Origin of the sequence: Mycobacterium sp. 1465703.0 (genome assembly GCF_001672975.1) — a bacterium.
GTDB lineage: Bacteria > Actinomycetota > Actinomycetes > Mycobacteriales > Mycobacteriaceae > Mycobacterium.
Genome location: NZ_LZKU01000051.1, coordinates 1 through 52,633 on the forward strand (window position 1 = coordinate 1; position 52,633 = coordinate 52,633).

The following is a 52,633-nucleotide window of genomic DNA, read 5'->3' on the forward strand; positions in this document are numbered from 1 at the left end:
GCGCCCGCAGCTGCGCCACCAACTCGGTGCCCGAATACGACGCGCCGATCACCACCACGGTGCGCCGGGCCGCGGCCACCCGGGGATCGTCCTCGATGTTTGCCAGCTCCAGCTGTTCGACGAAATGGTCTCGTAGATATAGGGCCTCGGCGGTGGTCTTCAGGCCGCGCGCGTGTCTGGCCAGCCCCGGTACATCGAACAACCGCGTCACCGATCCCGGCGTCAGCACCAGCCGGTCCCAGGACAGCGAATGGCTGCGCTCTTCTGGATCGCAATAGGTCAGTGTGCGCCCGGTGAAATCCACGCTGTCCACCCGGCCGCGGACCGCGCGCACCCCTTTGAGGGAGTTGGCCAGTGGGACAGCGACAAAGCGGGCATCGACCACCCCGCCCGCGACGTCGGGCAGCAGCGGTGTGTACAGCATGTAGTCGACGGGCGAGATCATCGTGATGTCGACGGGTGCACGCCGCCGGCGCAGAATTCGGGCCAGTCGGCGTGCGCAGGTGAATCCGGTGAAGCCGCTTCCCACGATCACAATGGAGGTCACCGCCCCGAGTGTAGGCGGGCTTGCCGACCAGGTCGCGGTCCGCGCGCCTCATTTGTCGGGTCGGGCTTGGTGTGATTAGATGAAAACTGTTGTCCAAGAGGGCTTTAGAAGCCAACGTCTGGCAACGGCGGGCGGACGCTGGCAACGGCGGGCGGACGCTATGGCTCCCTCTACTTGTTCGGTATTTGGCCTTGCGCTTCGTTGCATGGCTCATAGACTTCTGGGTGACGGTGGTATTCGCGGACCGGGCATCGTGGCGCCATCGAGGAATGGATTTCTTCGGCCGGGATGGGCTAGTGAGGTGATGTCCATGCGAAACGGCAATGCCACAATCGTCACTGAGCTTGTGGAACTGGTGACGAATCTGGAGCACGGAAATGGCGGCACTGCTGCCGGGCTACATGAGCTCATCGAAAACGGTGTCGACCACGTCAACGGTGCTCAGTATGCGGGGATCACCCTGGCCGAGAAAAGCAAGTCGGTCAGCAGTGTGGCAGCCACGCATCGCTACCCGATGGACTTGGACGCAATACAAAACAAGTACGGCGAGGGGCCGTGCCTGGCCGCCGCCTGGGAACACCACATGATGCACATCGCCGATCTGAACGCGGAACAGCGCTGGCTGCGCTACCGGCGGCATGCGCTCGAGGAGACCCCGATCCGCTCCATCCTGTCCTACGAGTTGTTCTTGGATGGCAACAACATGGCGGCGCTCAACTTCTACGCCGAAACTCCGCAGGCTTTCAGCGAGGAGTCAGTGGAGGTCGGGACCGTGTACGCCACCCATATCGCCTTGGCGTGGTCGATCATGCGCCGCCAAGACCAGTTTCGCAGCGCCTTGGCTTCGCGCGACATCATCGGGCAAGCCAAGGGTGTGATTATGGAGCGCTTCAATCTCGACGCCGTCGAAGCCTTCGAGTTGCTCACCCGGCTTTCGCAGCAGTCGAACACCAGGCTGGTCGACATCGCGGCCGCCCTCATCGACAGCGAACATCCGCTCAAACGGCTGGACACTAAACACGGCCGTTAGCAACGGTTTCCGTAGATATCAGTCAATTCGCGACCCGGCGCTGGCCGCCCGTTGGCGACGAGCCGCTCGCCGAGGTCGTAGTCGTCATCGGTGTTCGCGGAACGACTCGGCCGCGGCTACCGCCGCCGGCCCGCTGCCTACGAGGACGACGCCTGGCTGGTCCATCCCGGGGTGATACCCGCACCGGACGGGCTGAGGCCCGCCGTTTCGAAGAGTGCGAGGCGGGTATGTGCCCCTCACATGAAGGCTGTCACATGGCAAGGCAAACGCGACGTACGGGTGGAATCGGTGCCCGATCCCAAGATCGAGCAGCCCACCGATGCGATCATCGAAGTCACGTCGACCAACATCTGCGGGTCCGACCTGCACCTCTACGAGATCCTCGGGGCATTCATGAACCCGGGAGACATTCTCGGTCACGAAGCCATGGGCATGGTGCGCGAGGTTGGCACGGAGACGGGCGACCTGCGGGTCGGGGACCGGGTGGTGATCCCGTTCCAAATCTCCTGCGGCAGTTGCCATATGTGCGGCAAAAAGCTCTACACCCAGTGCGAAACCACCCAGGTGCGCGACCAGGGCATGGGGGCGGCGCTGTTCGGCTATTCGGAGCTCTACGGCGAGGTCCCCGGCGGGCAAGCGCAGCTGTTGCGCGTCCCGCAGGCTCAGTTCACTCACATCAAAGTCCCTGTGGGACCGCCGGATTCGCGGTTCGTCTACCTGTCCGATGTACTGCCCACCGCATGGCAGGGGGTCGCTTACGCCGACGTCCCGGACGGTGGCTCGGTCACCGTGCTCGGGTTGGGGCCGATCGGTGACATGGCCGCGCGCATCGCCGACCACCTCGGCTACCGGGTGATCGCCGTCGACCTGGTGCCCGAGCGGTTGGGCCGCGCCGCGAAACGCGGTATCCACACCATCGATTTGGGGAGGCTCGACTCGTCTCTCGGTGACGCGATCCGTGATCTCACCGACGGACGGGGAACCGATTCGGTCATCGACGCGGTGGGTATGGAGGCGCACGGCTCACCGGCCGCCAAACTGGCACAGCAGGTGGCCGGGCTGCTGCCCGATGCGCTGGGCAAGCGGGTCATGCAGACCGCCGGCGTGGACCGGCTGTCCGCGCTGTACTCGGCCATCGACATCGTGCGGCGCGGCGGAACGATCTCACTGAGCGGCGTGTACGGCGGTATGGCCGACCCGCTACCGATGCTCACCCTGTTCGACAAGCAGGTGACCCTGCGGATGGGGCAGGCCAACGTCAAGCGCTGGGTCGACGACATCATGCCGCTGCTGACCGATGAGGACCCGCTCGGCGTCGACGACTTCGCCACCCATGTGCTGCCGCTCGACCAGGCCCCGCACGCCTATGAGATCTTCCAGAAGAAGCAGGACGGTGCGGTGAAGGTCATACTCAAGCCGTGATCTGCTATGCCACAAGGCCTTCCGTTTAACCGCGGCAACGCCAGGCGTGGTCTGCCGTTTGGCGGGCGGGACGGCAGGGTATTGACAGCGCCATGACCACCGCAGACGCGCCCGCCCCCACGCCTACCGGAGAGGTGTGGCCGGGTAAGGCCTATCCGCTGGGCGCGACCTACGACGGCGCCGGTACCAATTTCGCCGTGTTCAGCGAGGTGGCCGAACGGGTCGAGTTGTGCCTGTTCGACGCCGACGGCACGGAGAGCCGCGTCCCGCTGCCCGAGATTGACGGCTTCATCTGGCATGCGTACATCCCCAACATCGAGCCGGGCCAGCGTTACGGGTACCGCGTGCACGGTCCGTACGACCCGCAGTCGGGATTGCGGTGCAATCCGAACAAGCTGTTGGTGGACCCCTATTCGAAGGCCATCGACGGCTCGTTCGAGTGGAACCAGTCGCTGTTCAGTTACAACTTCGGCGACCCCGACAGCCGCAACGACGACGACTCGGCCGCCAGCATGCCCAAGTCGGTGGTTATCAACCCCTACTTCGACTGGGGCAACGACCGGCCGCCGGACCACCACTACGCCGATACGGTCATCTACGAGGCCCACGTCAAGGGACTGACGCAAACGCACCCCGACATTCCCGAGCAGATGCGCGGCACCTACGGCGCGGTGGCACACCCGGTGATCATCGAGCATCTGCAGAGCCTGGGTGTCACGGCCATCGAATTGATGCCGGTGCACCACTTCGCCAACGATTCCACCCTGGTCGACAGGGGGCTCTCCAACTACTGGGGCTACAACACGATCGGGTTCTTCGCACCGGATTTCAAATATTCCAGCTCCACCACGCCGGGCGGGCAGGTGCAGGAGTTCAAGGCCATGGTGCGCTCGCTGCACGAAGCCGGCATCGAGGTCATCCTCGACGTGGTCTACAACCACACGGCGGAGGGCAACCACCTAGGCCCCACCTTGTCGATGCGGGGCATCGACAACGCCGCCTACTACCGGTTGGTCGAGGACGACAAGCAGTACTACATGGACTACACCGGCACCGGCAACAGCCTTAACGTCGGGCACCCGCATGCGCTGCAGCTGATCATGGACTCGCTGCGGTATTGGGTGACCGAGATGCATGTCGACGGTTTCCGCTTCGACCTGGCCGCCACACTGGCCCGTGAATTTTACGATGTTGACCGTCTGGCAACGTTTTTCGAACTCGTGCAACAAGATCCCACCGTCAGCCAGGTCAAGCTCATCGCCGAGCCGTGGGACGTCGGTCCGGGTGGCTACCAGGTCGGCAACTTCCCGCCGCAGTGGACCGAGTGGAATGGCAAGTACCGCGACACCGTCCGCGACTTCTGGCGCGGCGAACCCGCCACCCTCGACGAGTTCGCCTACCGGCTGTCCGGATCGGCGGATCTCTACGAGCACACCGCGCGCCGGCCGGTGGCATCGATCAACTTCGTCATCGCCCACGACGGATTCACCCTGCGCGACCTGGTGTCCTACAACGAGAAGCACAACGAAGCCAACGGCGAGGACAACAACGACGGCGAGAGCCACAACCGATCCTGGAACTGCGGAGTTGAAGGACCCACCGACGACGAGCAGGTCAATGACCTGCGCGCCCGCCAACAGCGCAATTTCCTGACCACCCTGCTGTTGTCCCAGGGCGTTCCGATGATCTGCCACGGCGACGAGCTAGGTCGCACCCAGAACGGCAACAACAACGGCTACTGCCAGGACAACGAGCTCACCTGGATCGACTGGTCCAGTGCCGACGCCGGACTGCTGGATTTCACCCGGAAGATATCGGCGCTGCGTGCCGAGCACCCGGTGTTTCGCAGGCGCCGGTTCTTCTCCGGCAAGCCGCTGGGCCGCCGCGGTCAGGACGGATTGCCGGATATCGCGTGGTTCACCCCCGAGGGCACGGAGATGACCGACGAGGACTGGGGCGCCGGATTCGCCAAATCGGTGACGGTGTTTCTCAACGGTCACGGAATTCCCGACCGCGATGCGCGGGGACAGCGGGTGCTCGATGACTCCTTCTTGCTGTGCTTCAACGCCCACTATGAGCCGATCGAATTCACCTTGCCGCCAAAGGAATTCGGCGCTTCCTGGCAGGTCGTAGTGTTCACCGGGCCAGACGAGGCGACGCCCGCCGACGAGGTGCCCGGCGGAGGCACGTTCACCGTGGACGCGCATAGCGCCGTGGTGCTGCAGGCCCCCGACGGCGGCTGAACACCTTGACACAAATCCGCCCGAACGTTACGTAGCGCGCTGCCTGCCGATACGCTGTGGCTGCAGCGAGGTCGTTACAGGAGAGGGCAAATATGTCAAGGACAGTGGTGGTCGGCGCCTCCAGTGGGCTGGGGCGCTGCATTGGCGTCGGTCTTGCGCAGCGCGGCGATCAGGTCGCACTGCTGGCCCGGCGCCGGGAGCGCATCGAAGCCGCGGCCAAGGACGCCGGCCCGAACGCGATCGCCATCGAATGCGATGTCACCGACCAGGCGTCCAGCCGCTCGGCCATCGACCGTGCCGCTGACGCGCTCGGCGGCATCGACAACATCGTCTACACACCCGCCGTCGGGCCGCTGGTCCGCATGGTGGACACCGACGCGGACACGTGGCGGCGGATCTTCGACACCAACGTCATCGGCGCGTCGCTGGTGACGGCCGCGGCGGTGCCGTACTTGACCGCGTCGGGCGGCAAGGCGGTGTACCTTTCTTCCGACGCCGGCACCTTCGGGCCGCCCTGGCCGGGTCTAGGCGCATACGGCGTCAGCAAGGCCGCGCTGGAACGGCTGGTGGAAGCGTGGCGGGCCGAACACTCCGACATCGGCTTCACCAACCTGATCGTCGGGGAGTGCGCGGGCGGCGAGGGCGACGGCCAAACCGGGATGAACGAAGGCTGGGACATGGACCTTGCGATGAAGGCGGTCCCGCTGTGGTCGTCGCGGGGCTGCATGCCCGGCAAGCTGATGCCGGTCGAGGACCTCATCGACGTGGTGCACACCATCCTGCGGACCAACGCCTCGACGTCGATGCCGCTCGTGGTGGCCCGTGGCGCGCCCGCCAGCCCCGCCGCGTTCGCCGAGGCCAATCAGTCCTGACCGGCCGGGTCAGCGACGGCCCAGTTTCTCCTTCGCGAGGTCGGTGAGGAAGCGCGCCGCTGACGTCGGCCTAAAGGCCAGCGCCGCCTCGGTGAGCGCGTCACGAGATGCGGTGGGCAACTCGATATCGGCGGCGGCGACATTGAACTCGAGTTGCTCGACGCTGGAGGCGCCGGGGATGGCGACCACGCCCGGATAGCTGATCAGCCAGGCCAGCGCCACCTGTGCCGGCTTGGCGTTGACGTCCTTGGCGACGTCGCGCAACAACTGCAGCAGCGGTTCCACGCGGCGCAGGTTTTCCGTGCCGAACCGTGAGTTCACTGCGCGGACGCCACCCGGCCGATTGTCGACGCTGTACTTGCCGCCCAGCAATCCCTGCTCCAGCGGGCTGTAGGCGATCACGATGCGATTCTCCCGCTCAGCGAACGGCACCAGATTCTTCAGCGCCTTGGGATAGGCGAGCGAGAAATGCACCTGATTGCTGATCACCGGCCGGCCGAGCGCGGCGTCGGCCTTCTGCCAGCGCTGTAGCGAATAGTTCGAGACGCCGGCAGCGCCGATCTTGCCGCTGTCGAGCAGGTCACGCATGCCGGGCATGATCACCGAGTCCGGCACCACCGGGTTTGGCTGATGAATTTGGTAGAGCGGGATGCGGTCCAGTCCCAGCCGCTGCGCGCTGGCGCGTGCGCGTTGCTTGACCACCGCGGGGAACGGAGCGACCGGCATGATCTTGCTGGCCACTGCGACTTCGGCACGTTTGTCGTCCAGTGCCTCGCCCAGGATGCGTTCGCTCTTGCCCAGGCCGTACACCTCGGCGGTATCGAAGAGCGTCACCCCCAGGGCAAGGGCGCGCCGCACGATGTCGCCGGCGGCGCCGGCGGCGTAGCTCTCTCCGTAACCCCACTCGCGGGAACCGAACTGCCAGGTGCCCAGGCCGATTCGGCTGACTCGGCCGACCCCCTCGACGTCGACGTATTTCATTTGCTCAGCCTAGTGGCGATCGCAAGCGCGGCGGAGCCGGGCGCGGCGGGTCGTCACGCATGAGCTAGTGGCGATCGCAAGCGCGGCGGAGCCGGGCGCGGCGGGTCGTCACGCATGAGCTAGCGAGACAGCCGCCGATCCGCGTGGCCGATCAGCCGGGGATCTTGCCGAGGATGTAGTTGGCGATGCTCACCGCGGCCGCGCGAGGCGGCTCGCTGTCCGTCGTGCCGCTGGCGGACACATTCAGGTCGATGACGACGTTCGCCTTGGCCGCGATGGCCCGTGCCGATCGCACCTGGATGCCCTTGGGCGTCAGATCCAAGGTGGTGATGCCGTTTCCGGCGTCGGCCGGGGCGCTCACCGACATCGGGATCGGCTGCCCACCGGAAGCGCTCACGGTCACGGTCGAGCCGCCGCACTGGTGCCATCCCGACAGCATCGTGCCCAGCTGCGACTGGGCCGCGGCCGGATCGCGGAACGCCGCGACGCCCTGGATGACTTGGGTCGACTTGAGCATGCTGCGGGAATCGGTGAATTCGCCTGCGTGATACCCGGCCAACGCCCCGGGGGTGTAGGCGTCCGGACTGCCGGCGGCGATGCTTTCCCAGCATTCTGGCCGGTCGATGCTGCCGTCTTCCGCGGAGCGACCCGGCGCATTCCAGGTCGGCCCGACGTCGAGGTTCGCATCGCCGGTGATGTTCCGCAGGGCGTCGAGCCCGGGCAGCAGGGTTGCGATCGTCTCCGGGGGGACGGTGGGCGGTGGGGGCCCGGCAGGGGTGCTGGAGCCCGGTGCCGCCCGGTGCGCAGAGGTGGAGCCGGACAGCGTCGCCCATCCCGCCAGTGCGACCACCGCCAGGGCGATGAAGATGTACGACAGCGTCACGCCCACCAGCGCGCGGTCCCGGCCGAGCTCGCCGCTGCGGCGGATCTGCGCCAGTCCGAGATGTCCCAGAATCGCTCCCAGCGGCGCGAACAGGAAGGCGAACACCAGCGACAGCGTCGCCAGCGTGTTGACCGGCGGGCGGTAGGGCGGCGCGGGCGCGGGCGGCGGTGTGAACGGCGGCGGCTGCACGACGGGTGGCTCCGCTTCGGGCGGGACGCGGCCAAGCGGGTCATAACTCAGCGGGTTTTGCCAGTACGGGTCGTGCGGATTGGTCACGCCGTCCTCCTTAGCGGCCGTACCTGCCCGAAATGTAGCCGACGAGGGCCATTGCATAAACCGGGACCCGTCACAGGCGCGGCTTGGCGATGCCGACCAGATAGGCCGCCCCGGCGAAGGTCAGGTAGACCCGATGCGGCCCGACCGCCATGCCCGAGAGATGGGCGGCTTGTGCGGCGGGCGGCAGCCCTGACCGGTAGTCGATGGTGCGGAGCACGGGAATGCGCCGGTCCGGAAAGCCGGTGAAACTCGCCGTTTCGAGCGTCACCAGTTCGCGGTCGGTGGCGGCGTAGATCCTGGTGTCGTCGGTACCGAGTTCGCGGATCGGCGACGGTAAGCGCGCGCTGGCCAGCTCCTCCAATCCGTGTCCGCCCCGGCGCGAGTCGATGGCGTGCAGCGTGCTGTCGTGGTGGCCGGCGACGTAGCTGCGGGTCACCGCGGTGCCGTCACCTGCCGAGACCGCCACGTCGATGTTCAACGAGCCGCGTTGCGGCGGGGGCGACGACGTTCCCTGAAAGTGGTGGATACCGGACGGTCCGTACAGGTGGTAGTCGAGCTCGCGGCCGCGGTTCGCGCCGTCGATGCTGTCCGCGCTCGCACCGCTGATCGCGGTGGGCAGCTTGCGGTAGCCGTACTGATCCACCGGTGTCACCGCCGTTCCGTCCGCCGACAGCGCAAGCAGCATCCGCAATCCCGAATCTTCGGACAGGCAGGCCGGGGCCGGCCCGGCGTCGAAATCGTCGACCTGACGCAGACTTTGCAGGTCGACCACGGCCACCCTGTCGCGGGTGGGCTGTGGGACGAACACCATTCGCTCGTCTTTTCGGCTGATCTGCAGATTGCGCCCAGACGCCATGGGTGCGGAGAACCGCGTCTGGGCATCTTTGGCGTGATCGGCGGCGGTGACTTCGGCCAACCGGTGATCGTCGGTCAGCGCGACCAGGGTGTGCGTGCGATACGACCACACCGGCTGGTGCAACGGGGCGCCGGCCTGCCAAATCTCGACACCGGGTGCGCTTTCCAACGACGCCGCGGGCCGCGCACAAGCTGCGGTCATCGCGGCGAGCGCAATCGCACCGACCACGCCGCAGCGCAACACCCGGATGCGCTGGCCCGCGCCCAGACCTTTTCCGGCGCTCATCGACCGCCGCTCCCTTCACCGTTTGTCCAGGACATACCCGGCTCGGATAGCGCCACACCCGGTTTGACGGTCGGATTCGTCGGGTAGCCGAATCGGGAGCGCGCACAGCCCTGCGCCTCGAACCAAAGTAGATGGGAGGGACACTGTGGCACCGACCGCCATCAAGTCACCCACCGACGTGGTCGACTTTCTCGTCAGTCAACATGAGCAGATCAAGACAATGTTCGACGAAACCCTGGCGGCGTCCGGAAAGGCCCGCGAGAAGGCCTTTGTCGAGCTTCGGCGACTGCTCGCGGTGCACGAAACCGCCGAGGAAGAAATCGTTCACCCGCGCGCCAAACGCAAGATTTCCAACGGCGCCACCGTGGTTGACGAGCGTCTTCACGAAGAACACGAGGCCAAGACCGCTCTGCAGAAGCTGGAGAAGCTAGACGTCGACAGCGAGGCGTTCACTCGCGAATTGACGAAGTTGCGCGACGCGGTCGTTGACCACGCCGAGCACGAGGAGCGCGACGAATTCGCCAAGCTTGGCGAGGAATTGAGCGGCGAAGAGCTGGAACGGATGGGCCGCGCCGCCAAACTCGCCGAAGCGATCGCTCCCACCCGTCCGCATGCCGGAGTGGAGTCCCAGGTGGCCAACCTGGCAGCGGGACCGTTTGCGGCAATGCTCGACCGGGCCCGCGACGCCATTACCGGCAAGGGCTGACCAAGCCACCCCCGGCGTGGTACCCCCGCTCGGTGGGGGAGCGGGGGTACTCACGCCCCTCTTCACGAAAGTCATGGTCGCTGCAGCGAAAGCCCCTGGTGCCGACCGCTACCTCCCCGAGGAGCGGGGCCTGGACGCGCTGCGCGATGCGGCCGAAACCTGCCATGGCTGTTCGCTTTTCGAGGACGCCACCCAAACCGTCTTCGGAAATGGGCATGCCAATGCGCCGATCATGCTGGTGGGTGAGCAGCCGGGCGACCAGGAGGATCGCGCCGGCGAGCCGTTCGTCGGCCCGGCCGGGAGGCTGCTCGACCGCGCACTGGAGGATGCCGGCATCGACCCGGCGCTGATCTATGAGACCAACGCGGTCAAGCATTTCAAGTTCACCCGCAAGGGCGGCAAGCGACGCATCCACCAAAAACCCGGGCGTACCGAGGTTGTCGCTTGCCGCCCCTGGCTGATCGCCGAGATCGAGGCGGTGCAGCCCCAAGTCATCGTGTGCCTGGGCGCTACCGCCGCACAATCGTTGCTGGGGGCAGATTTTCGGGTTTCCGCTCAACGCGGCCAGCCGGTGCGCCTGCCCTCGTCCGTCGACATTCGCCTGACCACCGAGCCGACGGTGGTGGCCACAGTTCATCCCTCGTCGGTGTTGCGCGACCGCAGCGACAGGCACGACGAGGTCTACAAGTCGTTCGTCGACGACCTGCGCAGTGCGCGGGCAGAGCTCACCGACGAGGGCTGAATCGACTTGCCGGTCAACTCTTTTTGTGCGGCAAGAACTCCTGCGCCTTGGCCTTCAGGCCGACTTTGACGAACCCCACGCGATCCTCGTCGCCGGAGAGCACAGCCGTCGTCGCCGACTTGAACTGCTCCCATGTCGCGTGTGGCGGGATGGGCGGCATGTCGGGGTCGGTGTAGACGTCCAGCACGGTGGGCCGGTCCGCCGACAGCGCTTGGCGCCACGCGTCCGACAGTTCCTCCGGGTCCTTGATAGCCATGGCGTTGAGCCCCAGACTGGCCGCGAACGAAGCGAAGTCGATGTCCGGAAGATTTTGAGACTCCGTAAATTTCGGCGAGCCGGCCATGGCGCGCATTTCCCAGGTGACCTGGTTGAGGTCGTTGTTGTGCAGGATTGCGACGATCAGGCGCGGGTCTTTCCACTCCTGCCAGTACCGCTTGATGGTGATCAACTCGGCCATGCCGTTCATCTGCATGGCACCGTCTCCGCTGAACACGATGACGGGCCGGTCCGGCTGACCGAACTTGGCGCCGATGCCGTAGGGCACCCCGGGACCCATCGTCGCCAGGGTTCCCGACAACGAGCCCCGCATGTTGCCGCGGAAGCGCAGGTTACGCGCATACCAGTTTGCCGATGAGCCGGAATCGGCTGTGACAATGGCATTGTCGGGCAGTTGCGGGGAAAGCTCGGAGAACAGCCGCAGGGGGTTGATCGGGTTGGCACTCACCATCGCTTCCTTGTCCATGGTCTCCCACCAGCGCGCCACATTCTTCTCGATGCCCTCGCGCCAGGAACGGTCTTCCTTGCGGCGCAGGTGCGGGATCAGCGCGCGTAGCGCGGTCTTCGCATCGGCGACCAAGTTGACCTCGTAGGGGTAGCGCATTCCGATCATTCGGCCGTCGACGTCGATCTGCACCGCCCGGGCTTGACCGAATTCGGGGAGGAACTGTGTGTAGGGGAAGCTGGAGCCGACCGTCAGCAGTGTGTCGCAGTCGCGCATCAGCTCGTAGCTGGGCCGGGTGCCCAGCAGCCCGATCGAGCCTGTGACCCAAGGCAATTCGTCGGACAGAACGTCTTTGCCCAACAGCGCCTTGGCTACTCCCGCACCGAGCAGGTCGGCGACTTCGGCCAGTTCGTCCTGGGCGCCGCGCGCACCGGTGCCCGCCAGGATGGCGACCTTCTTGCCGGCGTTGACGACGTCGGCCGCGCGAGCGATGGCCGCATCGTCCGGGGCGATGTCGGGGTACTCGATGCCCAGGCTGGAGGGCACCATCTTGAACGCATGCTCGGGCGGCGAGTATGGCAACTCCTGAACGTCGCTGGGAATGATCAACGCCGTCGGGGCCCGCTGGGTCATCGCGATCCGGATCGCGCGGTCCAGCACGTTGGGCAATTGTTCTGGGACGGTGACCATTTGGACGTAGTCACTGGCGACGTCTTTGAAGAGGGTGAGCAGGTCGACCTCTTGCTGGTAGTTCCCCCCCATGGCGCTGCGGTTGGTCTGACCGACGATGGCCACCACCGGGACGTGGTCGAGCTTGGCGTCGTAGAGGCCGTTGAGCAGGTGGATCGCCCCCGGTCCGGATGTTGCCGCGCAGACCCCGATCCTGCCGGTGAATTTGGCGTAGCCGACCGCTTCGAAGGCGCTCATCTCCTCGTGGCGCGACTGGATGAACTTGGGCTTGTTGTCCGCCCGGCCCCACGCGGCCAGCAATCCGTTGATGCCGTCACCGGGATAGCCGAATACATGTTCAACGCCCCACGCCCGCAAGCGCTCTAGCAGATAGTCGGAAACCTCTTTTTTGGACATTGTTTCCCTCCTCGGCGGACGGTACGGAGTGCTGGCGGGTGGGCGTGTGTGGCTATTGTTTGAACCACCTGCATGGCGCCGCTGACTCGCGGGCCGACCGATCCCAGCCCCCGCTGGCAGGCACGGCTGGTGCAGGCTGCCGTCGCGCAGGCGGCTTGGGCACTTCCCACACGAGCCGTATTACCCGGAATCGCCTGCGTTATTCGCTGAAACGGGGGTGGTCAGCCGACTCTCAGCCAGTTTTCAGTTGACGGTTGTGTAACCAGAGCAGCAGTGGCGCCCAGATTGCGGTCAGCAGCATCAAAACCCATGCGGCACACCGTTTCCCAAATAGGTGAGGCCGGCTTCGCGCACCATGGCCGGGTCGAGTGAATTTCGCGTGTCGAGCACGATGGCCAGCGGCGCGTCCTTCGCGATGAGGTCCCGATCGAGGTCACGGAACAGTGGCCATTCGGTGAGCACAACGATCGCCTCGGCAGCCTTGGCGGCGCGGTAGGGATCATCGACCGCCGTCAACCGGTTTTGTTGCAGGACGGTGGGGTCGATGTTGGCCAATTGCGGGTCATACCCCATCACGTGGGCGCCGGCGGCCGCCAGTTCTTGGCACGCTGCCAGCGCGGCGAATCCCTGGTGTCGCTGGTGGCGGCCTTGAACGTCAGGCCCAAAGCGGTGATCCGGCCACCCGACAACGGCCGACCGATCGTTTGCCGCAAGGCGGTGACGATCCGTCGTGCCTGTCGGTTATTGGTGTGGCGGGCCGCTTCGACCTCGGCGAACTCGACCTTGTGATGGCATGCGGTGTGGACCAGCTCGGCGGTGTCCTTCGGCAGGCAGGAGCCACCCCAACCCGGGCCCGGGCGCAAGAACACCGGCCCGATGCGCCGGTCGGCGCCCATGCAGCGGGTGACGTCATCGATATCGGCGCCCACCCGCACGCACAGCGCCGCCAGTGAATTGGTGTAGGACAGTTTGACCGCCAGGAAGGCGTTGCTGGCGTACTTGGCAAGCTCGGCGCTCTCCGGGCTCATCCGCAGCACGCGGTGGGCGCAAGGTCCGTACGACTGCTGCACGAGTTGGGCCGCCAATTCATCGTTGGCCCCAATCACCCGCCGGTCGGTCTGGAGTCGAGACGAGTTTTTCGTCCGGTTCTTCGGCTGTCGCGCGGAACCATGCCAGGGTGGTCTTCAACCCGGTCCGGTAATCCACCCGCGGTTCCCAGCCCAGTCGCTGCCGGGCGAGCGTGATGTCGGGGCAGCGGCGTTGCGGGTCGTCGGTGGCCGGCGGAGTGAACAGGATCGTCGACGTGCTGCCGGCCAGCTCCCGAATCAGTTCGGCCGCCGCCAGCACGGTAAGCTCGGCGGGACTACCGATGTTGACTGGTCCACTGAAATCGCTGTGCGCTAAGGCAATTAGCCCCGCGACCGTGTCGTCGACATAGCAAAGCGACCGCGTCTGCAGTCCGGTGCCCGAAACGGTCAATGGATCACCGTGCAGCGCCTGGAAGCAGAATGTCGGAACCATCCTGCCATCGTCGACGCGCATGCCCGGCCCATAAGTGTTGAAGATGCGGGCAATCCCGACATCGGCGCGGCCGACGCGGAGGTAGGCGAAGGTCAATGCTTCCGCATACCGCTTGGCTTCGTTGTATGCGCTACGTGTTCCAACCGGATTAACGTTGCCCCAGTAACTTTCGCGCTGGGGGTGCACCTCGGGATCACCGTACACCTCGCTGGTGGAAGCCAAAACGAACCGGGCACCGGTGCGCTCCGCGATTTCCAGAGCCATCGCCGTTCCCGCGGAGCCGGTGCGCAGTGTTTCGATCGGCCGGCTCTGGTAGTCGATCGGGGAAGCCGCTGAGGCCAAATGGAATACCACGTCGAACGAGTTGCCGACCTGGTCGACCAAACCGGGATCACAAACATCGCGCTGTACGAACCGATAGCCAGGGTACTGCGTGAAGCGCGCCGATGCGCCGGGTGGACTGCTGGACAGATCGTCTACGCAGACTACCTCGAGTCCGGCGTCGAGTAGCCGACCGCACAAATGCGCGCCCAGGAATCCTGCACCGCCGGTGACCAGGGCACTTGATAGCGAACGCATCGGCCCATCGTACCCGCCGTTTTTAGGGCGAAACTCCGTTCACTGTGCGGCTTCGGGGTAGCCGGTTGGGTCATGACGAGCACACCCCGACGTCATTCGTCATCGCCACCCGGGACCGGTCCCAGGAACTGTGTGCCACACTGGACCGCCTTCTTGACACGTTCCAGTATCCGATCATGTTGGTAGACAACGCATCACGCGACGATTCGGTAGCCGCCGCCAGTCGCGTGGCTTCCCGTTCCGCCGGCCGGGTGGCGGTCATTCCGCTGAACCGCAGTGCCGGCGCGGTGGCCCGCAACGTTGGTGTGGCGCGATCCAGCACCCCGTATATTGCGTTCTGCGATGACGATTCGTGGAGGGCAGCGGAAGCTATCCAGCTGGCCGAGCAAACTTCGAGCAACACCCCACCGTGGCGCTTCTGGCCGCGCGCACGGTGCTATTGCCGCAGTAGCGTGACGACTCCTTCGTCGCCGAACTCGCGGACAGTCCGCTGGGACATGGCCCGGCCCTGCCCGGGCCGTCCATACGCGCCTTCCTGGCGTGCTCGGCGTTGGTGACCAAGTATGCGTTCGAGGGCGCCGGCGGGTTCGGTCCGACACTGCATTTCCGTGGCGAAGAGGGGCTGCTCGCATGCGATCTCGCGGCCAACGGATGGAACCTGTGTTTCTGCCCTGCGCTGGTGGCATACCACCAGCCCTCGTCGGTCCGGTCTCCAAGCCTGGCCGAGCGCGCGGGTACTGCGCAATGCGCTGCTCACCGCCTGCCTGCGCCGGCCCGCCGGTGCCGGCCGGCGACGAAGGACTGCGTCCAGGAGCCGTGCACGTGCCACACCAGGACGCGCTTTGCTCGACCGGGACCCAACATGGCGGGACAAATACCCTGTAGGTGCTTCGTCAAACAGCGTGGTGACACCCTATTTCAGCTGCTGTATTGCTTTCCTGATGCTGCGGAAAGGCGTTTAGCATTGGCACGCAGTCGGTTTGGCGGAGAAGTCGGCGCTCCTTGTGGTGAGGACTCGGGTGGCCTTTGTGTCCACGAAGCGAACCATCGAAGTCATATGACGAACGGCGGTGGACGGACCGAGAACCGGTTTGCCTGGGCTCCATCACCGGCTCGGTGCGAGCTGGCCTGTTAGCTCACGCACTCTTCGGCAGCGCGGAACCCGACGCGCTGTGACCCTTGGCCACTCGCCGGATCAGCATGCGGGTCGCCTTGTCCAGGATTTCCTGAGCCACATCGGGTTTTCGGGTGCGTTCGGCGCGCCGCACCGCCGCAGCGATGGTCAGCCCTTGCTCGTAACCCGTCACGACACGGGGGTCCACGTAGGAACCGCGCGCCACCGCCGGGGTGTTGCCCAGTTCTTCGGCCACCTCTTTCATCACGGCGGATTCAACGCGCTTGGCCACTCGGCGTGAGACGGCTGGATCGGCGTCGGCGAACGCGGCGGCCGCAAGCACCGTCCCGTGCCAGGTGCGCAGGTCCTTGACGGTGCAGTCGTCGCCGGCCAGCTCCTTGAAGCGGTCGTTGAGGTCGTCGGCACGCACATCGATCCACCCGGAAGCGGTGCGGCACACCAGCAATCGCTCGGTGCGACTGGGCCGACGCATCAGCGCACGCACCGCCCGGACCACTTCGGGATCCTCGATTTCCACGGTGCGCCGGACCCCGCTCTTGGCCGGGAAATCGAACTCGACCGTGTCACTCCGAACCACCACATGCTCACATAACAGCGTGGACAGACCGTAGGACTCGTTTTCTTCGGCGTACTGCTCGCCGCCGGCGCGGAAATAGCCACGATCGAGTAGCCGCAGCGCGAGCGCCAATACCCGCTTGCGGGTCAAGCCCCGCCGCGTCAGATCTTTGGCGATCTCGGCACGCCACTGGGGCAGACGCGTAGAAAGTTCGAGCACTCGGTCGAACTTCTCCTCGGCGCGTTCTTGCTGCCACGTGGAGTGATACAGGTACTGGCGGCGTCCTGCCGCGTCGACGCCCACGGCCTGGATGTGGCCATTGCTATACGGCGAAATCCAGACATTCTTCCAGGCCGGTGGAATCACCAGATCTTTGATGCGCTGCAGGGTTTCCGGGTCGGAGAGCGGCTTGCCATCCGGTTGGTAATACGCAAAGCCCTTGCCGCGACGCTTGCGCGCGATTCCTGGCTTGCTCAACACGCTACGGCGCAGCCGCATTGTCGCCCTCCACTTCCGGTAGCTGACTGCACAATTACCCGCCGGAGAAGTTGTTCACACAATGCGGAAGCACGGCCGAGTGCAAACGACCCGCCACAGCGTTGTGGCGGGTCGTCTCGGACGGATCAGCCGGCCATGAACTGCTGGTAAGCCGACTCCAAATACGGCGGCAGGGCGGTCACATTGCACTGCCGTTCGGTGTCGCCGATCGGCGCCAGGATGCCGCGCAGGTCGTAGTACTCCTGCGGGTGGCCGGTGAAGTAGCCGCGCAGGCTGGATTCGGCCTCCGGTCGCGGTTGGCTATAGGCGGCCGTCACCACCTGGTTGGCGGCCGGGTGCGCCGCCAGATACTGCTGCGCCGAGCCCTGTACCGCGGAGACGGTGTTGTTCACACCGGCGGGACTGCAGTCGGGTGCTGCGGCCGCCGACGGCGCACCGACGACGCCCAGGGCAAGTCCGCCGAACAGACAGCCGGCACTGATTCCAGCGACTTTCCGGCGCGCGACAATACTGCTGATTTTCATGATCTTTGTTGTCCTTCGAAACGAAAACGATTTCTCTTCAGAGAGGCTCCCGATCCTCGAAATCCAAAGTAGCGGAACCGAACAGTGGCGATGTTCGCCGACAACGAACGCCAGAGGCCATTACCCCCGCTCCGGGGGTCTTTTGCTAAGCGAATGATCAAACGATCCGCGGATTTTTAAGAAAAATGGGTCGCTTCTTAGGGAATCGCCAGCGTGTTCGTGACGCAATTGTTATACGGCGCCCGGCATCACCGCGGTCGCCCTGGCATGCGGATTGGCTCTGGCACCGCTCGCGAAGTAGTAGGGGTTAGCGTGCTCAGCTGCGGCGGCGGGTTCCGTCGCCATCCGGCGCATGGTGTCCGTCGGTGCTGGGCGGCGCCAGGGTCTGCAACCACGTGTCGACGTCGGGGCCGACGATCACGGCGTGGCCTGAGGCGAGCAACGCTCCGGCACCCTGCGCGGCGACTGCGGGCTCCACGGCTCGTACCTGTCGGCTATCGCCTTGTTGGGCAAGCAGTTTCGATGTCAATTCGGGTAACCGGATGGCGTCGGGCCCGGTGATGGTGCGCGGTGTGTGCAGCTGTCCCAAAGCCGCCTCGACCAACACGTCGGCGACGGTATCGGCGGCGATGGGCTGAATCGGCCAGTCCTCGACAATCACCTCGCCGTCGTCACAGCTCACCGCGTCGCGGTTGGTGGCGAATTCGTACCACTGCGTCGACTTCACGATGGTGGTCGGCACCGGTCCATCGAGCATGATGTCCTTGGCCGCCCGCTTGGCTTCGTAGTAGGCGAAGCCGTCGAAGACCGGGTCGTCGATTCCGACGATCGTCGACACCACCAGGCGCTGCACTTCTTGTCTGGCACACGCGGCCACGATGTTTTGGGAAGCGGCCGCGAGGGTCTGCCCGATGTCCGACCGCCCATCGGGCGGCACTGGGTTGGATACGTCGATGGCGACGTCGACGCCCTGCAGCGCCTGCGATAGGTCCGCTGTGTTGAACAGGTCGATGCCGCGCGCACGCGAGATCTCAACCACCGCGACGTCGCGCGATTTCAGCCGGGCGACAACACGGGACCCGGCGGTGCCGGTCGCCCCGATGACGGCGATTGTGGTCAGTGCCCTCACCCCTTTCGCGCTGCGCCCCCTCCGGGCAGCCGTCTTGTTTTACCCAGTAAAAGCTCACTCAAACTGATTGATTTGCCGAGCGTTACGTGAGCTTCAGCAGGCAATATCCGTGACGTGATGACGCGCACAAGGTGGGTGCGGCCTGTCCAGGCGCGAGACGGTGGGCGAGCGTTTGACGGACCGCGCGGCGGGAACGCCTTAGGTGCTAACCACCGAGAGGGAGGTCGAACCCATGGGGGATGACAAGAGCGGGCCGCAGGAAGCGGTCAAGGGCGCCGTCGAGGGCGTGAAAGGCAAGGCCAAAGAGGCCGGCGGGGCCGTACTCGGCCGCGACGACCTGACCAGAGAAGGTCAGGCCCAGCAGGACAAAGCCGACGCCCAGCGCGACGCGGGCAAGAAGGAAGCCGAAGCTGAGTCGGCGCGGGCCGGCGCGGACGCCGCCGAAGAGCGCCAGAAGAAGAACCAATAGGCCACCGAGCGAAGGGGCCCGGTCCGATCTTGGACCGGGCCCTTTTCGCGCGTAGGATTTGCCGGCGGACGTGTCCGCCAAAACGATGGTTTCAAGCCGCCGTACCGGGTAATCCCCGGCTTGAGCTGCCTTCGGTGTGCGGCGGATTAGCGAGGTGGAAGATGGGCCTGCTGAATCGGGTGTCCAGTGTGGTCGCTTTTTTGCGCGTGGGCTATCCCGAGCGTGCACCCGCCATCGGGTATGCGACGGTCCTGGCGCTATTGCCGCCGAAAGTCTCCGATGACGACATCATCGCCATCGCTCGGAGGCTTCTGGTGCCCCGGCGCGGCAAGGTCGACCGCGCCGATGTCGGTGTGGAGATCATGGCCGTCACCGACCAGTTGCCTTCCGCCGACGACATCGAGCGTGTTCTGGTGGCGGTGAAAACTGCCGGCGATCACGACGGCTGAGCCATCAGACTCGCGCCAGGTCCACCAGCAGCGGGCGGTGGTCCGAAATGGCCATCGGGTCGGATTCGACGGCACCGCCGCGTAGCCGGGGATCGTCGGTCAGGATGTGGTCGAGCTGGCGGTTGGGGTTATCCGAGGGAAATGTCTGAGCGGTGGCCAGCGCCCGCATTCCCGACCAGCGGCGCACGGTCTTCGGCGTCATGTTCAAGTCGCCGGTCAGCAGCCGCGGCCCCGGGAAGCCGCGCAGATCGTGAATCAGCCGGCGCAGCTGGCGCCGATTCCACCCGGGAACGAAGGACAGGTGCGTGTTGGCAACCGTGAGCTCGCCCAATGGGGTGCGCAATTGCGCGATGACGGCCGCTCGCGGCTCCTCGTCGACAACCATCACCCGGTTAGGCCCCGGCAGGTACATCGGAAATCGCATCGGTATACGGGGCAGCCGCACCACCTGCCAACTGGACACCGGATATCGCGACAGCAGCGCGATGCCGTACGCGGCGGTGCCGGGTTGCTCGCGGCCGGTGGCGGCCATCCAGGTCGCGCCCGGCGTTCCCGAAATCGCAGCCACGAACTGGTGTTCCACCGCGCCCATGGCCTCGGCTGCCGCGGCGGTCAGGTCTGCGCGCTCGGAGCGGGGCTGTTCACAGTCGACCTCCTGCAGGCTGAGCACGTCCGGATCAAGGCGCTGAACGCAGTCACGCAACCGCTGGACGACCACGCCGTCACCGACTGTGCGCCCATGCAAGATGTTGAATGTTGCCACTCGCATAGGTTTTCACTTACCCACTTTCCCCGACGGCAGTCACCACAGCATGGCCGACACACCGATCAGCGTCCGCCGGGAACCCCCTCGCGAGCGGCCACCGACCTGGTGTCGAAACTCACGATCGCTGTCGCGGTAGCCGAGTGGTCATCGAAATAGGAGTTCGCCCACCGCGAGCAAACGCGGCAGCACGAAACCCGGCAAGATGGGCACTGATTCTCCACCGACGGCGTCGAACTGACTTCGATAGTATTGCGCGGCAAGGCGTTTGCGCTCCATCGCCCATCCAGGCGCAGGCACCGAATAGGCCCGGTCCCACGGCACCGCTGCATCGGCCGGAAGTGCCCAGTGCCACATCCATACTGGGTATTCCAGCAGCACAGCACCGGTACGTGCGCAGGCGGCCGACGCCGCACGTCCCACGGCTTCGTGATCGGGATGGCCGTCGCCCCGCCAGGTCGCGGCGCACCAGGTCCCGGGCCCGGCCTGCTCGAGGATCTCGGTGAGTATCTCGGTGAGTCTGTCCTCGTGCTTCGTCAGTTCGCCATCGGGCAAGCCCAGCGATATCGGCGGTGGGGTGTGTAAAATGGTTGTGGCTTTGCGTAATTCGTATCTACGGATCGTTTCCATCCGAAGCCGGTCCGAGGCCGACGCCCCCGGGCGCGCGGCACCTCCGTCGCTGACCGAGACGACCTGAACGGGAATTCCCGTCGCGGTCAGTTGGGCGGTCATCGCACCCAAGCCGAGAGTTTCGTCATCGGGGTGGGGCGACACCGCGATCAGCTTCGGGCACTCCGTCAGGTCCAGCGCCGGCAGGGGTCTGTCCGCAAAAGCGGCCAGCCATAACGGGGCTGGCGTACCGCTGTGCGTCAGCGGCTTGACCGCAAACCTCGCGCAGTTGCCCGCCGGCAGGGTTTTCATGGCGGCGCCATCGCCTTTCGGCCCGCCAATCGCCCGAGTTCCGCCAGATCCCGTTCCGCGTGGCTTTGCCGAATGTAGATGCTCAGGTCGGCGACCCGTTGAGCGTGCCGGCCATCCTGGCACAGTGGTCCGGGGCCCAGAGCGCGCCCGGTGCGGGTAATCGCCTCGTCGACCGCGTGTTCCACCACCGAGCGGACGCGGCGGGCCAGCAGTTGAGCGGTACCGGAGCGATCGAACGGGTCATCATCGACCCGACCGGCGGCTTCGGCCAGGATCGCGTCGCTGGCGGCGAGTGCGGCGTCCACAGCGCCCAAATGCGCCAGTGAGTATGCATCCGCCGATTGGCTTGCGGCGCAGCGGTATAGCGGATCGGCGACCCTACGGGCGCCACCTAGCCAGCAGGCGGCGACGCCGATAGCTCCGTGCCAGAATCCGGGCCTATTCAGATAAGATTCGGGGTCGCCCACGGCGACGGCATAAGTGTTGGTGAATTGCACCGGCCTGGTGTCGCTGCCGGCCATTCCGGCGTTCCACCAGGTGCTGGGCAACGCCTTGACCGTCGGGTCGGTGGCGGTCACCGCGAACAGACCGCGCGTTCCGTCCTCTAGCCGCGCGGTCACCAGGGCGTGGGTACAGAACCCCGCACCCGAACACCACACCTTGGTGCCGTTGAGGGTGAACGCGCCGTTGTTGTCGGCCGCGGTCAGCACCGCGTCCGGGGCCTCAGCCGCCCACACACCCCACAGCTGTCCCGGTTCGGGTGGCTTGCCGCCCAATTCATGAAGTATCGCGACGGCATCGACATGCGCTTCGGCGACCCTGGCCGCGACGATGTTGTCCTCGGCCAGTTGTGCCAGCCGGTTCCAGCGTTCGGCGGTGCGCCCGGAGGCGGGCAACGGCAACTCGAGTCGTCCGGACTCCAGCCAGTGTTTGACCAAACCCGCCGTCACGCGCAATCACCCGCCGCCGATCTCCCCAATTGCCTGAGGTGATGGGCGAATCCCAAAGGGGCCCGAGTCCGGGTTCGCGCCGATGTGATCACAGACAATTCGGTGTCTCGATGAATACGGTAGCCGACGGCTTCGAACCGCTCGACCAAATCGAAATCTTCGCCCGTGGGAAGAGCGCGAAAGCCACCGACGCGCGAATATGCCCGGGCGCTGAAGCCCATGTTCGCGCCGTGGATGTATTCGTGGTGACCGTCGCCATCCTGGGCTCCCACTTCGTAACACCGCGAATAGCGGCCGGTGACCGCGGCATTGTGCTGGCGCCAGTCGGTGACGCGCACGACGCCCACGACCATGTCCGCACCCACGCCCAGCTGATGAACCAGCCAGCCGGGGTCCACCCGGCTGTCGGCGTCGGTGGTGGCTAACCAGCTTCCGGTGTCGGTCCCCAATAACGATCGGGCGTAACCGAAGCCGACCGCGCGGGCGGTACCGGCGTTGTGCACGTCCACGCTGATGAAGTGCACGTTGGGGCCGTACTGCCCGGCCAGTTCTTCGCTGCCGTCGTCGCAGCCGTCGAGCACCACCACGACGGTGACCGGGATGCGCGCGCACAGGGCAGCAGTCAGCACCGCGCTCAGACAGGAAGATAGCTTTGCCCGCTCGTTGTGGGCGGGGATCACAACGGCGACAGCATCATATGCGCGTGGCGCGGCAGTTGACATAGCCAAGGATTTCCCAATTGGCCACAAGTTAAACGGCTTACCGCGTCAGGTTGCCCGGCCGTAGGCCGGGTATGACCTATGCACTATGGCACTCAGTGACGGCCACGTCGACCCGCCCGCCGGTGCCCCGCTGTTGCGGGAGGCGCTACGCGGAGCGGCGTCGGCGCTCAAGGAAAACGGGCCACGCTTCGCATTGGCCGGCAGCTACGCGTTATGGGCTTACGGCGCACCGGAACCCAGTCACGATGTGGACGTGGTGGTAGCGGAGGCCGATGTGGAGGCCGCCGTGAAGACCCTGGCGGACGCCGGATTCGACATCGAACGGCCTCCGGAAGATTGGCTGTTCAAGGCCCGCACCGCCGACGTACTCGTCGATGTCCTGCATCGTATTAACGGAGTGCCCGTTGATGCCGCGACGTTGGACCGCGCCGAACAGCACGACGTGCTGGCCATCACTATGCCGGTCCTGCCACCCACCATGGTGCTCGTCCAACAGCTACGAGCGCTGCACGAGCACCACTGCGATTTCGCCAAGCTGCTGCCGGCGGTGCGCGCGGTGCGCGAACGCCTGGACTGGGATTCGATCAAAACGCAAACCGCCGACAATGATTACGCGGTGGCGTTTTTGGTGTTGGCCGATCGACTGGGCCTCACCGGCTAATGATTGCGTAGTTTGGCTACTAGCTTGGCTTTGGTCAGGCTTGAATATCCCGACATGCCAAGTTCTTTGGCTTTTTTCCTGAGCTCCGGAACGGTCCAGTCCTGATAAGAACCTGATTTGCCGCCCTTGCGCGCGACTTTGGACTTGCCCTGGCCGGCGGCGGCATTTGAAATCCGCGCAGCCTTCTCCTTCGAGTCGCCCTTCTTGCGCAAATCTTGGTATAGCTTTTCGTTTTTGATTGACGAACGTGGCATGTCCATCCTCCTGTTCACAATGAGGCGCCTTACCTCTCCGAATGCCCACCCCGACCGCTTAAAAAACAAATCCTCAAGCCGGAACCGGGTCGGTGCGCCGTTCCCAGCAGCGGTGTCGGGCCAGCGCGGCTTCGAATTCCTCGACGAAGCGGTCGGGCAACTCGTCGGCGGCGGCCGTCGTGGTGATGACGGCCTGGTCGTTGAGGACGTCGGTGTCCTCGGCGAGACGGTTGGTGATGCCGGCGGTGCGCAGCAGGTCGACTCCCGCGCCGTATGCACCGATCGGCTTCAAGTGCTTGTAGGCCTCGGTCACGAAGTGCACGGCATAGCCATCGTCGGAAAGTGTGGCGACCGACCGCGGCCCGCACGCCACCACCACGGCGTCGTAGAGCACCGACGCCATCGTCGTGAACGAGCGGTCGACCGGGAGCTCGCCGCCTGAGCCGCCCTCCAACATCCCGCCGGCGACTGGGGCCAGCACCTCAACCATCGCGCCGCGTTCGCTCATCTGCTCGATGAAGCGCTGGGTTCCCACCACGTCGACGCCGTCGGCGGCCAGCACCGCGATCTTGCGCGAGGCTATGGTGTCGCTGACGCCGATCTGGGACAGCGCCGGCGACACGGGCGCCGTGTCATCGACCGGCTCCTCCGGCGGCTCGGGAAGTCTCAACTTCGCGGCAACCTGAGCGGCCAGCCCGCCGTCGACCCGCGCGAGTTGTCCCACTACGGCCGAACGGATCTCGGGCACTTCCACCTTGCCGAGTTCGAAGGCGAATGCGGCGACGATGTGTTCGGCCTCCACCGGTGACATGCTCTGCCAGAACATCCGCGCCTGGCTGTAGTGATTCTCAAAGGACTTGGCGCGCTTACGCATTGCCTGTCCATCCAGCCGCTCGGTGTAGTGGCGAAACACGTTATCGTCCGCCAGCGCCGGGCAGCCGCCACCAATGCTGTTCTTGAAGTAACTGGTGCGGCCCTGCGGGATCGTGTGTTGTCCGTAGCCGTCATGCTGGTTGGTTCGAACTTCGGCCACCGGACGGTTGATCGGCAGCTGAGCGAAGTTCGGTCCGCCCAGTCGGATCAGCTGAGTGTCCAGATAGGAGAAATTGCGGAACTGCAGCAGCGGATCGTTCGTGAAATCGATGCCCGGCACCACGTTCGCGGTGTGGAATGCAACCTGCTCGGTCTCGGCGAAGAAGTTGTCGGGGTTGCGGTTCAACACCATCTTCCCGACCGGTCGAACCGGAACCTGCTCTTCGGGAATGATTTTCGTCGCGTCGAGAAGATCGAAATCAAACTTGAACTCGTCCTCCTCGGCGACAAGCTGCACGCCGAGTTCCCACTCCGGGAACTGGCCCGACTCGATGGCCTCCCAGAGATCGCGACGGTTGTAATCGGGATCCTTCCCGGCGATCTTCTGGCACTCGTCCCAGATCAACGAGTGCACACCGAGGCGCGGCTTCCAGTGAAACTTCACGAACGTTCCTTCGCCGCTGCTGTTTACCAGCCGGAAGGTGTGCACGCCGAAGCCCTGCATCATCCGGTAGCTGCGCGGCAACGCGCGATCCGACATCAGCCACATGATGGTGTGCAGGGTCTCGGGTTGCAGGGACACGAAATCCCATAGGGTGTCATGTGCCGACTGTGCCTGCGGAATCTCGTTGTGCGGCTCGGGTTTCACCGCGTGTACGAAGTCGGGGAACTTGATGCCGTCCTGGATGAAGAAGACCGGAAAGTTGTTGCCGACCAGGTCGTAATTGCCCTGTTCGGTATAGAACTTGGTGGCAAAGCCGCGTACGTCGCGGACGGTGTCAGCCGAACCCCGTGAGCCGGCCACGGTGGAGAAGCGCACGAACACCGGAGTCTGAACACCGGGTGCGATCAAGAATTTCGCTGCGGTGTACTCCGCCAACCAGTCGTCATACGGTTCGAAATAGCCGTAGGCGCCGGCTCCGCGCGCGTGAACCACTCGTTCGGGAATGCGCTCGTGATCGAAGTGGGTGATCTTCTCCCGGGCGTGGAAGTCCTCCAGCAGCGTCGGCCCCCGCTCACCGACGGTCAGCGAATCGTCGGTGTGGTCGACACGGACCCCTTGTTGCGTGGTCAGGTATCCGGTGTCGCGACGGAACCGGGCCGGCTCCAAGTCGCGTTGCTTCGGATTCTGGTCGGTGGCCATGACTCGTCTCCTTTCAACCGTGGGGTGTACCACCGACCAGCCGGCGCAAACGGCAAGGATGTGGCCCTATTCAGCAGACGGGCGGTTGCCTGCCCTCGATAGGGGTAGTTGAGAGTGGTGAGTAAAACTTCGGAAACCGTCGACCTTCAAGGCGTCGTAGCAATCCGTGCATCGGCACGCGGTGTCGAAGTGCTGTCCAATCTTGCTGCCGGGTTATCGCCGGATATGCCGTTCGCATATCTGATGGTGCTGCATGCGCCTGCCGGAGCGCCCAGCATCCCGGCTCGCATCATCGCCCGCAGCGGACCGTTGCCCACTTCAGCTGCCGCGGTGCGCAGCCCGCAGGAAAAGGTGAGACTGGCACGGGACATGAGGGTGCTCCGCGAGCGGTTGTCGACCACCACCGCTGTCCAGGGGTGAAGCAGTGGCTGACCAATTTCCGCTTGTCCTGATCGAGCGGGAAACGAGCCGGGAGATGCCGCTCCTGACGATGGAGGGCGTGCTCGACAGCTCGACCTATCGGACCATCCGTGACACGGTAATCAAGGCCGCTATCGACGAGCCCCGCGCGGTGATCGTCGACATCAACGGCCTGTGCGCGCCATCCTCCTCAGCCTGGACCGTATTCACCAGCGCTCGCTGGCACGTCAGTATCTGGCCAGACGTGCCCATCCTGCTGGTGTGTGCACAACACCAGGTCCGGCGGTTGATCGCCAAAGTCGGCGTCACCCGACGTGTGCCGATATATCCTACTCGGCAGGTAGCCTTGGAAGCCGTCCTCAGCCGGGAGGTTCAAGTTCGGCGGCGGGAACGAATCGACCTTGCGCGAAACACCAGCAGTCTCGATATTGCACGCACGGTGATCGCCGATTGGCTGACCCGATGGGACGTCCATGAGGTCATCCCGGTTGCGGCGACGGTGGCGACAGTCTTTGTCGAAAACGTCCTCGACCACACCGAGAGCGCACCGGTGTTGATTGTGGAGAGCGATCAAGGCACCGTCACCGTCGCGGTCGAGGACAACAGCTCGCACATGCCGGGCCGGCACGAGGACCCCGCCCACGGCGTCGACATGGTCTCTGGACTGGCCATCGTCTCTGCGCTATGTCGGGTGTGGGGCGCTACGCCTACGTCGTCCGGCAAAACCGTGTGGGGATTGCTCGGCCGAGAAAGCCAGCTCTGACACAGCAGTGTTCAAGTCGTTTGGTCAAATGCTAATTGACGGCAGCAGCCGCGGGATCACCTTGGTACTGACGAACTCCCAGGCGCCCGGGGTCGCGGACGAATGAGGTGACATTGGTGGCCGGGCGCGGACCCGACGATCCGATCCGGGCGTGAAGCGCCGGATGCGCATCGGGCCAGGAGGCATGCCCCCTGGTCGACATCCCTGAAGTCTCCACCTTGTGTCCGCATCGCCATAGTCCTGCCACGGCCGGGGCCGGGCCAGCGTGTTTGAGCAGGTCATGTGGAGTACGGCAGACGAACCCCCGGCCAATGGGCGAAGAGGCCGTCGCCGGAGTTTCGTGAATAGTCGCAAGGGTATGCCCTTCGATATTGGTGGATGGGACGATGGCGCGCGGAGGGAATTGCAGTTGAGGATTGCAATTGTCAGCGGCGATGACGTCCTCGGGCAGGACCCTGAGGTGCTGGGTGCCGCGCTGGCGACCCAGGGCCATGACGTCACGGCCTGCCTGCGACGCGGTGCCCGGCGGCATGCCGGGGCAGCCGCCGACGGCTATCGCCGAGTCTCCATTCCCGTCGGCCCGTGCAAGTCGGCCGACCCGGTCGACGTACTTCCCTACGTTGGCGAATGGGCAACCATACTCGAGCGGACCTGGTCGGCTGCGCCGCCCAACGTGGTGCACGCTTATGGCTGGTTGGGCGGACTGGCCGCACAATTGGCGGCACGCCGTCGGCGTATCCCCGTCGTCCAGACCTTTCTAGGCCTGTCGGCGACATCGCGTGGCCCGACCGGTGCCGAACAGTGCAGCGAACGCGAACGCATTGAGCCACTGCTGGCACGCAGCGCAAGCTGGACGACGGGAGAGAGCGAAGCTGATGTGGACGCGCTGGCCCGGCTACGTCGTCGTCGGGTCCGAGTGTCCGCGTTGACATGCGGCGTGGATGGTGAGCGCTACACCCCGAGCGGTCCGGCTGCCTGCCGCGGCAGCTTGCAGCGCATTCTGTGTGTGACACCAAACCCGCTGTGGTACAACGGCATCGATATTGCGATACGGGCTTTGCCCAAGGTTAGTGGCGCGGAGCTGGTGATCGCCGAGGGTCAACCCAACAACAGCCAGCACGACGACGCGCGGGCCCACTTGTCGCATCTCGCCGCGGAACTCGGTGTGGCCCACCGTATTCAGTTTGCCGGCGCAGTCACCGACCGCGAATTGCCCAAGTTGATCCGGTCCGCCGACGTGGTGGTGTGTACACCCCGGCAACCGCCACGAGCCGCCACTGTACTGCAGGCCATGGCCAGCGGTGTGGTCGTGGTGGTGGCCGCCGTGGGTGTGCTGGCCGACGTTGTACTTGACGACATCACCGGCCTGGTCGTGGCGCCGGAACATCCGGCCGGGTTGGCGGCGGCCTTGAGAAGGCTTCTTGCGCACAGCTTTCAGTGCCAGAGCATGGGTGCGGCGGGTCGCAGCCGCGCGTTGTCCCGGTTCACCTGGCAGCGGATCGCGCTGGACTCGTTGAACATCTATGACAGTCTGACGCCGCAAGATCGGTCACCGACAACTGCGCCCGCGGCGGCGCGGTCGATGCAATGATCGGGGCGCCCTGGGCCCGTCCTCGAGGCTGGCCGTGACTAGCGCGACAAGGGGGACCGACGTCAAACCCCTAAACGGGTCGGTCGGTTCTGCCGGTGAACCCATTGAAGCGACACGGGCCGGCTATTGCCCGGCTCGTCCCGCGCTGGGGCGCGATCCAGCGTTGCACACGTTCCATCCAGTCGCGGTGGAATACAAGCAGTTTCGCACTAGCGACACGCAAGCGGCCTGTCGCTTCTTCGCCACCGCGTACCAGCCGGGCTGGCGGATATCCGGGCTGGCCAACCATGCCGCGGTGACACATCGGCGCAGTGAGGCTCACTCGATGACGGTCGACGAGGTCATCGTTCAAGGGCGATTGGCACTCGAGATCCCGGCGTCCGACACCGTTGTGGTGATCCAGCCGCGCGCGGGATCATTGGGCATCGCGGGGGGCCCTGTGGTGACCGCGGACTTTCCCATTCTCGTCGCACACGGTATGCCATGCGTATTACATTGCAACGGTGCACGTTTCGATGTCGTGACAATCGAGGCGGACGTGCTGCACAAAGTCGCCGCAGATTGGCGCACGTCGCTGGTGCAGCAGACCCAGTTCATCAATTGGCGGCCACGGTCACGAGCTGCCGTACGTGCCTGGCAGCGAGCGCTGGATTACGTGGTTACGACGCTGGCCTCCGTCGATAGCGCCCACCAACCGCTCATTGTCGCGGGTATGGCCAATTTGTTGGCCGGCGCGCTGCTCGAGTGCTACCCGTCCAACCTGGCCGAGCAGGACCCGGCCAGCGACCTCGCGCTACCCGAAACACTCAAAGAGGCGGTGGCTTTCATCCACTGCCATACCAACGAGGACATCGGCATCAACGACGTCGCTGCCGCGGTGCATCTGACGCCCAGGGCGGTCCAGTACCTTTTCCGCCGCCAACTCGATACCACGCCGACCGAGTACATGCGTCGTGTCCGGCTCAGCTGCGCTCATCAAGAGTTGATAGCGGCAACGAGCGCCAACTCGACGGTCACCGAAATCGCCCAGCGGTGGGGGTTCGCGCACACCGGGCGCTTCGCGGTGCTCTACCGGCGGACCTATGGCCAAAGCCCGCACACCACGCTGAGGCAACAATCTTCGGCGTCCTGACCTGCGGGGGATGAACGCCCCGTTGTGCAGGCGGGCTGGTGCGAAGCGCAGGCGACCGCGATCGCACGTCGACCACGCCGGTCGCGGCCGCGACCAGAACACAAATATAAGCGGCTCGTAAGAATTTCTTGGCGAAATTCCCAAAAACGGACCGCACTGAAGGCTAAGATCGTCGCATCCTTGCTGCGGCAACGGCGACGCGTTGGAGGGGGAGCGGTCATGAGTGCTCGACGTTCGGCTCGCCCAGTTGACCCGTTCCCCGACCAGTTGCCGCCGAGTGAGACTGTGACGGTCCGGGCGGCCGACGGTACCCGGCTGCACGCCGAGGTCTTCGGACCGCCCGACGGTTATCCGATTGTCTTGGCGCACGGCATCACCTGCGCGATTCGGGCGTGGGCATATCAGATCGCAGACCTGTCCACCGACTACCGGGTGATCGCCTTCGATCATCGCGGCCACGGCCGCAGCGGCGTGCCGAGAACCAAGAACTACAGCCTCAAACACCTTGCATCCGATCTAGATTCGGTGCTCGATGCGACCCTGGCGCCGCACGAGCGGGCGGTGGTGGCCGGTCACTCCATGGGCGGCATCACCATCGCCGCCTGGTCGGAGCGCTACCGCCACAAGGTTCCCCGTCGTGCGGACGCCGTCGCGCTGATCAACACCACCACCGGTGATCTGATCGGAAAGGTGCAACTCCTGTCGGCCCCATACGGATTGTCACCGGCTCGAGTTCTGGCCGGGCGTGCCCTGATCAACGCGTTCGGCGGGTTCCCGGTGCCGGGTGCGGCGCGCATTCCGAGCCGCTACGTGGTGGCGATGCTGGCGACCGGACGCGACGCCGACCCGAGCATCGCCAGGATTGTCTACGAGCTCTTCGAAAAGACATCACCCGCGGGCCGGGCCGGATGCGCGAGGGCGCTGGTCGCCTCGTTGGGGTCCCGGTATCTCAACCTGGACGGGCTGACCGTCCCGACGCTGGTCATCGGCAGCGAACGCGACCGGCTGACACCGATCAGCCAGTCCCGCGAGATCGCACGCAGCGCGCCCAATCTGATCGAGTTGGTGGAACTGCCCGGCGGCCACTGCTCGATGCTGGAACACCCGCGCGAGGTGAACCGTCAGTTGCGCGGCCTCGCCGAAATGGCGATGCACAACGCGGCCACCCGCCGGATCAGCTCATAGCAGGGCGGTGATCTCGGCCGCCGCGCGCTGCCCGGACCTGATGGCGCCGTCGAGGAACCCGGTCCACTCGTCGGCGGTTTCGGTGCCGGCCCAGTGAATCGGCCCGACCGGTTCACGTAACCACGGCCCGAATCTCGTCCAGGATCCCGGCGGCACCGCAGCGGTAGGGCCGCCGGGAGCGAATTCCTCGACGCCCCAACGATGATCGACATAGTCCAAAGGTTTGAGCGCATCATCACCGAAAAGCGTTGCGAAGCAGCGCAATGCGTCACGGCGGCGCTGATCGCCGGGTAGCGAGTCGAAGGCCCGGGCGTCGACGAAACCCATCAGGACGCCGGGGCCGTCCGGGTGCGGACTGACGTCGAACGTAATGAAGACGGGGCCCTCGTCGGACAAGGCCTGCCCGGAAAATCCGTTGGTCCGCCAGAACGGCGTGGAGTAGGCGGCGTAGGCCTTACTGAGCCGACCCTGCGGCCAGTGCCGGGCGAGTTGTTCGTACTCGGCGGGCAGCGGGGGAGTGAACTCGATCGAGGTGCGATGGGCCGGCGGGATGGCGACGATGACGAATCCGGCCTCGGTCTCGCCAAGGTCGGTTGTGACGGTGACGCCTGCGCCGTGTCGCTCGATCCGCCGTACCGGGGCGTTGAGCACCACCCGGGTGCCCAGTTCGGCGGCCGCGGCCTCGGCGATCTGTTGCGTGCCACCGGGAAAACGGTCCTGTTGGGCACCATCCTCGACATCGAGCAGCCGGTCCAGCCCGCCGGCGGCGTGCGCGTAGCGGGCGGCGTGCAGCATCGACACCTCGTCGGGTTCACATCCCCAGGTCACCCGCGCCACGATCGCCAGCAGGTCCTGGGAGGACGCGGTCGCGCGGACCGAGCGCAACCAGCTGCCGAGCGACAGGCCGTCGAGTTCGCGCGCGCGGCGGGCATCCCACGGTGCCGCCAGCGGGATGCTGCGGGCGATCCTGTCGAACTGCCACCGCAGTCGCCCGATGTCTAGCAGGCCGGTCAGCGAAAGCTTGGGGATGGTGCCGTGATACGCGTGCGTCCACCCGCGCCAGTGGATCAGGTTCTTGCCGTCGTGGTGTGTCGGGGTGGTCGGAACGTCGAGTTCGGCCGCCATCGCCAACACGGCGTCCTGGGTCGGTCCCACGAACGTGCCGCCCAGATCGGCCGGCAATCCGGCGACACTGCCGGTCAGCGACCGCCCGCCGACCCGGTCCCGGCCCTCGAAAACCACCACGTCATGGCCCTGCTGTGTCAGCTCCCGCGCTGCGGCGAGTCCGGCAAAGCCGGCACCGACCACGACAACGTCTACAATCCGCGGCGGTTTCGACACGCGGTCTAGTGAACCGCATTTGCGCGGTTTTTAGGGCAAATTCGCCGAAGCTGGACGATGGACCGCTGGGCGTTCGCATCACGGCGATGGCAAACATATGCCGCCCTCACTATGTTAATTACGCTGCGACCACGTGATTTCGACCAGCTCTGCCACCAGTCCTGCTGCCAGTTCGGCCAGTTCGGCCCCGGTCGCCGACGCCAAGCCCGACCTGCGTACGGTGGCTCTGGGCAGCATGATCGGCACCACCATCGAGTGGTATGACTTCTACCTGTATGCGACCGCATCCGCGCTGGTCTTCAAACCGCTGTTCTTCCCCAACATCTCACCGACCGCGGGCACCCTGGCATCGTTCGCCACCTACGCCGCCGGATTCGGGGCCCGGCCCCTCGGTGCGGTATTGTCCGGGCACTTCGGCGACCGGTTGGGCCGCAAAGCCGTTCTGGTGGGCGCGCTGTTGGTGATGGGTCTGGTCACCACGGCCATCGGAACGTTGCCGACCTATGCCGAGGCCGGGCTGTTGGCACCGGCGCTGCTGGCGTCGCTGCGTGTGCTGCAAGGGCTTGCCGTGGGCGCGGAATGGGGTGGTGCCGCGGTACTCTCGGTGGAGCATGCACCGCCCGATCGCCGCGGACTGTTCGGCAGCTTCACTCAGCTGGGCTCCCCTGCTGGCATGCTGTTGGCGACCTCGGTGTTCTTTCTCGTCCGCAAGGTCACCGGCCCCACCGCTTTCCTCGGCTACGGATGGCGAATTCCCTTCCTGCTGAGCATCTTTCTGGTCTTGGTCGGCCTGCTCGTCCGGCTCAAGCTGACCGATGCCGAGATTTTCGATCGGCTCAAGCAGCACGACGAACTTGCCCGACTGCCGATAGTGGAAGTGCTGCGCACGGATTCGCGCAATGTCGTCATCACCACCGGGTTGCGCCTTTCGCAGATCGGGCTTTTCGTGCTGCTGACGACGTATTCATTAACCTACCTTCAGGATTCATTCGGCAAGAGCAGCGCGGTGGGTCTGATCGCGGTGCTGGTCTCGTCGGCGCTGGGCTTCCTCAGCACGCCGGGCTGGGCGCTGCTGTCGGATCGGGTGGGGCGGCGGCCGCCGTATCTGTTCGGCGCGCTGGCCGGAGTCGTGGCCCTGGTGTTGTTCTTCGTGGCCGCCGGCAGCGGATCGGCGCTGTGGGTGGTGTTGTCAATCGTGTTCGGTGTCAACGTGGTTCATGATGCGATGTATGGGCCCCAGGCGGCCTGGTTCGCCGAACTCTTCGACACCCGGGTGCGCTATAGCGGCGCGTCGCTGGGCTATCAGATCGGCGCGGTGCTGTCCGGAGGTTTCGCGCCGTTGATCGCCGCATCGCTACTGGTCCTCGGCGGCGGCAGGCCGTGGTTGATCGTGGGTTACTTCGCGGTGCTCGCGGCGATCACGATCGCCGCCGCAGCTGCGGCGCGCGAGACGCGTGAGGATCAGATCGGATGAGTGAGCCGCGCAGGATCTTTCTCAACGCCTTCGACATGGCCTGCGTCGGGCATCAGTCGGCGGGGTTATGGCGTCACCCCGATGATCAGGGTTACCGCTACCGTGAACTGGGCTATTGGACCGAGTTGGCCCGCATCCTGGAGACCGGCGGGTTCGACGCGCTGTTTCTCGCCGATGTGCTCGGGGTCTACGACGTCTACGGGGCGTCCCGAGACGCGGCGGTCGCCGACGCCGCGCAGTTCCCGGTCAACGACCCGACCGCGGCGGTCTCCGCGATGGCGGCGGTGACCGACAACCTCGGCTTCGGGATCACCCTGTCGCTGACCTACGAACAGCCATATGCGCTGGCCCGCAGGCTCTCGACGCTGGATCACCTCACCGGCGGCCGGGTGGCATGGAACATCGTGACTTCCTATTTGGACAGTGCGGCAAGGAATTTGGGCCTGGACGCGCAGATCCCGCACGACCAGCGCTACGAGATCGCCGACGAGTACCTCGAGGTCTGCTACAAGCTGTGGGAGGGATCGTGGGAGGCCGACGCCGTGGTTCGCGACGCGGAACGGGGCGTGTACACCGACCCGGCCAAGGTGCACGCCATCGAGCACAAGGGTCGCTATTTCTCGGTGCCCGGCCCGTTTCTGTGCGAGCCGTCGCCGCAACGTACGCCGGTGCTGTTTCAGGCCGGGGCGTCACCGCGGGGCATCCGGTTCGCGGCGGCTCACGCCGAGGCGGTCTTCGTCTCGGGTCCGACACCGCAGATCGTGCGTGGTCCGGTGCGGGCGTTGCGCACGGCCGCCGCCGAGCTGGGCCGGGATCCGCGTTCTATCAAGGTGTTCACCATGGTGACCCCGGTGCTCGCCGAGACCCACCACGAGGCCGTCGCCAAACTGCGTGAATACCGGCGGTTCGTCAGCCCCGCCGGTGCGCTGGCGCTGTTCGGCGGCTGGACCGGGGTCGACCTGGCCGAACGGGACCCCGACGAACCGCTCAAGTACGTCGAGACGGACGCCAACCGCTCGGCGCTGGCCTCGTTCACCACCGCGGCCCCGGAGCGAGCGTGGACGGTAGGGGAACTGGCCGACGAGATCGGCATCGGCGGCCGCGGCCCGGTGCTGGTGGGTTCGCCGACCGAAGTGGCCGACGAACTCGAGCGGTGGGTGGCCGAAGCCGACGTCGACGGGTTCAATCTGGCCTACGTGACCACCCCGGGTACGTTCGTCGATTTCGCCAAGCTGGTTGTCCCCGAGCTGCGTCGACGCGGACGCGTGCCCGAGCACCCGCCGCGTTCGACCCTGCGGCAACGGTTGGGGACCGCCGGGCCGCTGCTGCCCGACGATCACCCCGGCGCGCGGTACCGGCTACGGAGCGACGGTTAACCAGTCGGTGAATCCGGACGGATCGTGCCGACCCAGCGCGCCGTGCTCGTACAGGCCCCAGCCCTCCACCGGCTCGCCGTCGCCGTCGCGGCACACCGCACGGCCGACATGGTCGATCACGCCGAAGCCCGCGCGGGCGACGATGGCCGGGTCGGTCATGTCGTAGGTCAGCCGCTCGGCGAACTTCTCGCCCTTCCAGGTGCCATGTATCCAGTCCGAGTCGCCGCCGTAGCCGCCGCCGACGTGAATAGGCACCGGCAGCTTGGACTCGACGTCGAAGTGCACTGCGGTGCCGTCGGGGGCGGTGGCATCGATGGTCGCGCCGGTCGGGATGCGGGTCCCGGACCGGTAGTGGATCTTGACTCGCGGCCAGCCCAGCTGCTCGACGCGGCCGTCGCGCCAGATGCGGGTGCAGTCGTTGAGCGAACGGAACCCGTTGGGCTCCTCCTGGATGATCAGCACGATCGCGAACTCGTCGAAGGCCATCGGCACATAGAGCCACCACATGCCCTCGAATGGCGGGTCGGCGGGCCGGCCCGCGGGTTCGGCCTCGCCGATCGGACGGATGCCCCAGGACCGGTCGCGGCTGCCCAGCCAGGTGTTGGGGTCGACGGTGATTTCCTCGCCGTCGATCAGGATGTGCCCGCTCCAGCTGCCCAGCTGCGCGAAGCGCTGCGCGTCCAGCGTGACTCGGGTGCCTGACCGCAGCACGTGCGGTTGTTCCTGGACGACGTCGAACAGCCCATTCCAGGTGAGATCGGCTGCGAGGCCCTCGGTTTCGTCGAGCACCAGTCGCAGCTTCTGCAGCGGCTCGATGACCTCGATCCGGTAACCGTTGACGTGCTGATTGAGCCGATCCTGATCGATAGCGTCCGAAACATGTACCGCGGTCTGGGTATTACCGCGCCTGATGAGCAAGAACGCGTCCTTCACCCCGAGGTTGGGGTAATAGCCGATACCGCTGATGACGAAGATGTTCCCGGTTCGGTCGTGGGCGTTGAAGTAGGAGCGGTCATAGAAGTTGCGGTCCGATGAGCCCGGCCACGCGATCGGCTGGGGAATCTGATGTACCGGAAATTCGTCGAGCGGTCCGAGCATTATTGGTCCTCTCCGATAAGCCTTCGCATCAATCCGGCGTGGTAGAACAGGGATTCGACGTCCTCGGGTTTTTCGGTCTCGCCGAAATGCACCCGCCGGGCCCCGGTGCGCATGAATACACACGCCCACATCACGCCGGAGTACACGTAAAACCAGTGCAGGTCACCGACTTCGACGCCGGCCAGCCGCGCATAGGTGGCGCGCACGTCCTCCTCGCGCATCACCGTGGGCAGCCCCGGCAACGTTGCCAGGCCGGCGAGCTCTTGAAAGACCATGTGCGCGAATATCATCCAGGCCACATCGAGCTCACGCGGCCCCAGCGTCACCATCTCCCAGTCCAGTACCGCCACCGGCCGGAAGTCGTTGTACAACACGTTGCCGACCCGGGCGTCGCCCCACAGCAGCACCGGCTCGGCGGCGGCCGCCTCAGCCGGCCAGTTGGCCTCCAGCCAGTCGAAGGTTTGCTCCAGCAAGGGTGATCGGCCGATGTCGGGTACCGCGAAGTCATACCAGGACCGCACCCAATTGAAGTGCTTGCGCAACGCGGTGTCCCCGGTCTGACCCTTGGTGAGGAACCCAAACTTGTTCTGCGCGTCCGGAATCGAGTGCAGCGTCGCCAGTACGCCGACGGTGGCGTCCTGCAGTTCGCGCTGGCGCTGGGCGGGCGCGTCGGCGAACCAGTTGCCGCCGAACGTATAAGGCATGACGTCGGGGGGCACCTCACCCGCGACGTAGTCCATCACGAAAAACGGGGTGCCGAGGACGTCGCCGGTGTTCTCCAGCCAGCGCACCCGAGGCACGGGCACGTCGGTCAGTTCGGCGACTTTGCGGATGACGTCGAATTGGTGGTCTAGCCGATAGGTCGGGAAGACCTGCACGTCCTCGGCGGTCGGCGCCACCCGCGCGACAAGCTTCTGCTCAGTCGGCCGCCCATCCTGCTGCCAGCGCGCGGTGAGAATGATGGTCTCCGACGACATACCCGTCGAGTCCACGCCACTCTCCACGGTCACCTCGGGTTTCGCGGCGTCCGGCAGTACGGTGGAGAGCCAACGTGACATGACCGCCGGCAACGTCGTGACGTCGCGACTGGAGCGCTGGAGCCGGTCGACATTGTCGACCGCCGGTTCTGTTGCCATAGGTGCCTCCTTCGTTGAGGCAATTACGATACGGTAGGTAGCGTTATGAAAGCAGACCCGTCCGGCCTTGACAAGGCTTCCGGCGCCGGCCGCCCGCGCGATCCGCGTATCGACTCGGCCATCCTATCGGCGACCGCGGAATTGCTTGTCCAAACGGGCTATTCCAACATCAGCCTGGCCGCGGTTGCCGAACGCGCGGGCACCACGAAATCCGCGCTGTACCGGCGGTGGTCGAGCAAAGCCGAACTGGTGCACGAGGCTGCCTTCCCGACGACTCCGACCGCGCTGGAGTCGCCGGCCGGGGACATCGCCGCCGACATGCGGATGATGATCGAGGCCACCCGTGACGTATTCACCACGCCGGTGGTGCGGGCCGCGCTGCCCGGGTTGGTTGCCGACATGACGGCCGACCCCGCGCTCAACGCGCGAGTGATGGCGCGATTCGCGGACTTGTTCACCGCGGTGCGGATGCGGTTGCGTGAGGCGGTCGACCGCGGCGAAGCGCATCCCGATGTGGATCCGGACCGCTTGATCGAACTGATTGGGGGAGCGACCATGCTGCGAATGCTGCTGCGCCCGGAAGAAGACCTCGACGATGCATGGGTGGAGCAAACCACGGCCATCGTGGTGCATGGGGTACGGCGATGACGGGGCGACTCGCGGGCCGTGCCGCGATCGTCACCGGAGGTAGCCGCGGCCTGGGACGGGCGATCTCATTGGCCCTGGCGGCCGAGGGCGCCGCGGTGGCGGTCGCCGGACGCACCGAAGAAGTATGGGATGACCGACTGCCGGGGACCATCGGCGAGACGGTAGCCGACATCGAGGCGGCCGGCGGCCACGCGGTGGCGGTACGGGCCGATCTGACCGACCGCGACCAAATCGCCCGGCTGGTGGAGTCGGCACGAGAGGCGTTGGGCCCCATTGGAATTCTCGTCAACAATGCGGCCTTTACCGCGCCCGGCCGCCCGCCGGTGCCGGGTGCGCAACCGCGTGACAAGCCCGACAAGGGCGCCGGTAAGCCGGCGGCCAACGCCGCGGGCGGTGCCAAGCCAGCTGAGGCCGCCAAACCCGGCTGGCCGGGTTTCGTCAGCACTCCTTTGCACGCGTATCGGCGGCATTTCGACATCGCGGTTTTCGCCGCTTACGAGCTGATGCAGATGGTGTGCCCCGACATGATCGAGGCCGGAGGCGGCTCGATCATCAACATCACCTCGGTCGCCTCGCGACTGCCCGGCGACGGCCCGTACGCCGACCGCAGCGGCGGGGTGTTGCCCGGCTACGGCGGGTCCAAGGCCGCGCTCGAGCACCTGACCCAGTGCGCGGCATACGATCTGACCGACCACCACATCGCGGTCAACGCGTTGTCGCCGTCCAAAGCTATTCTCACGCCGGGGCTCTCGTACTATGCCCGCAACTTCGATGACACCGCGTCTGCGGATGAATTCGCCCGCGCAGCAGTCGAATTGGCTTTGGTCGATCCCGCCAAGGTCACCGGGCGCACGATCGGCCACCTTCAAGTGCTCGACGGCAGCTTGCGGCCCTTCACGGTGGACTAGCGCGGCGCGTTCGCGGTCAACGCGCTGAATGTGCCGCGGCTGCGGTTATTCGACCAGCCTTCGAGTTCGCTTTGGCAGCCGTGATGGGGAAAGCATCTCGCTTCCCCCATCACGGTTACTGCTGAGCCATCCGCCGTCGCGACGGGTCAGAACCGGCCCGGTTTACTGGCCAGCTGGTGCCGCGGGCCCGGGAACACCCGGGGCTCCAGGTGCGCCCGGGACTCCCGGCGCGTTAGGTGCACCCGGTGCACCCGGTGCACCCGGTGCGCTGGGGACGCCAGGTGCGGTGGGTGTGCCCAGCGGTGCCGGAGCGCCCGGCGCGCCAGGGGCGGCAGGTGCGCCAGGCGTGCCTGGTGCGGTGGGTGCGCCCATTGGTTCCGGAGCCCCTGGGGCGCCCGGTCCGGCAGCAGGTGCTCCCGGTGCGCCGGCTACGCCAGGTGCGGTAGGTGTGCCCGGTGTGCCTGGTGCGGTGGGTGCGCCCATTGGTTCGGGAGCGCCCGGGGCGCCCGGTCCGCCAGCAGGTGCGCCGGGGACGCCTGGTGCGGTAGGTGCGCCCGGTGTGCCTGGTGCTGTGGGTGTGCCCATCGGTTGCGGTGCACCCGGTGCGCCTGGTGCGCCCGGTCCGGCAGCAGGTGCCCCCGGTGCGCCGGGTGCGGTAGGTGCGGTAGGTGTACCCGGTGCGCCTGGTGCGGTGGGTGCGCCCAACGGTTGCGGGGCGCCCGGTGCGCTAGGTGCGCCCATTGGTTGCGGGGCGCCCGGTGCGCCAGGGACGCCCGGAGTGTTTGGAGCGCCAGGAGGTCCCGGCGGTGCAGGTGGCGGCGGATCGTCCGGCAGGAACCTTACTGTGGGCTCATTTCCGTTGCCTGGTATGGACGGGGCTGCGGCAGCGGGGGCAATCGCCGCACCGAGTGCTCCGCTCACAGCAAGCGCAGCCACACCCGCACTGAGCGTTGCGAGTGGCCGGCGTGCAGGCGTGACGTGATTTCTTGTGGCGCCCATATTTTTCTCCCAATGTCGATTGGATGGACCCACCCCGGCTACCCGGCGAAATTGGTAACAAAACGGATGGCGCCAAAACTACTGCAACGTCAATTACCTTCATTCGGGTCGGGATCGCCGCGAAAGAATGGGTCAGGATCGCCCCGAAGGAGCTCGTCGGGATCGCCGCGAAGGAGCTCATCGGGATGGTGAGCGTGATTGACGGCGGGCGGTCCATGGCCGTCGGTCCAACCAAGTCGCCCATTGCCGACGACCGAAGTGCGCCATTCGCCCCTGCCCACCGCGCCGTGGTCGGAGCCGCAGGCGAAGAACAGGTTGTCGGCGTCGGTCCCGCCTCCGTCCGCCCATTCGTGTGCATGGTGGACCTCGCAGTGATAGCCGGGTGCCAGGCAACTGGGGTGGGTACATCCGCGGTCCCGGGCGAAGCAGATGAGGCGCTGATCCGCGGTTGCGATCCGTTTCTGGCGCCCGAGATACAACGGCCGGCCGGTGTGCTCGTCGAACACCGCGAGATAGTGAATTGCCTTGGCGGCCATGCGAATCAGATCCGGCATCGGCAGCCGCGAGCCGCCGCCGGTGCGCGCAGGCGCGGGCATCGGAATCGAATCGTCGACCGCTGCGTGCGCGGCCTGGTCCAGTTCGGCCAGCGTGGTGGTCGCGATCACGGTGACGGGATGGCCGCGGTGTCTCCCTAAACCGCCGGTGGCGATAGCCGTTTCGAGGCCGAGCTTGAGGGCGTCGTGGCAGCGTTGGGCCGGTGTGCGGTCGTCGCGCGCCTCGGGATCGCTGTCGGGCGTCTGGTGGCGGCCGGGCCGCACCGCCGCTTCCAGGGCTTCGAAGTAAGCACGGGCCTCGGGATCCAGTAGGCCGGTGAGCCTCGACATCCCGTCGGGCCCTTGCGGGCTCAGCTGCAGACCCCGACGGCGCGCCCGATCGACATCGGTGAAACGGCCGTCGGGATTGAGATAGTCGGCAATCCGGTGGCCCAGCCTGGTGACCACCGCGGCGTCGAGCTTCGTCGCGTGCTGCACCAACGTGCGCTCCGCGTCGGCCGCATCGACAGGGGAGACGCAGGACGGCAACGTGTCGACCGCGGCGCACACGGCGCGGATGTGGTCTTCGCCGACCGCCCCGGCGGCCACCGCCGCGGCCAACGCCGGCAGCTCGGGTGCCAACGGTGCGCCGGTCAGCGAACGTCGCGGCCGCAGACGCGCCGCGAGCCTGAAGCGGCGCGCGACTTCTCTGGGCGTGATGCGAAGCCGCGCCCACAACACGCCGCGCACCGCTGGCACACACGCCGCCTCGTCCGGTGGGTCGGCGATCTCACCGAAGACCCGATACATCAGACCCCGATTGATGCGGTCCTGGGCTTCCAGCCGTTCGGCCAGGTCAACCCGAAAGGCGTTGCCGACCATCTCCGACGGAGTCTGACGCAGCGCTTCATGGGCCGCATCGATCGCGTCAAGCGCGGAGCAGATTCGCTCCCGCGCCCGTTCGGCGTCCATAAAAGTGCCCACCCGGTCCACGCTATAGAACATACGTTCGATTTCAACCGGCCGAAGGGAGATATGTGGATGAACTGCCGACTGTGGATAAGCGCGAACGCCGGTCCTGGCCCTCGCACCCCTGACGTGCAAGTATGAGCAAAGCTAGTGCCGCAACGGCGGCAGGCAACCGGTCGAGTGGTGTGCCAATGCTTGGTATGGACAAGCCGACAGGGCGGGTCGTTGCCCTGATCGCTCTGCTGCTCATGGTCGCTGCCGCGCTTCACGGTTACATCCCCGCTCGCCAGGACGCGGTACGCAGCGAATCGGGCGGCCGGGCGGCGCTGGCCTTCGTGGTGGCCCTGCTCGCTGTGACGCTTGCCCTGATCACGATCGCCGTGGTGGCGCGATTGCGGGACCCGCGCGCGCCCGCGCCGAGTGCCGGCGCGCTGTCCGGCATGCTCGGCACCGGCAAGGGTCGACCGACCTGGCGCGTGCTGCTGATCGGACTCGGCGTGATTGCGGCCTGGCTGCTGATCGTGATGCTGTTGGCCCGGCTGTTTACAACACACTCAGTCGCTCCTGCTCCGTCACCACCGGATAGCGGCGCGGCACCGTCGGCGCATGCCCCCGCGCCGCCTGCGCAGCAGAATCCGCATCGTCCTCGCGACGGCTCGCAGAACGTGCTCGGGATCCTGCTTGCCAGCACCGTCGCGATGTTGATGGTGTTTGTCGCCGGAACGGTCGCCGCGACGCGGCGGCGGTGGCGGCCGGTGGCACCCGCCATGGCCGACGAACCCGGCGAATCTCCGGTGCCGCCGGCGCGTTCTGAATCGCTGGCGCGGGCAGCCGAGCGTGGACTGGCCGAGATGACCGACCTCAGCCGTGAACCGAGAGAGGCGATCATCGCCTGCTATGCCGCGATGGAACGTGAACTCGCGCATGTTCCCGGTGCCGTCCCCCAGGAATTCGACACCCCGACCGAGGTGTTGGCCCGTGCGGTTGAACACCACGCCCTGCACGCCGATAACGCCGTCCAATTGGTGAACCTGTTCGCCGAGGCGCGATTCAGCCCTCACGTGATGAACGAAGGCCATCGCGACATGGCGGTGCGCGTGCTGCGGCTGGTGCTCGACGAGCTGGGTTCGCGGAGCGTCGTATGAAAAAGACGACGACGCTGGGCATTTGTCTCATCATCGGCATAGAGCTGCTGGCTCTGGCGCAGCATGATCGACGGCTGGTATTGACGGCCTCCGGTGTCGGGCTGGCTCTGGTGCTGCTCAGTCTTCGTCGTGCCCTGGCGCGCGGAGCCGCGGCCGACGCAGAGCCGGACGCCGACGAGCTAGGGGATTCGTTGCGCCGCTGGCTCTCCAAGACCGAGACGACGATCCGGTGGGCGGAGTCAACCCGCGCCGACTGGGACCGGCATCTGCGGCCGATGCTCGCGCGCCGTTACGAAATGACAACCGGTCAACGGCAATCCAAGGATCCCGCGGCCTTTCACGTAACCGGGCGCATGCTTTTCGGCGTGGAACTGTGGGAGTGGGTCAACCCCAACAACGTCACGCGCAGCGGTGACAGCCAACCCGGCCCGGGCCGCGCGGCGCTGGAAGAGATTCTGCTGAAGCTCGAGCAGGTATGACAGGAGGCGCGACCCGAATATGACGCTGCCGGCCGCAACCACGACCGCACACTGCGAGGCGATTCTGGACGAAATAGAACGCGTGGTGGTCGGAAAACGCTCCGCGCTGAAGCTCATCCTCACCACAGTCCTCGCGCGCGGCCACATCCTCATCGAAGACCTCCCCGGCCTGGGTAAGACACTGATCGCGAGGTCCTTTGCCGCAGCGCTAGGACTGCAATTCACCCGGGTGCAGTTCACGCCCGACCTGTTGCCGGCGGACCTGCTCGGGTCAACGATCTACGACATGCAGTCCGGTCGCTTCGCATTCCGGCCCGGACCCATCTTCACCAACTTGTTGCTGGCCGACGAGATCAATCGCACTCCGCCCAAGACTCAGGCGGCGCTGCTGGAGGCGATGGCCGAAGGCCAGGTCAGCATCGACGGCGAAACACACCAACTGCCAAAGCCTTTCATCGTCCTGGCAACCGACAACCCGATCGAGTATGAGGGCACATATCCGCTGCCCGAGGCGCAACTCGACCGCTTCGCGATCAGATTGGAACTGCGGTATCTCAGTGAGAGCGATGAGACGTCGATGCTGCGCCGCCGCCTCGAACGCGGTTCGGCCGAACCGGTGGTCGATCAGGTGGTGGATGCGCACGACCTGCTGGCCATGCGTGAATCGGTCGAGCAGGTGACCGTGCACGAAGACGTCCTGCACTACGTGGTGTCGCTGGCCAACGCGACGCGGCACCACCCGCAGGTTGCGGTGGGCGCCAGCCCGCGCGCCGAACTCGATCTGGTGCAACTCGCGCGCGCCCGCGCGTTGCTGCTCGGTCGCGACTACGTGATCCCCGAGGACGTGAAGGCGCTTGCCACCGCGGCGGTTTCACACCGCATCACCCTGCGCCCGGAAATGTGGGTCCGCAAGATCCAGGGCGCCGATGTCATCGGAGAGCTGCTGCACCGCCTCCCGGTGCCCCGCACCGGCGCCAGCACCGGAGAGTCCGGATGAGCCCACCGTGACGAGCAGCGTGCGGGCCGAGTTGCGCTGGCGTGCATCGGAATTGACGCGAGCTATCGCCACTTGCGCCGGGTTCGCGATGGCCGCTGCCGTGATCGGCGCCCAGTGGCAACTGATCGCCTTCGCTGCACCGCTGCTCGGCGTGCTGTGCTCCCTCAGCTGGCAACGACCTGTCCCGGCGATTCACGTGCACGGCGAGCCCGACACTCAGCGCTGCTTCGAACATGAGCCGGCACACATCAGGGTATGGGTGAGCCAACAAGACGGGGCTTCGGCCGTCCAGGTCACGGTTCCGGACATAGCGGGCATGGAGTTCGAGATCCCCGAATCCGATTCGGGCCAAACGAAAACCATCACGGCCACCGCGCAGCGCTGGGGCCGGTACTCCATTGGGGCGCGCGTCGATGTCGTTGCCCGCGGCGGGTTGGTCACCGGAACGGCCGTCGTCGGGGCCGCCGACGTCATCGTCTTCCCGTTGACGCCGCCGCAGCCGACGCCCATCCCACAGACCGAGTTGCTCGACCGGTTGGGTGCCCACTTGACCCGGCATATCGGTCCGGGTGTGGAATACGCCGACATTCGCCCGTACGTGCCCGGTGACCAACTGCGCGCCGTCAATTGGCCGGTGAGCGCACGCCGCGGCCAACTACATGTGACGCAGCGGCTGACCGACCGTGCCGCCGACGTGGTGGTGCTGATCGACGGGTATCGGCAGCCGGCGGGACCTGCGACCGAGGCCACTGAACGAGTCGTTCGCGGCGCGGCGCAAGTGGTGCAAACCGCGTTGCGCTACGGCGACCGGGCCGGCATCGTCGCACTCGGGGGCAACCGCCCGCGCTGGCTGGGGGCTGACATCGGGCAGCGCCAGTTCTACCGGGTGCTCGACACCGTGCTTGGCGCCGGCGATCGATTCGAACACACCACGGGCACGTTGGCGCCGCGCGCGGCCGTTCCCGCCGGGGCGATCGTCATCGCGTTTTCCACATTGCTCGACACCGAATTCGCGCTGGCCTTAATCGATCTGCGCAGGCGGGGCCATGTCGTGCTGGCCGTCGACATCCTCGATAGGTCGCCGTTTGAAGACGAACAGGATCCCTTGGTGGACCGGATGTGGGCGCTGCAGCGCTCCGCTATGTATCGTGACATGGCCACCATCGGGGTGGACATTGTGGCGTGGCCGAGCGACAGCGGTCTGGAGCAGTCCATGGGTGTGCTGCCGGATCGGCGCCGTCGGGTGCGGGGGAGGCTTCGTGGCTGACGGCGGTGCGGACGCGTTAGCGCGGGTGGGCGCACCCGCGTTCGCGACGGGATTCGGTCTGCTCATGGTGGGACTGGCCGCCGACGGCTGGCACGGATTCGCCGTTGCCGCCTGGGTGCCGGCGCTGATCGCGGTCGCGATCGGCATGGTATTCCGTACTGCCGCAACGGTTGCCGTGCTACTGGCGGCGGTCACAGTCATGCTGTCGCACCCGCCGCTGGTGTTCGTCGCACTGTCGGGACTGTGCGCCGCCTCCTACCTGGTATGCCGCCATGCGGTCGGAATGTCCGCGCCGGTGGTGCTGGACAGCTGGCCGACCGCGGTTGGCGCCGTGGGGTTTACCGTCGCCGGTTTGGTGGCGGCGTCGTTTCCGTTGCAGTTGCCGTGGTTGCCGTTGATCGCCCCGCTGGGGGCATTGCTGATCTACCTGCTGGCCACCCGGCCGTTCTTGAGCTGACCATCGGGTGAGGCTGCGTCAGTGCAGCAGTTGGGCGGCCTGGTCGGCCAGATCGAGCAGCGGCTGCGGGAAGATGCCCAACGCCACGGTGACTGCGGCGCATACCGCGATAGCGGCCTTGCTCAAGATGCCCGGCGCCACGACATGCGGGGTGTCCTCGGTTGCTTCGGTGAAGAACATCGACACGATCACCCGCACGTAGAAGTAGGCGGCGACGCCGCTGGCGACCACACCGACGATAACCAGCGGCACTGCGCCGCCTTGGGCGGCAGCCTTGAACACGGCGAGCTTGCTGACGAATCCACTCGTCAAAGGAATGCCCGCGAAGGCCAGCAAGAACATCGAAAACATCACGCCGACAATTGGGGAACGCTGCCCAAGCCCCGCCCAGTGCGAGAGGGTGGCGTCTTCAACACCGTCTGCATCCCGGATCAAACCGACGATGGCGAACGCGCCGACGGTGCTGAAGCTGTAGGCCAGCAGATAGAACAACGTCGAGGAAAGGCCCGTGTGGTTGTCCGCGATCACGCCGGTGAGGATGAATCCGACATGGGCGACCGACGAATATGCCAGCATGCGTTTGACGTCGGTCTGGTTCACCGCGGTGATGGTGCCGACCGCCATGGTCAGGATGGAGATGGTCCACAGCACCGGGCGCCACTGATCGTGCAGTGGAGGCAGCGCCACGTAGATCACCCGAAGCAGCGCACCGAAAGCCGCGACCTTGGTGGCCGCAGCCATGAACCCCGTGATGGGGGTTGGCGCGCCCTGGTACACGTCGGGAATCCACGAATGGAACGGGACGGCACCGACCTTGAACAGCAGGCCGACCGACAGTAGCCCCACACCGACCAGCGCCATCGACGTGTCGCCATGCGCGGCAAGCGTATCGCGGATACCGGTCAGCAGCAGGGTGCCGGTCGCGCCGTAGAGCAGCGCCACACCGTAGAGGAAGAACGCGGACGAAAACGCGCCCAGCAGAAAGTACTTCATCGCCGCTTCCTGTGACAGCAGGCGGCGATGACGGGCCAGACCGCACATCAGGTACAGCGGCAGGGACAGCACTTCCAGCGCGACGAACATGGTCAACAGGTCGTTGGACGCGGGAAAGACCATCATGCCGCCGACGGACAGCAGTGCCAGCGGGAACAACTCCGTCTGGGCTGCCCCGGCCCGCTGTGCCTCCCGTTCGGCGTCGCTGTCGGGCACTGCCGATGCCTGTGGAGTGAAGGAGTCCAGGCCGCCCGAGCCGGCCGTGCCGACCCCCACAGCGATCTTGCTGTCCGCTGGGGCCTGGGTGCGTTCGGCGATGAAGATGACCGCCATCACGGCGACCAGCAGCACCGTGCCCTGCAGATACAGCGTCGGGCGGTCAATGGCCATGGCGCCCAGTACCGCGGTGCGCCCGGAGCTCTGAATCGAGCGGCTCACGGCGATGACTGCCACGAATGCCGCGATCAGACCGCCGAGCGAGAGGGTCACCTGTGCGGTGTAGCGAATTCGCCTGGGCAGGAACGCCTCTGCGAGGACGCCCACCACGGCGACGCCGAACACGATGAGCATTGGGCAGAGCAGGAAGTACTGGATGCTCGGGGTTGGAAGGGTCATCGCGGTCCTTCGGCGGTCCGGGGTAGCTCGGCCGGTCGAGACGTTGCCACCGGAACGGTCGGTTTGGGATCGTGCTGGCCGATGGTGGTCATGGTGTTCTCGACGGCCGGATTGATGATGTCGAGTACAGGCTTGGGGTAGATGCCGAGAACCAGCAGCAGCGCGATCAACGGTGTGACGACGATCAATTCGCGTGCCCTCAGATCACCGATCTTCTCGTTGCCACTGGCGACCGGTCCGGTCATCACGCGCTGGTAGAGCCAGAGCATGTACACGGCCGAGAGCACCAGCGCGGTCGCCCCGAATCCGGCGGCCAGCCAGTATCTGTTGAAAGTTCCCAACAGGACCAAAAATTCGCTGATAAACGGCGCCAGACCGGGCAGTGACAAGGTTGCCATTGCCGACACCAGGAAGGTGCCCGCCAATATGGGCGCCACCTTTTGCACGCCGCCGTAGTCGGCGATCGCCCTGCTGCCGTGCCGCGATATCAGGAACCCGGCGATCAGGAACACCGCGGCCGTGGACAGGCCGTGGTTGAGCATGTAGAGCGTCGACCCGCTCTGCCCCTGGTTGGTCATCACGAAGATGCCCAGGATGATGAATCCGAAGTGCGAGATGGAGGTGTAGGCGATCAGCCGCATGATGTCGGTCTGGCCGATGGCGACGATCGCGCCGTAGACCACCCCGATGACTGCCAGCACGACGATCAATGGGCGGAAATACGTTGAGGCACCGGGGAACAGCTGCAGACAGTAACGCAGCATGCCGAAGGTGCCGACCTTGTCCATCACCGCCATCATCAGCACCGCGGTCGCCGGGGTCGCCTCGACCGCGGCGTCGGGCAACCAGCGATGGAACGGCCACAGCGGCGCCTTGATTGCGAACGCGAACATGAAGCCCAAGAACAGCGCCTTGAACACCGCGGAATCCGCGCCGTAGCGGCCGGAGGCGACGCCAGCCACGATCTCGCGGAAATCGAAGGTGCCCGAACCGTGCTGCGAGGTCACCACATACAGCCCGATCACCGCGGCTAGCATGATCAACCCGCCGAACAGGTTGTACAGCAAGAACTTCACGGCAGCGCGCGACCTGCCGACCCCGCCGCCGAAACCCCCGATCAGGAAGTACATCGGGACGAGCATGGCCTCGAAGAACACGTAGAACAGCAACACGTCCAGCGCGACGACCGAGATCAGCACCATCGATTCGATGGCCAATGTCAGCGCGATGTAGGCCTGCACGCTGCGGGTGCGCTCGCCACCTGACGACCGCAAGCGCGGCGTAGCCGGGCGCAGCGGGTCGTCAGCATCGCCGCCACCTGATGACCGCAAGCGCGGCGTAGCCGGGCGCAGCGGGTCGTCAGCATCGCCGTCACCGTCGTTCCATCCGGCCACCTGCAGCACCGGGATCAGCACCGCGGTCAGCAGCACCAGCACCACCGCGATGCCGTCCACGCCCAGCGTGTAGCCGGCACCGAAAGCCGGGATCCACTGATGACTTTCGACGAATTGGTAAGGCGCACCACCGGTCTTGAACCCGGCGGTGACGACGATGGCCACCGCCAGGGTCGCGACGCCGAAGACCAGACCGGTCCACTTGGCGAGCTGTCGCAGCCCAGCCGGCATCAGGATGATCAGCACGGAGCCGGCCAGCGGCACCAGCCACAGCACGCTGAGCCAAGGAACGTTACTCACCACAGTTTCACCGCCAGGATCAGCGCGACTACCAGCACCGCGCCCGTCAGCATCGACAATGCGTAGTTGCGGGCGAAGCCGGTTTGCAGCCCCCGCAACCGATTTGAAGTCGAACTCACCAGTGCCGCCAGCGCGTTGACCGAGCCGTCGACACCCGCGTTGTCGATCTCGACAAGCGCGTGAGTCAGTTGCGCACCGGGGCGCATGAATACCTCCTCATTGAAGGCATCGCTGTAGAAGTCTTTGCGTACCGCCGTGGTCAACGGCGAGACGGACAGCGGCGCCACCCGCGGGATGGCGGTGTTCGCATACAGCCGGTAGGCCACCGCGATTCCGACGACGACGACACCCAGCGCCAGTGCGGAACTGACCCAGACCGGGTAAGCGTGGGTCACTTCCTCGTGTTTGCCGACGACGGGTTCGAGCCAGCGTTGCAGGGTGCCGCCGACCGCGAGCAGCCCACCTGAGAACACCGAGCCGAGCGCCAGCAAGATCATCGGCACCGTCATCAGGCCGGGTGCCTCGTGCGGGTGGGCACCCGGGCCCCAGCGTTTCTTACCGAAGAAGGTCATCAGCATCACCCGCGTCATGTAGAACGCGGTCACGCCCGCGCCCAGTAGCGCGGCGCCGCCCAGCAGGTAACCCCGGGTGCCGCCGGTAGCCAGCGCCGCCTCGATGATGGCGTCTTTCGAGAAGTAGCCCGCGAACGGCGGCACACCGATGATCGCCAGGTATCCCAGACCGAAGGTGATGAACGTGATGGGCAGCGCCGCACGCAGGCCGCCGTAGCGTCGCATGTCCTGCTCTTCGTGCATCGCGTGAATCACCGCGCCGGAGCCGAGGAACAACCCGGCCTTGAAGAAGCCGTGAGTGAGCAGGTGCATGATCGCGAAGGCGTAACCGGCCGGACCGAGGCCGGCGGCCAGCACCATGTAGCCGATCTGGCTCATCGTCGATGCCGCCAGCGCGCGCTTGATGTCGTCCTTGGCGCACCCGATGAACGCTCCGAGCAGCAGCGTCACCGCACCCACGATGACCACGGCCAGTTGCGCATCGGGGGACAGGTTGTACAGCGGATTGGACCGCACGATCAGATACACCCCGGCGGTCACCATGGTGGCGGCGTGGATCAGCGCGGACACCGGGGTGGGGCCCTCCATGGCATCACCCAACCAGGCTTGCAGCGGGACTTGCGCGGACTTGGCGCAGGCACCCAGCAGCAACAGCAATCCCATGGCCGTCAGCGCTCCGCGACCGGCGGCCGGTGCGCCGGCGAAGACCCCGGCATACGACAGCGTGCCGAAAGTGCTGAACATCAAGAACATTCCCAGGGCCAGCCCGGCGTCACCGACCCGGTTCATCACGAACGCCTTCTTGGCCGCGGTGGACGCCGTCGGCTTGTGGTACCAGAACCCGATCAGCAGGTAGGACGCCAGGCCCACGCCTTCCCAGCCGACGTAGAGCACCACGTAGTTGTCGGCGACGACCAGCAGCAGCATCGAGGCCAGGAACAGGTTGAGGTAACCGAAAAACCTTCGGCGGTCCGGGTCTTCGGCCATGTAGGCGACCGAATAGATGTGGATCAGTGAGCCGACTCCGGAGATCAGCAGGACGAAACACACCGACAGCTGGTCGATTTGCAGCCCAAGGTCTACCTGCAGCTGGCCGACGGGGATCCAGCTGAACACCTTCTGGTGCAGGACGCGGTCATCGGCGGCGCGGCCGAGCAGTTCACTGAGCAGGCTCAGGCCCAGTCCGAATGCCGCGAGGGCGGTCGCGCAGCCCAGCCAATGCCCCCACCGGTCGGTGCGTCGCCCACCGAACAGCAGGATTGCCGCGCCCGCCAATGGCAGCGCCACCAGCAGCGGAGTGTATTGAGTCATATTGGCGTTCATCAGCCTTTGAGTAGGTTCGCGTCGTCGACGGATGCCGATTTGCGGGCGCGGAAGATGGTCATGATGATGGCCAGGCCGATGACCACTTCGCAGGCGGCGACCACCATCGTGAAGAACGCGATCATCTGCCCGTCCAGGTGGCCGTGCATCCGCGCGAACGTGACGAAGGCGAGGTTGACCGCATTAAGCATCAACTCGACGCACATGAACATCACGATGGCGTTGCGGCGCAACAACACACCGGAGGCGCCGATGGTGAACAACAGCGCCGAAAGGTAAAGGTAATTAGCCGGATTCACGACGTACCGCCTTGTGAGAGACTCGGGCTCGACTCAGGGGACGGGGTCTTCTTGCCGTCGGCGCCGCGGCTTTGCAGGATTGGCGACACCGAAAGTTTCGAATACGAGCCGTCCGGTAGCAGCGCGGCGACGTCGACCGCGTTGTGCCGTGCGTAGACACCGGGGCCGGGCAGCGGGGTGGGATGCGCGCCGGACCGGAAACGCTCCTGGGACAGCTCGCGTTGTGTCTTGCGGCGCTCGAAACGCTCGCGATGCGCCAGCACCATAGCCCCGACCGCCGCGGTGATCAGCAGCGCGCTGGTCAGCTCGAACGCCCACAGGTAGCGCGAAAAGATCAGCGCCGCCAGCCCTTCCACGTTGCCGGCGGCGTTGGCGGTGGTCAGCCCGGCGAAACCACCGGTGGCTACGTTGCCGATGGCGGCGATGAGCAGGATGCCGAATCCGACGCCGGCCGCCACGCCGACGACGCGCTGGCCGCGCAGCGTCTCCTTGAGCGATTCCGCGGAATCCACTCCGATGAGCATCAGCACGAACAAGAACAGCATCATCACCGCGCCGGTGTAGACCACGACTTGGACGACACCCAAGAAGAGCGCGTCCTGGATCATGTAGAACACCGCCAGGATGATCATCGTCATCGCCAAAAACATCGCCGAGTACACGGCGTTGACGGCCACTACCACGCCGAGCGCGCCGAGCACGGCCAGCGCGCCCAGCACCCAGAACGTCACCGCTTCGCCGGTCGACGTTCGAACGATGGTGTCCTGCGTGAAACTGGACGCCAGGGTGACGGCCTGGCTGGTCAATCCAGTCACCGGGATTCTCCGGCCTGCTGAGTTTCCCGCAACCCGTGAGCGGTCACGTTGCCCTGGTAGTAATCCTTGTCGGTGGCGCCGGCGGTGCGGGGGTGCGGCGGGGCGAGCATGTCCTGCAACAGCGGCGCCAGCAGCCGGTCCTTCTCATAGATCAGGTCGGCGCGGTTGTCGTCGGCCATCTCGTAGTCATTGGTCATCGTCAGCGCCCGGGTCGGGCAGGCCTCGACGCACAGACCGCAGCCGATGCAGCGCAAGTAGTTGATTTGGTACACCCGGCCGTAGCGCTCCCCGGGCGAGTACCTGAGTTCCTCGGTGTTGTCGGCGCCCTCGACGTAGATCGCGTCGGCCGGGCACGCCCATGCACACAGCTCGCACCCGATGCATTTCTCCAGACCGTCCGGATAGCGGTTGAGCTGGTGGCGGCCGTGATAGCGCGGCATGACGCCT

49 protein-coding genes and 3 pseudogenes are annotated in these 52,633 nt (G+C 65.8%); 25 read left to right on the forward strand and 27 right to left on the reverse strand.

The features are described from left to right. Positions 1-547: NAD(P)/FAD-dependent oxidoreductase (locus A5625_RS04480; protein ID WP_197515965.1), on the reverse strand; the 547-nt coding region annotated here is incomplete at its 3' end. A gap of 310 nt (positions 548-857) precedes the next feature. Between A5625_RS04480 and A5625_RS04485 the strand changes: the two genes are divergently transcribed. The 4 genes from A5625_RS04485 (at position 858) to A5625_RS04500 (ending at position 6,114) form a co-directional block, all read left to right on the forward strand. Then, positions 858-1,577, forward strand: coding sequence for a GAF and ANTAR domain-containing protein (locus A5625_RS04485; protein ID WP_066989515.1), 720 nt, complete (start codon positions 858-860; stop codon positions 1,575-1,577). Between the two features lie 240 nt (positions 1,578-1,817). Continuing rightward, complete coding sequence (locus A5625_RS04490) at positions 1,818-2,999, forward strand: zinc-dependent alcohol dehydrogenase (protein ID WP_066989442.1); 1,182 nt, start codon at positions 1,818-1,820, stop codon at positions 2,997-2,999. Between the two features lie 92 nt (positions 3,000-3,091). Beyond that, a complete protein-coding gene (glgX, locus tag A5625_RS04495) occupies positions 3,092-5,242 on the forward strand; it encodes a glycogen debranching protein GlgX (protein WP_066989443.1) in 2,151 nt (716 codons plus the stop codon). Between the two features lie 104 nt (positions 5,243-5,346). Then, positions 5,347-6,114: an SDR family oxidoreductase gene (locus A5625_RS04500; protein WP_082984268.1), complete on the forward strand. Its 768-nt coding sequence runs from the start codon at positions 5,347-5,349 to the stop codon at positions 6,112-6,114. Positions 6,115-6,123: 9 nt separating this feature from the next. On the opposite strand, the gene A5625_RS04505 is transcribed toward A5625_RS04500, so the two are convergent. From A5625_RS04505 to A5625_RS04515, 3 genes are all read right to left on the reverse strand, one after another. Then, the gene (locus A5625_RS04505) at positions 6,124-7,095 is read right to left on the reverse strand and encodes an aldo/keto reductase (RefSeq protein WP_066989446.1); all 972 of its coding nucleotides are present in this window, start codon (positions 7,093-7,095) and stop codon (positions 6,124-6,126) included. A 151-nt stretch (positions 7,096-7,246) separates the two neighbouring features. Continuing rightward, entirely contained in the window at positions 7,247-8,254 is a 1,008-nt protein-coding gene (locus A5625_RS04510; RefSeq protein WP_066989447.1) for a sensor domain-containing protein, read from the reverse strand. A gap of 70 nt (positions 8,255-8,324) precedes the next feature. Beyond that, on the reverse strand, positions 8,325-9,395 hold the full coding sequence (locus A5625_RS04515) for a hypothetical protein (protein WP_066989449.1): 1,071 nt from the start codon (positions 9,393-9,395) through the stop codon (positions 8,325-8,327). Positions 9,396-9,540: 145 nt separating this feature from the next. On the opposite strand from A5625_RS04515, the gene A5625_RS04520 reads away from it, so the two are divergent. Beyond that, positions 9,541-10,101 (forward strand): hemerythrin domain-containing protein, encoded by a 561-nt coding sequence (locus A5625_RS04520; RefSeq protein WP_066989451.1) that lies wholly within the window; start codon positions 9,541-9,543, stop codon positions 10,099-10,101. A gap of 73 nt (positions 10,102-10,174) precedes the next feature. Further along, positions 10,175-10,843 (forward strand): UdgX family uracil-DNA binding protein, encoded by a 669-nt coding sequence (locus tag A5625_RS04525; RefSeq protein ID WP_066989452.1) that lies wholly within the window; start codon positions 10,175-10,177, stop codon positions 10,841-10,843. A gap of 13 nt (positions 10,844-10,856) precedes the next feature. Here the strand turns inward: A5625_RS04525 and A5625_RS04530 are convergent, their stop codons facing one another. The 3 genes and pseudogenes from A5625_RS04530 to A5625_RS04540 all read right to left on the reverse strand — a co-directional run bounded on the left by A5625_RS04530 (position 10,857) and on the right by A5625_RS04540 (position 14,750). Then, the gene (locus A5625_RS04530; protein ID WP_066989454.1) at positions 10,857-12,650 is read right to left on the reverse strand and encodes a thiamine pyrophosphate-requiring protein; all 1,794 of its coding nucleotides are present in this window, start codon (positions 12,648-12,650) and stop codon (positions 10,857-10,859) included. Positions 12,651-12,950: 300 nt separating this feature from the next. Continuing rightward, positions 12,951-13,765, reverse strand: a pseudogene (locus A5625_RS30685) (nucleotide sugar dehydrogenase); the annotation flags it as partial. Next, positions 13,737-14,750 carry an NAD-dependent epimerase/dehydratase family protein gene (locus tag A5625_RS04540; RefSeq protein ID WP_082984269.1) on the reverse strand — a complete coding sequence of 338 codons (1,014 nt, stop codon included), beginning with the start codon at positions 14,748-14,750 and terminating at the stop codon, positions 13,737-13,739. The gene A5625_RS04540 and the pseudogene A5625_RS30685, both read right to left, overlap by 29 nt. A 44-nt stretch (positions 14,751-14,794) precedes the next feature. Between A5625_RS04540 and A5625_RS28095 the strand changes: the two genes are divergently transcribed. Next, complete coding sequence (locus A5625_RS28095) at positions 14,795-15,307, forward strand: glycosyltransferase family A protein (protein WP_232003417.1); 513 nt, start codon at positions 14,795-14,797, stop codon at positions 15,305-15,307. 579 nt (positions 15,308-15,886) lie between these two features. On the opposite strand, the gene A5625_RS04550 is transcribed toward A5625_RS28095, so the two are convergent. From A5625_RS04550 to A5625_RS04560, 3 genes are all read right to left on the reverse strand, one after another. Continuing rightward, a complete protein-coding gene (locus A5625_RS04550) occupies positions 15,887-16,939 on the reverse strand; it encodes a DNA topoisomerase IB (RefSeq protein ID WP_066989459.1) in 1,053 nt (350 codons plus the stop codon). 125 nt (positions 16,940-17,064) lie between these two features. Next, on the reverse strand, positions 17,065-17,463 hold the full coding sequence (locus A5625_RS04555; protein WP_066989460.1) for a heme-binding protein: 399 nt from the start codon (positions 17,461-17,463) through the stop codon (positions 17,065-17,067). A 316-nt stretch (positions 17,464-17,779) separates the two neighbouring features. After that, positions 17,780-18,592 carry an SDR family oxidoreductase gene (locus A5625_RS04560; protein WP_066989462.1) on the reverse strand — a complete coding sequence of 271 codons (813 nt, stop codon included), beginning with the start codon at positions 18,590-18,592 and terminating at the stop codon, positions 17,780-17,782. Positions 18,593-18,824: 232 nt separating this feature from the next. Between A5625_RS04560 and A5625_RS04565 the strand changes: the two genes are divergently transcribed. After that, on the forward strand, positions 18,825-19,061 hold the full coding sequence (locus A5625_RS04565; protein ID WP_066989464.1) for a general stress protein CsbD: 237 nt from the start codon (positions 18,825-18,827) through the stop codon (positions 19,059-19,061). Positions 19,062-19,222: 161 nt separating this feature from the next. Next, the gene (locus A5625_RS04570; RefSeq protein ID WP_066989465.1) at positions 19,223-19,510 is read left to right on the forward strand and encodes a DUF3349 domain-containing protein; all 288 of its coding nucleotides are present in this window, start codon (positions 19,223-19,225) and stop codon (positions 19,508-19,510) included. Positions 19,511-19,514: 4 nt separating this feature from the next. Here the strand turns inward: A5625_RS04570 and A5625_RS04575 are convergent, their stop codons facing one another. The 4 genes from A5625_RS04575 to A5625_RS04590 all read right to left on the reverse strand — a co-directional run bounded on the left by A5625_RS04575 (position 19,515) and on the right by A5625_RS04590 (position 22,866). Beyond that, on the reverse strand, positions 19,515-20,279 hold the full coding sequence (locus tag A5625_RS04575) for an endonuclease/exonuclease/phosphatase family protein (protein ID WP_066989467.1): 765 nt from the start codon (positions 20,277-20,279) through the stop codon (positions 19,515-19,517). A gap of 141 nt (positions 20,280-20,420) precedes the next feature. Further along, a complete protein-coding gene (locus A5625_RS04580; protein WP_066989469.1) occupies positions 20,421-21,194 on the reverse strand; it encodes a PIG-L deacetylase family protein in 774 nt (257 codons plus the stop codon). Next, positions 21,191-22,144 (reverse strand): acyl-CoA dehydrogenase family protein, encoded by a 954-nt coding sequence (locus A5625_RS04585; protein ID WP_066989471.1) that lies wholly within the window; start codon positions 22,142-22,144, stop codon positions 21,191-21,193. Before A5625_RS04585 ends, A5625_RS04580 begins: the two co-directional genes overlap by 4 nt. Then, positions 22,141-22,866: a glycosyltransferase family 2 protein gene (locus tag A5625_RS04590; protein WP_066989473.1), complete on the reverse strand. Its 726-nt coding sequence runs from the start codon at positions 22,864-22,866 to the stop codon at positions 22,141-22,143. The genes A5625_RS04585 and A5625_RS04590 overlap by 4 nt, the downstream gene beginning before the upstream one ends. Before the next feature lie 85 nt (positions 22,867-22,951). On the opposite strand from A5625_RS04590, the gene A5625_RS04595 reads away from it, so the two are divergent. Next, positions 22,952-23,527, forward strand: coding sequence for a nucleotidyltransferase (locus A5625_RS04595; RefSeq protein ID WP_066989475.1), 576 nt, complete (start codon positions 22,952-22,954; stop codon positions 23,525-23,527). On the opposite strand, the gene A5625_RS04600 is transcribed toward A5625_RS04595, so the two are convergent. After that, a complete protein-coding gene (locus A5625_RS04600) occupies positions 23,524-23,781 on the reverse strand; it encodes a Rho termination factor N-terminal domain-containing protein (RefSeq protein WP_066989517.1) in 258 nt (85 codons plus the stop codon). The genes A5625_RS04595 and A5625_RS04600 overlap by 4 nt on opposite strands. 73 nt (positions 23,782-23,854) lie before the next feature. Continuing rightward, positions 23,855-25,957: a catalase gene (locus A5625_RS04605; protein WP_066989477.1), complete on the reverse strand. Its 2,103-nt coding sequence runs from the start codon at positions 25,955-25,957 to the stop codon at positions 23,855-23,857. Between the two features lie 108 nt (positions 25,958-26,065). On the opposite strand from A5625_RS04605, the pseudogene A5625_RS28100 reads away from it, so the two are divergent. The 5 genes and pseudogenes from A5625_RS28100 to A5625_RS04630 form a co-directional block, all read left to right on the forward strand. Then, positions 26,066-26,299 (forward strand): annotated as a pseudogene (locus A5625_RS28100) (chemotaxis protein CheB); the annotation flags it as partial. 82 nt (positions 26,300-26,381) lie between these two features. Then, positions 26,382-27,140 carry an STAS domain-containing protein gene (locus tag A5625_RS04615; protein WP_066989481.1) on the forward strand — a complete coding sequence of 253 codons (759 nt, stop codon included), beginning with the start codon at positions 26,382-26,384 and terminating at the stop codon, positions 27,138-27,140. 409 nt (positions 27,141-27,549) lie between these two features. After that, complete coding sequence (locus tag A5625_RS04620; protein WP_066989518.1) at positions 27,550-28,731, forward strand: glycosyltransferase; 1,182 nt, start codon at positions 27,550-27,552, stop codon at positions 28,729-28,731. 34 nt (positions 28,732-28,765) lie between these two features. Further along, entirely contained in the window at positions 28,766-29,863 is a 1,098-nt protein-coding gene (locus A5625_RS04625) for a helix-turn-helix domain-containing protein (protein WP_066989483.1), read from the forward strand. A 219-nt stretch (positions 29,864-30,082) separates the two neighbouring features. Continuing rightward, positions 30,083-31,048 (forward strand): alpha/beta fold hydrolase, encoded by a 966-nt coding sequence (locus tag A5625_RS04630; protein WP_066989485.1) that lies wholly within the window; start codon positions 30,083-30,085, stop codon positions 31,046-31,048. Here the strand turns inward: A5625_RS04630 and A5625_RS04635 are convergent. Further along, entirely contained in the window at positions 31,043-32,389 is a 1,347-nt protein-coding gene (locus A5625_RS04635) for a flavin monoamine oxidase family protein (protein WP_066989487.1), read from the reverse strand. The genes A5625_RS04630 and A5625_RS04635 overlap by 6 nt on opposite strands. Positions 32,390-32,624: 235 nt before the next feature. Here A5625_RS04635 and A5625_RS04640 point away from each other — a divergent pair, with 235 nt between their 5' ends. Both A5625_RS04640 and A5625_RS04645 read left to right on the forward strand, forming a co-directional pair. Then, positions 32,625-33,863 (forward strand): MFS transporter, encoded by a 1,239-nt coding sequence (locus A5625_RS04640; RefSeq protein ID WP_197515968.1) that lies wholly within the window; start codon positions 32,625-32,627, stop codon positions 33,861-33,863. Next, positions 33,860-35,239, forward strand: a complete 1,380-nt coding sequence (locus A5625_RS04645; RefSeq protein WP_066989490.1) for an LLM class flavin-dependent oxidoreductase — start codon at positions 33,860-33,862, stop codon at positions 35,237-35,239. Before A5625_RS04640 ends, A5625_RS04645 begins: the two co-directional genes overlap by 4 nt. On the opposite strand, the gene A5625_RS04650 is transcribed toward A5625_RS04645, so the two are convergent. Next, positions 35,222-36,337: a hypothetical protein gene (locus A5625_RS04650; RefSeq protein WP_066989492.1), complete on the reverse strand. Its 1,116-nt coding sequence runs from the start codon at positions 36,335-36,337 to the stop codon at positions 35,222-35,224. The two genes, A5625_RS04645 and A5625_RS04650, sit on opposite strands and share 18 nt — an antisense overlap. Further along, positions 36,337-37,473 carry a phosphotransferase family protein gene (locus A5625_RS04655; RefSeq protein ID WP_066989494.1) on the reverse strand — a complete coding sequence of 379 codons (1,137 nt, stop codon included), beginning with the start codon at positions 37,471-37,473 and terminating at the stop codon, positions 36,337-36,339. The genes A5625_RS04650 and A5625_RS04655 overlap by 1 nt, the downstream gene beginning before the upstream one ends. Before the next feature lie 45 nt (positions 37,474-37,518). Between A5625_RS04655 and A5625_RS04660 the strand changes: the two genes are divergently transcribed. The 3 genes from A5625_RS04660 to A5625_RS28955 all read left to right on the forward strand — a co-directional run bounded on the left by A5625_RS04660 (position 37,519) and on the right by A5625_RS28955 (position 39,475). Beyond that, positions 37,519-38,121 (forward strand): TetR/AcrR family transcriptional regulator, encoded by a 603-nt coding sequence (locus A5625_RS04660; protein WP_066989495.1) that lies wholly within the window; start codon positions 37,519-37,521, stop codon positions 38,119-38,121. Next, complete coding sequence (locus A5625_RS04665; RefSeq protein WP_066989497.1) at positions 38,118-39,029, forward strand: SDR family NAD(P)-dependent oxidoreductase; 912 nt, start codon at positions 38,118-38,120, stop codon at positions 39,027-39,029. The genes A5625_RS04660 and A5625_RS04665 overlap by 4 nt, the downstream gene beginning before the upstream one ends. A gap of 245 nt (positions 39,030-39,274) precedes the next feature. Beyond that, a complete protein-coding gene (locus tag A5625_RS28955; RefSeq protein ID WP_156747922.1) occupies positions 39,275-39,475 on the forward strand; it encodes a hypothetical protein in 201 nt (66 codons plus the stop codon). 271 nt (positions 39,476-39,746) lie between these two features. Here A5625_RS28955 and A5625_RS30690 read toward each other — a convergent pair. Together A5625_RS30690 and A5625_RS04670 are read right to left on the reverse strand one after the other, a co-directional pair. Continuing rightward, a pseudogene (locus A5625_RS30690) lies at positions 39,747-39,845 on the reverse strand (YbaB/EbfC family nucleoid-associated protein); the annotation flags it as partial. A gap of 272 nt (positions 39,846-40,117) precedes the next feature. Further along, positions 40,118-41,533, reverse strand: a complete 1,416-nt coding sequence (locus A5625_RS04670) for an HNH endonuclease signature motif containing protein (protein ID WP_066989520.1) — start codon at positions 41,531-41,533, stop codon at positions 40,118-40,120. A 197-nt stretch (positions 41,534-41,730) separates the two neighbouring features. Here A5625_RS04670 and A5625_RS04675 point away from each other — a divergent pair, with 197 nt between their 5' ends. The 5 genes from A5625_RS04675 to A5625_RS04695 all read left to right on the forward strand — a co-directional run bounded on the left by A5625_RS04675 (position 41,731) and on the right by A5625_RS04695 (position 45,875). Continuing rightward, on the forward strand, positions 41,731-42,675 hold the full coding sequence (locus A5625_RS04675; RefSeq protein WP_066989499.1) for a DUF4129 domain-containing protein: 945 nt from the start codon (positions 41,731-41,733) through the stop codon (positions 42,673-42,675). Beyond that, positions 42,672-43,154: a hypothetical protein gene (locus A5625_RS04680; protein WP_066989501.1), complete on the forward strand. Its 483-nt coding sequence runs from the start codon at positions 42,672-42,674 to the stop codon at positions 43,152-43,154. Before A5625_RS04675 ends, A5625_RS04680 begins: the two co-directional genes overlap by 4 nt. Before the next feature lie 19 nt (positions 43,155-43,173). Next, positions 43,174-44,151: a MoxR family ATPase gene (locus tag A5625_RS04685; RefSeq protein WP_066989503.1), complete on the forward strand. Its 978-nt coding sequence runs from the start codon at positions 43,174-43,176 to the stop codon at positions 44,149-44,151. A 7-nt stretch (positions 44,152-44,158) separates the two neighbouring features. Next, a complete protein-coding gene (locus A5625_RS04690; RefSeq protein WP_066989504.1) occupies positions 44,159-45,418 on the forward strand; it encodes a DUF58 domain-containing protein in 1,260 nt (419 codons plus the stop codon). Positions 45,419-45,482: 64 nt separating this feature from the next. Next, complete coding sequence (locus A5625_RS04695) at positions 45,483-45,875, forward strand: hypothetical protein (RefSeq protein ID WP_232003431.1); 393 nt, start codon at positions 45,483-45,485, stop codon at positions 45,873-45,875. Between the two features lie 18 nt (positions 45,876-45,893). Here the strand turns inward: A5625_RS04695 and nuoN are convergent, their stop codons facing one another. From nuoN to nuoI, 6 genes are all read right to left on the reverse strand, one after another. Continuing rightward, entirely contained in the window at positions 45,894-47,483 is a 1,590-nt protein-coding gene (gene nuoN, locus A5625_RS04700) for an NADH-quinone oxidoreductase subunit NuoN (RefSeq protein WP_066989508.1), read from the reverse strand. Continuing rightward, positions 47,480-49,177: an NADH-quinone oxidoreductase subunit M gene (locus A5625_RS04705; RefSeq protein WP_197515966.1), complete on the reverse strand. Its 1,698-nt coding sequence runs from the start codon at positions 49,175-49,177 to the stop codon at positions 47,480-47,482. Before A5625_RS04705 ends, nuoN begins: the two co-directional genes overlap by 4 nt. Beyond that, entirely contained in the window at positions 49,174-51,060 is a 1,887-nt protein-coding gene (nuoL, locus tag A5625_RS04710; RefSeq protein WP_066989522.1) for an NADH-quinone oxidoreductase subunit L, read from the reverse strand. Before nuoL ends, A5625_RS04705 begins: the two co-directional genes overlap by 4 nt. Positions 51,061-51,071: 11 nt before the next feature. Then, positions 51,072-51,371 carry an NADH-quinone oxidoreductase subunit NuoK gene (nuoK, locus tag A5625_RS04715; RefSeq protein WP_025735676.1) on the reverse strand — a complete coding sequence of 100 codons (300 nt, stop codon included), beginning with the start codon at positions 51,369-51,371 and terminating at the stop codon, positions 51,072-51,074. After that, entirely contained in the window at positions 51,368-52,156 is a 789-nt protein-coding gene (locus A5625_RS04720; RefSeq protein ID WP_156747933.1) for an NADH-quinone oxidoreductase subunit J, read from the reverse strand. Before A5625_RS04720 ends, nuoK begins: the two co-directional genes overlap by 4 nt. 26 nt (positions 52,157-52,182) lie before the next feature. Continuing rightward, positions 52,183-52,633 (reverse strand): NADH-quinone oxidoreductase subunit NuoI (gene nuoI, locus A5625_RS04725; RefSeq protein WP_197515967.1); only part of this gene is annotated, 451 nt, incomplete at its 5' end.

Coding starts and splice junctions, on each gene's coding strand:
- A5625_RS04485 (WP_066989515.1), top strand. CDS start 858: ATGCGAAACGGCAATGCCACAATCGTCACTGAGCTTGTGGAACTGGTG.
- A5625_RS04490 (WP_066989442.1), top strand. CDS start 1,818: ATGAAGGCTGTCACATGGCAAGGCAAACGCGACGTACGGGTGGAATCG.
- glgX (WP_066989443.1), top strand. CDS start 3,092: ATGACCACCGCAGACGCGCCCGCCCCCACGCCTACCGGAGAGGTGTGG.
- A5625_RS04505 (WP_066989446.1), bottom strand. CDS start 7,095: ATGAAATACGTCGACGTCGAGGGGGTCGGCCGAGTCAGCCGAATCGGC.
- A5625_RS04515 (WP_066989449.1), bottom strand. CDS start 9,395: ATGAGCGCCGGAAAAGGTCTGGGCGCGGGCCAGCGCATCCGGGTGTTG.
- A5625_RS04525 (WP_066989452.1), top strand. CDS start 10,175: ATGGTCGCTGCAGCGAAAGCCCCTGGTGCCGACCGCTACCTCCCCGAG.
- A5625_RS04530 (WP_066989454.1), bottom strand. CDS start 12,650: ATGTCCAAAAAAGAGGTTTCCGACTATCTGCTAGAGCGCTTGCGGGCG.
- A5625_RS04540 (WP_082984269.1), bottom strand. CDS start 14,750: ATGCGTTCGCTATCAAGTGCCCTGGTCACCGGCGGTGCAGGATTCCTG.
- A5625_RS04550 (WP_066989459.1), bottom strand. CDS start 16,939: ATGCGGCTGCGCCGTAGCGTGTTGAGCAAGCCAGGAATCGCGCGCAAG.
- A5625_RS04555 (WP_066989460.1), bottom strand. CDS start 17,463: ATGAAAATCAGCAGTATTGTCGCGCGCCGGAAAGTCGCTGGAATCAGT.
- A5625_RS04565 (WP_066989464.1), top strand. CDS start 18,825: ATGGGGGATGACAAGAGCGGGCCGCAGGAAGCGGTCAAGGGCGCCGTC.
- A5625_RS04570 (WP_066989465.1), top strand. CDS start 19,223: ATGGGCCTGCTGAATCGGGTGTCCAGTGTGGTCGCTTTTTTGCGCGTG.
- A5625_RS04575 (WP_066989467.1), bottom strand. CDS start 20,279: ATGCGAGTGGCAACATTCAACATCTTGCATGGGCGCACAGTCGGTGAC.
- A5625_RS04580 (WP_066989469.1), bottom strand. CDS start 21,194: ATGAAAACCCTGCCGGCGGGCAACTGCGCGAGGTTTGCGGTCAAGCCG.
- A5625_RS04590 (WP_066989473.1), bottom strand. CDS start 22,866: ATGTCAACTGCCGCGCCACGCGCATATGATGCTGTCGCCGTTGTGATC.
- A5625_RS04595 (WP_066989475.1), top strand. CDS start 22,952: ATGGCACTCAGTGACGGCCACGTCGACCCGCCCGCCGGTGCCCCGCTG.
- A5625_RS04600 (WP_066989517.1), bottom strand. CDS start 23,781: ATGCCACGTTCGTCAATCAAAAACGAAAAGCTATACCAAGATTTGCGC.
- A5625_RS04605 (WP_066989477.1), bottom strand. CDS start 25,957: ATGGCCACCGACCAGAATCCGAAGCAACGCGACTTGGAGCCGGCCCGG.
- A5625_RS04630 (WP_066989485.1), top strand. CDS start 30,083: ATGAGTGCTCGACGTTCGGCTCGCCCAGTTGACCCGTTCCCCGACCAG.
- A5625_RS04640 (WP_197515968.1), top strand. CDS start 32,625: ATGATCGGCACCACCATCGAGTGGTATGACTTCTACCTGTATGCGACC.
- A5625_RS04645 (WP_066989490.1), top strand. CDS start 33,860: ATGAGTGAGCCGCGCAGGATCTTTCTCAACGCCTTCGACATGGCCTGC.
- A5625_RS04650 (WP_066989492.1), bottom strand. CDS start 36,337: ATGCTCGGACCGCTCGACGAATTTCCGGTACATCAGATTCCCCAGCCG.
- A5625_RS04655 (WP_066989494.1), bottom strand. CDS start 37,473: ATGGCAACAGAACCGGCGGTCGACAATGTCGACCGGCTCCAGCGCTCC.
- A5625_RS04660 (WP_066989495.1), top strand. CDS start 37,519: ATGAAAGCAGACCCGTCCGGCCTTGACAAGGCTTCCGGCGCCGGCCGC.
- A5625_RS04665 (WP_066989497.1), top strand. CDS start 38,118: ATGACGGGGCGACTCGCGGGCCGTGCCGCGATCGTCACCGGAGGTAGC.
- A5625_RS04670 (WP_066989520.1), bottom strand. CDS start 41,533: ATGGACGCCGAACGGGCGCGGGAGCGAATCTGCTCCGCGCTTGACGCG.
- A5625_RS04675 (WP_066989499.1), top strand. CDS start 41,731: ATGGACAAGCCGACAGGGCGGGTCGTTGCCCTGATCGCTCTGCTGCTC.
- A5625_RS04680 (WP_066989501.1), top strand. CDS start 42,672: ATGAAAAAGACGACGACGCTGGGCATTTGTCTCATCATCGGCATAGAG.
- A5625_RS04685 (WP_066989503.1), top strand. CDS start 43,174: ATGACGCTGCCGGCCGCAACCACGACCGCACACTGCGAGGCGATTCTG.
- A5625_RS04695 (WP_232003431.1), top strand. CDS start 45,483: ATGGTGGGACTGGCCGCCGACGGCTGGCACGGATTCGCCGTTGCCGCC.
- nuoN (WP_066989508.1), bottom strand. CDS start 47,483: ATGACCCTTCCAACCCCGAGCATCCAGTACTTCCTGCTCTGCCCAATG.
- nuoL (WP_066989522.1), bottom strand. CDS start 51,060: ATGACTCAATACACTCCGCTGCTGGTGGCGCTGCCATTGGCGGGCGCG.